The organism is Paenibacillus sp. 32O-W, assembly GCF_007679495.1.
In the GTDB taxonomy this organism is placed as follows: domain Bacteria; phylum Bacillota; class Bacilli; order Paenibacillales; family NBRC-103111; genus Paenibacillus_L; species Paenibacillus_L residui.
In genome coordinates this window covers 1-57,671 of sequence record NZ_VEGP01000020.1, presented here as the reverse complement: position 1 = coordinate 57,671, position 57,671 = coordinate 1, and the positions used below count along the sequence as shown (strand labels likewise).

Genomic DNA, 57,671 nt, shown 5'->3' with positions numbered 1-57,671 from the left:
CATGTCTTTATGGATGAAGCCCAGGATTATTCCCCTTTTCAGTTCGCTTTTATCCAAAAACTGTTTCCGCGCAGCAAAATGACGGTGCTCGGAGATTTGAACCAGGCGATTTTCGGTCATGCGGAGGCGGAGGACCATTGGGAGACGCTGCAGGCTCTGTACGGGGAAGAACAGACCGAGCGGTTCATACTGACGCGAAGCTACCGTTCCACACGGCAAATCATCGATTTTACGCGCGGATTGATTCCGGAAGGGCATGCGATCGAGCCTTTTAACCGCGAAGGAAGCAAGCCGACCGTGACGCAAGCAGCCGACGAGTCTGACCTTAATGCGAGGGTGGCCGAACGAATCCGGGCTTTGCAGAATTCCGGACTTCGAACGATTGCCGTTATCTGCAAGTCGGCCCGGGAAAGCCGGCAAGCCTTCGCGAAGCTGGATCAACTGCTGGGGGCTCGGCTGATCGAGAAGGATGCGGCCTCGTTCGAGCCCGGGGTGCTGGTCATTCCCGCCTACCTGGCCAAAGGGGTGGAGTTCGATGCCGTCATCCTCTACAACGCCTCGCAGGAGCAGTACGGCAGAGAGGGCGAGCGCAGGCTGTTCTACACGGCATGCACCCGCGCGATGCATGAACTGCATCTGTACTACATCGGCACGCGCAGCCCGTTTCTGGACGATGTCTCGCCGGATACTTACGTCGCAGGGGATTGATGACAGGGGCACGGGGCGTATGTCGGGCCGTATGACGCGACCGGTAACATGCAGATTCGAATTTTGAGATTCGGTAGCATTATTTGGGAGGGGAGTCAATGACTGACTGGAAAGAATGGGTCTCGGACAGTCAAAAGCGCTGGGAAGAAAATGCCTCCTACTGGGATGAACGTATGGGGGAAGAGAGTAATTCCTTTTACAGAGACCTGATCAGGCCGCATACCGAAAGACTCCTTGGGGTGCAGGCAGGACAGCGGGTTGTAGAGGTTGCCTGCGGGAACGGCAATTTCGCCCGGAGGCTTACCGATTTGGGGGTGAAGGTGGTTGCTTTCGATTATAGCGAGACGATGATTGAACGGGCCCAAATCCGGTCGGCCGATTACGGTGACCGAATCGATTACCGGGTGATGGACGGGACGGACCTGGATTCTCTTCTGTCTCTCGGGGTCCAATCCTTCGATGCTGCCGTGGCGAACATGGCTATAATGGATATGGCCGAAATGACCCCGCTGATGCAAGGACTGTATGAGCTGCTGAAGCCCGGAGGAGTTTTCGTTTTCTCGGTGCTGCACCCCTGTTTCCAAACACCCGGTGCCCGAAAGGTTGTAGAGGAGGAGGAAGATGCAACGGGGATCATTACTCGGCGGGGCGTCCTAATATCCAAATATATCCAACCGGAGACCTATGAAGGCCTCTCACTCCGTAATCAACCGATTCCCACACGGTATTTTCACAGGCCGCTTTCGGAATTGGTGACCTTGGGGCTGGAGCAGAAGTTCGTCCTGGATGGAATGGCCGAGCCGGTATTTCGGCGGGATGACGGAGGCCGAGGGTCGGTGTGGGAGGAGATCTCTCCTGTTCTGATTGTTCGCTTTCGGAAGCTTCTTTCCGGTCAGTGAAAGAGGGCAAAGGGCTTGTTTGGTTAAGCCGGTTAATGGGTTAACAGACTGTTTGCCGACACTCGGTAAATTCGTTTGAGGTGATATCGAGATGGTGATCCATTGGGGAAGCATGGCCACCTTTGCATTTTAACGGTCATATATTGTCGGCAGCGATCTTCATCGTTATCTTGTTAAAAAAATAGGGGCAGCCCTGGAATCTTTTTTCGGACCATAGTCTAAGCTTTTTGATAAAATATGGAAAAAGGGGGCAATTGTGAAAAGAGGAGAGTGAGCGCTATGGGGAGCAAACGAAAGGTGACTGCGGAAGATCTATATAGTTTCCGCTGGGTCAGTGATCCGGCCGTATGTCCGGTGAGCCGTTCCATTGCTTATGTGTGTCAATCGGTGAGCGACGACAGGGAGAACTACCGGTCTCATATCCGACTTCTTACTATCGACGGAGCGGAGGACCGCTCGTTTACCAACGGGGGACCGCTGGCCCCTGAAGGGCAGGATACGGCTCCGGTCTGGTCTCCGGACGGGAATCGGCTCGCCTTCCTGCGCAAATCCGATCAAGGAAGGCAGATCTGGATCATTCCCCGTGAAGGAGGGGAGGCAAGGCAGATCACGCGCTTGCCGCGCGGTGTCAACTCTTTTGCCTGGTCTCCCGACGGCACGCATTTGCTGTTTACGGCGAAGGTGGCCGCAGATCCGGAGCTGGATGAGCTTACGCCGGAGGAAGAGAATAAGCGCTGGGCAAGCCGGGTCCGGGTCGTCACCCGGTCGAAGCCGAAAGCTGACGGCGCCGGGCTATGGGATCATCGGAGAAGCCATCTGTTTGTGCTCGACCTGGAGACGGAGCAGACTCGTCAAATCACCGATGGAGATTATGATGTTCATGAGCCCGTATGGTCGCCGGACGGTCGGCAGATAGCGTTCCTGGCGAAAATAGCGAAGGACCCGTCAGAGGACATCGACCTGCAGCTTATGAACGATCTGTTCCTCATCGACCGTGACGGAGGCGAACCCCGCCGGCTGACGGATACGAGCTGGGCGATCAGCCAGGCAAGCTTCTCTCCCGACGGGAAGCTCATAGCCTTCTTCGGCCACGACCGGGCATATGAAGGCGCGACGCAGACCGCGCTGTATACGATCTCCGCAGAAGGCGGGGCCGCAGCCTGCCTGACCGAGGGCTTCGATGTGTTGCTGGGCAATGCCGCTATCAGCGATATGAGGTCGCATTTGCGGACGCCTCCCCCGCTGTTCAGCGCGGACGGCCGCTCCATCTACGCGCTGGTTTCCATTGCGGGCAGCGTGCAGGTCTGCCAGTTCCCTCTGGACGGCGGCGGGAAGCCCGAGGCACTGACGGAGGGAGCCAGGGAAGTTTATCAATTTGCGATAACGAAGGACGAACGGTATCTGGTGATCGCAGTGACCGATCCGTTACTGCCGGGAGATTTATACCGGGTGGATCTGCACACCGGGGAGGAGGTCCGGCTGACCGCAGCCAACGACGCTTTCCTGGAGCAGATCGAGTGGAGCTCGCCGGAAGCCTTCGAATTCAAGGCTTCGGATGGCGTCACCGTTCATGGCTGGGTCATGCGTCCCGCCGGTTTCGAGGCGGGGAGACGGTATCCCGCCATTCTGGAAATCCATGGCGGCCCGCATGCCATGTACTCTCATTCTTTCTTCCATGAGTTCCAACTGCTGGCTGCACAGGGGTATGCCGTCCTGTATACCAACCCCAGAGGCAGCTTCGGCTACGGACAGACGTTCGTGAACGGCTGCCGCGGAGATTATGGGGGGCGGGATTATCAGGACTTAATGGAAGCGGTCGATTATGCAGCAGACCATTTCGATTTCATCGATAAGGAGAGACTCGGCATAACGGGGGGCAGCTACGGAGGCTTCATGACGAATTGGGCGGTAGGCCATACGGACCGCTTCCGGGCGGCCGTCACCCAACGGTCGATCTCGAACTGGCTGTCCTTCTACGGGGTAAGCGATATCGGCTATTTCTTTACCGAAGGGGAAATCATGGGAAATCCGTGGGAGGACACGGAGAAGCTGTGGAAGCATTCCCCGCTCGCTTATGTGAGCAATATCCGGACCCCGCTCCTGATTCTTCACGGGGAGCAGGATTTGCGCTGCCCGATTGAGCAGGCTGAGCAGCTCTATATGGCGTTGAAGCGTTCCGGCAAAGAGACCGAGCTCGTGCGCTTTCCGGGCGCAAGCCATGAGCTGTCGCGAAGTGGGAATCCCGGGCTGCGCGTTGAACGGCTGAACCGGATCGTGGAATGGTTTGAACGGCATATCAGCAAAGGATAAAGCTTACATAACTTTCTTATATATTTTTAAAAAAAGCTCCTGACGGAGACCTGAGGGAAAGCCAACGTCGCATCCGGGTCGGTGAAGACATCGCAAAGACGAGCAAAAATACATTAAAATCGTGACTATTTCCAATAAAAAGGTGAAAGACGCTCAAATGTGCAGGTCTTTTTCACAAAATGGGGCCATTTCGCAAAAATCGCTCCAAAGACGTGCATTATTGCTCTAGAATAGGGCATTGCGTGGCTTTTTCTCCGAAAAGACGTGCACTATCGCTCTAGAATCAGGTACTTCAAGGCTTTTCTCCGAAAAGACGTGCACTATCGCTCTAGAATCAGGTACTTCAAGGCTTTTCCCGAAAAGACCTACATTATTGCTCTAGAATAGGGCATTGCGTGGCTATTTCTAAAAAAGACGTGCACTATCGCTCTAGAATAGGGCACTCCGCGTTTTTTTCCAGAAACGACAAACGACGGACGATTCAACTCTCAACGTCCGTCGTTTGTCGTTTCCCATCAATGGTAGGGTTCAGCCTATCATCAAAATTTCCCGGATGTCCTGCTCCGTCAAGGAGGACAGAGCTTCCTGGCCGGGCTGAATGACTTCATCGATCAGATGCTTCTTCTTCTGCTGCAGCTCGTACATTTTGTCCTCTACTGTGCCCTGGGCGACGAGGCGGATAACCTGCACCACCTTCTTCTGCCCGATGCGGTGCGCACGGTCGGCGGCCTGCTCCTCTACGGCGGGGTTCCACCACAGATCATAGAGGATGACGGTGTCCGCCCCGGTCAGGTTCAATCCGGTGCCGCCCGCTTTTAAGGAGATGAGGAACAAGTCCTTCTCCCCTTCGTTAAACCGGCTGCACAGCTCAACCCGCTCGGAAGCGGGAGTTTTGCCGTCCAGGTAGAAGAAAGGCACTCCCCGGCTCCCCAGTTCCTGACCGATCAGAGCGAGCATTTCGGTAAATTGGGAGAAGATCAGCATTCGCCTTCCCGCACTCCGGCAATCCTCCACAATGTCCATCAACTGCTCGAATTTGGCCGAGCTTCCGCCGTAGCCTTCGACAAACAAGGCGGGATGGCAGCATAACTGGCGAAGCCGGGTCAAGCCGGCCAAAATTTTGAGCCGATTCTTCCGGAGATCGTCCTCGTTCAGATGCTTCAACGTCTCCTGCTGCAGTTTGGCCAGATAGGCCAAATACAGCTTCTTCTGCTCCGGCAGCAGCTCGGAGGCCTGCAGCGACTCGATCTTATCCGGCAGCTCCTTGAGCACATCGGCCTTCAACCGGCGCAGCAGAAACGGCCGTGTCCGCCTGGCTACCACTTCCCTGGACAGCTCGTTGAAGGCCTTGCGGCCAGGGAACAGCCCGGGGAAGACCGCTTCGAAGATCGACCACAGCTCCTCCAGCCTGTTCTCGACCGGGGTGCCGGTGAGAGCAAAGCGATACCGGGCCTGAAGCTGCCTCACCGCCTGCGCCGTCTGGGTGGCATGGTTCTTGAAGGCCTGGGCCTCGTCCAGGATGAGGGTGTGGAACGAATGGCCGGCATATTCCCCGATATCCCTGCGAAGCAGAGGATAGGAGGTGATGATGACGTCCAATTGGGCCGCCTGCATCACTATATCGCTGCGATCCGCCTGGCTCCCGTCGGCAATGGCCGCCCGTATCTCCGGCGCGAACTTCTTCAGCTCATTCTGCCAATTATAGACGAGGGAAGCCGGGGAGACGATAAGCGCCGGCTGCTTCCTGTCCCTGATCTCGGGCAGCATAGAGACGAGGAAGGCGATGCTTTGCAGCGTTTTGCCCAGTCCCATATCGTCTGCCAGAATGCCGCCGAACCGGTAATGCGCCAGCGTTCGCATCCATTGGAATCCATACTTCTGGTAATCCCGCAGGACCGGGGCGAGACTGTCGGGAACCGGGAATTCCAGTTGGTCCGGATTGCGCATATTGTCCAGAAGCTGGCGGAAGGCTCTGCCCAGCTTGACGGCATTTCCGGAACGATCGGAGTCGATCAGCGAGAGCCCGCGGACGACCGGAACGCGGATTGTCGCTTCCTTCCGCTCTCCCTTGCGAATGCCCACTTCCCCTATGAAGCGGCTGATTTCCTGGAACTCCGCAGTTTCCAGCGGCATTAACGCTCCGTTCGGGAGCCGGTAATATTTGCGCTTCTCCTCGAGAGATTTCAGCAATTGGCCGATCTCCGACTCCGGAATCCCCGCGATATCGAAGCGGAATTCCAGCCAATCCGTCCGTTCATCCACATCCACCGTCACTTTCGGGGAGGCATGTCCGGTGAACAGCCGTACCTTGACGGCTGTGGTGGCATACACCTCGGCCAACTCCTCCAACCGGGGAACGACATGGTATAGAAATTCATATTCCGCTTCTTCATCATCCAGGAAATATCCGCCTTCCGTCCTGGCGAAGTCGCTCTGCTCCATCAGCTCCAGAATGCGCCGTTCCCGTTCGCCGTCACGTATGAGAATCCGATCGGAGCTGTGTTTCCGGCCATCTCCTTCCAAGGGATGGATCACTATATTTCCATAGTGAAACTCCAGGCCGGCGAGCAGCCGGTCCTTCACCCGGTCCAGATACAGCTTGGCCTTGAGCGGGGCTTGGACAATACGGTCGGAGACGGCTTGCGCGATGCGGACACTGCCGAGCTTCATCAAGCTGGGGACGACCTTCTCCATCAACGGTTCCATTTGCTCGGACGGGATTCGAATTTCTTGCCTGCGGTAAGCCTCAAGCATCTGTTTCAGCTCCGCAAGACGTCTGCAAGACTCCGCCGGCAGCTTCTGCAGCTTGCCTGCGGTGAGGATCATTCCGTACGGTTCCAGGATGATCATTTCATCCAGGCCCCGAATCTCCAGATGATAACCTTCCTCCTGCGCCTGACCGAACTCAAAATGAAGAGGAAGGGGCTCATCGGATAAGCCGATTCCTTCGTAGGTTTCCATTCCTTGCTGGAGCTGCAGCGCCGGAGCTTTGGCCAGCAGGGGAAGAAGGGTTTCCCAAGCGAGGGGAGGAATCATAAGAAGCCGGTCTTTGTCCTTGCCTCCATATGAAAAGGAGTAGGCATTCGCGGATTCGAGATAAATCGTTTCGTTACGCGTGATCTGAATCAACTGCTGAATGATGGCGTCGTCTTCCGGCAGAAAGCGGTGGACCTGCGGGTCGTATGTGAACAGCCTGGAGAATTCTTGGGCTTCTCCCCGGTCGATTCGCTCCAGAAACATCTTGATTTTCTGCACGATATACGGCCGCTGGATGCCTACCTTCATTTCTATGGCGAACAAGCTCTTCCGGAAGCCATAAGAAACCGGCTTGCAAATGAATTGAACATTAAGCGGCTCCCTGCTGTCAAACATCGTTCTGGTCCCGCTGGGACGGGTGGGCGTATCGCCAAAAAGCTTCAACAGGCCGCGTGTCAATTGAAGATCCCCTGCCGAGCTTCCCGATGGCATGCCGGCAGCAGCAGAAAATCGCGGGGACAGCATCCCGGTGTCCTCCGGCGAAGAATCCGCCAGATGCAGCAGGGAGGGAAATATGCGCTCCGGCGCTTGTCCGGAATACTCCTTCTCCTGGATGGAAAACAGCACGGCGGCAATATGCTTGCAGTAGTTGTCATAGGAATGAAACGCGGGACAGGTGCATTCCGCATCCACATCCCCGTTCCCGTCCACTTCAACGGAAACCTCGTAATGTTTGCTTCCTGTGACCACAGCTTCGTATATGGATGCTTCGGAATCGTATCGGGTGAAGGTTACTCTCTTACCGCGATGGTAAGCCGCCCCTCTATCATAAGAGGTCCGGCCGCACAGCAGCTTGATAATCCGATCTGTCAATTGAAAACTCATTGCTAAATTCCATCCTTTGTATTTATAAGAGTGAGACCTATGCGAATGTTGTATCTTCTAATAATACCAAAGTCGCCTGCTCTTAACATAACAAAAAAAGGCCCCCTGTTCTTCATTGGAAGAAGAGGGAAAGCCCGGAAATCCAAATGCCGTTATGCTCCATCCGCCGATTAATCCTGCTCCGTTATTTCTTCCTTATCGGGAGACTCCTCCGGATGCTTAATAATTTCCACCTTGCGAATCCGGTGCTTTTCCTTTTCCCGGATAATGAAGGTTAAATTGTGATATCTCCACTCCTCGCCCTTTTTTAACTCTGTATTCTGCCCGTAGAGCCAGCCGCCGATCGTGTCCAGATTTTCGGTTTCGATCTCTGTATTTAGCAGGTCATTAATATGAGTAATCGTCACTTTGCCGTCCACGATCAGATGATGGTCATCGATTCTTTCGATCTCCGTCTTTTCATCCGCATCGAACTCGTCACGAATGTCTCCGACAATCTCTTCCAGAATATCTTCAATCGTAATCATCCCGGACGTTCCGCCGTATTCATCGGCCAGAACTGCCATATGAGCCCGTTCCTTCTGCATCTTCTTGAGCAGATGCTTGATCGGCATCGCTTCGGAAACGGTAATGACCGGCTGAAGCATATCCTCCAGCGCCAGGTCGGGCTGGTCATCGCGGGACAGGAAGAAGCGCTTGGTATTGATCATTCCCACGATATAGTCCTTGTTCTCTTTCATGACGGGAAAACGGGTATACTGCTCTTCTTTAATGATGCGAAGATTTTCCTCCAGCGGTTTATCCAGACTCAAGCAAACCATATCCGTGCGGGGGACCATAATTTCCTTGGCCAGCAGATCGTCGAAAGCAAAAATCCGCTCTACATATCCGTACTCGGTTTTATTAATTTTTCCGCCTTCATAGCTTTCCGTCAGAATAATCCGCAGCTCTTCCTCAGAGTGAGCTTCTTCGTGCTCTTTGGCCGGCTTCATGCCGAACAAGCGGACAATGCCGTTGGCCGATCCGTTCAGCAGCCAGATGAAGGGATACATGATTTTATAGAAGAAAATAATGGGACGGGCAGTCACCAGACTGATCCACTCGGCTTTCTGGATAGCGACGGTCTTGGGGGCCAATTCGCCGAGCACCACGTGCAAATAAGTAACCGAGATAAAGGCGATAATGAACGAGACGAAGGAAACAGCCTCACCCGGCCAATTCAACGGAGCGAGCAGAGGATCCAGCAGCCGTTCGACCGTCGGTTCCCCAAGCCAGCCGAGGCCGAGGGCCGTAATCGTAATCCCGAGCTGGCAGGCGGAGAGATAGCCGTCCAGATTTTGAATGACTTTCTTGACGGCGAGGGCGTTCTTGCGTTTTTCCTGCACCATTTGATCAACCAGACTGGGGCGGATTTTGACGATGGCAAATTCGGTAGCGACGAAGAAGGCCGTTGCGATAATAAGAATAGCAACCAAAACTAAGTTAAAAGCGATCATTTCCATCTCCTGAGTTCATTTTTTGTGAGCTTTCCAAATACAAGTTCTTATGAACCTATAATATGAACTTTCCCGGCAATTTGCAAAGCTCATTTTGGTTCATATTGTGCCGAATAGGACAGAATGCTTGCATTAAACTTATGTACTGAGCCCGCACTTTTATTTTCTAGCGCTTTGACATTCTTTTCGACAGGTCTTATTATAAGTTCGTATGAACTTGAAATGTGAGGGGGAGAACACAATGCAGATGTTTCAATTAACCCGCAAGCAGATGGCGGGTCTCTTGCTCTCGCTGGCCGGCCAAATCGATAAAACCCCTCTGGCTGTACTGCGGGAAGCGTGGTCCAGAGCCCATCAAATCGACATTAGGGACGGTAAATCGCTGGGGGCGTTTATGTCGACCTCACTGCCTCCGATTTTTGAGAAAATGATTAAAATGAAACAAAGAGGAGAAGGCTTCTCCCTTACGGATATTGTTGCCATGGGGAATCAGATTGAATACACTCATTTCTCCGTTACTTCCGTGCAGAATTGGGTGAAACGCGACTTTAAAGACTGGATCGGCTCTCCCCGGCTCGGAAAGAAGTATTCGATCGACCAAACCGCTATTCTGTTTATTATCGAAGATTTAAAGGCTGCTCTCGATTTTGAATCGATCCGCAAGCTGCTGGCCCTGGTATTCAACGACCCGCATAGCGAGGCCGATGATTTGATCCGCCCCCTGCAGCTTTACTCCGCTTATTCTTCCATATTCGAAGATTTGGACGCCAACAACGATCAGGTGCTGGATCTGTCCGGGCATGAGAGCGGGATGCGGAACCAGGATCATATGCTGGAAAATCTGATCAAGCATAGAGCGGATCAATTCGCCTCGACACTGACGGGATTGAAAGAAGAGCAGCGGGAGGCGGTCAGTCATATGATCTTTATAGCGACGATTTCCGTGCAAACCTCCTATTTTCAGTCTTTGGCCAGAAGGTACTGGAATGCGGCTGTCTTTCTGCAGAATTTGAACTGAACGGGATCAAACCATGCGGCGGCCCGAAGACGGGAAGCCCTCGACGGTTAACTGCGATGGTCTATTGGAAAGGAAGGGATAGGTCGAATATGTTGAAGAGGCTGAGGTGGATTCCAGTGCTGCTTCTTTCGGCGATGGCTTTAAGCGGATGTGCATTTCAATCTCAAAGTATGGAGCGGCCGATCGAAATGGTGGCCTATAACAGTTTGACGGAGGAGGAAGAACAGCTCATTCCCGTGAGCCCGAAGGATTCGGTAGTGGAGAAAGTGACGGTTAATGAAGACTTGGCTACCTTGTTGGGCAGCAGCTATTCCGGTAAAGAAGTGTACTCCGTTACTTTTAATCATACGGAGACTCCTTCCGCCGGAAATTTCGTCGTATATGTCGATTTGGACAAAAAAACGGTGATCGGCAAAGGATTCAGTGATAAGTAGAGTAGCAGCGACGAACAATAGTAGGACATAGACTTTCTTTGTATTGTATGGTGAAAAAACCGGCTGCCATAATCGCGGAGGCCGGTTTGTTTTTTGTATTCTTTAGAGTGGCAGTGAGGGGTTATCAAGAAATTCATTGATCTTGTGGATCATGCTCAGCGTGATCTGATGATTCATTTTTGAAACTCAATCAGTTGGACAGGTTTATTCTGAGTTGAAATCATAATGCCCGGAAGCCTTAAGCCGGGGGCAGCTCACTCCACTTGTTCACACCTTCAGGCGGCTCATAGGAGGCCAAGTGGTCCAGAAGAATATCCGGGTCCTCTTCCACAATCAGAAGCCGGGATTGGGCAGCGGGAATAAAGCCGGCTTTGACGCCGTTGTCGACCATATCTACCAGAGGCTGATAATAACCTTTAATATTCAACAGTCCAAGCGGCTTGCTGTGAATGCCGAGCTGCCCCCAGCTTACGACCTCGAATACTTCCTCCAAGGTGCCGTAGCCCCCCGGCAGAGCGATGAAAGCATCGGACAATTCCATCATCTTGGCCTTCCGCTCATGCATTCCGTTAACTTCATATAGCTGGGTCAAGCCGGTATGGACCACCTCTCCGCGGAACAGGCCCTTTGGCATGACACCGATGGCTCCTCCCCCTTGATTCAGCACCGAATTGGCGATTCGTCCCATCAAACCGACCGAGGAACCGCCATACACGAGTTCCAAGCCTTTCTCCGCCAGCTTGACGCCCAACTGAACGGCGGCTTGCTCGTAAGCCGGGTCATTCCCCGGGTTGGAACCGGCATAGACGCATACTCTTTTCATAAGTTTCCCTCCAAATATACTATATCTTGTATCTATATTGTCAGTGACATACAATATGTTAGTATAAACTTTTTCATATGACAAGGAAATGACAAGGAGAACGATATGGAGCTAGAGGAATTCCAGAGATGGGTGCGGCAGTTTTACAGGCAGAGGGGCTGGTCCGAATACGGTCCATTTATCCGGGTCGGCTTTCTGATGGAGGAGACGGGGGAGGTCGCCAGAGCGGTTCGCGCCTTGGAAATAGGAAGGGACCGTCCGGACGAAACGGACCGGCCTTTGCCGGAGCTGGAGCAGGAGCTTGTGGAGGAACTGGGAGACGTGCTGGGCAATATCATTCTGCTCGCCAACCTGTACGACGTTTCCCTGGAGGAGATTGCGTCGGCCCATCAAGCCAAGCTGATGAAGCGCTATTCGGAGGGGGAGGGTACGGCCGTACCGCATAAGGAAGCATAGAACAATGCGGCTATGAGATTATGGGAGGCTGTCGAATAAAGGTGTACAACCAAAGATCATGCGAAAACCTACACGGTTTGGTTATAACGGACCCCAGAGACCTTAATTGCTCCACAAGGTCCTTTCGGAAATTTTAACGGAACCAGATGACCTTATTCCCAAGAAATGCAGGCGAAAGTATGAGGATTTCAATGAAATAAGCGCAACGGTGTCCGTTAGTCTAAAAAAATCGCCTATTTTGACGAAATAGGGTCTCCCAGGTCCGTTATGTTTTCGCTGTTGGACTTTTCACTAGTACAACATCCTGTTGTACACCTTTCCCACAATGAATCGACAGCCTCTATGGGATAGATAAATCTTAAATGTGGATAGGCTATCTTGAATATGTATAGTTATCAACGGATATACAATCATTTACTATGGAGTCGACTACCTAAATAAAGGAGATGGTATGTTTGATTCCAAGGAAATGGTTTTCCGGAACGGCAGTTTTGCTAACGCTTACATTGCTGGTGGGAACCCTGTTTGCCGGATGGGGACAGTTAGTTTATGCGGAATCCCCGGAGCCGGACAATTTATTGCAGAATGGAGGGTATGAGGTAGAGAGCGGCGGGATCCCCGCAGGTTGGACGCCTTATCGCTTCAGTGGAAACCCGGAGTTTACAGTGGACGATACGATAGCGAAGGAGGGTAACCGATCGTTCCGAATACATGCCGCAGAGCCCAGCCGGGCCAGTTTATATCAAAATGTCCTTATTCCGGACGAATTGAAAGGACGTCATTTTAAATTTTCGCAATGGATCAAAACGGAAAACGTGACAGGCAGCGGGGCATTCAACCGGATGTTTCTCATTAATCAGAACGGAGGGCGCACAGGCGACCTGATTGAACTGAAGAAGGTTCAGGGAACGGCGGATTGGATTCAAATCGAAGGAACCATTTTCGTTCCCAAGGATAGTGCTGTGGCCGGCATCAAAATTGAAAATTTCCTGGAAACCGGCACCGGGACAGCATGGTTTGACGGTGCCCTGCTGATCGGGGTGGAATCCGGGCCGATCGGTGAGGAGATGGTGATGAACGGCGATTTCGAGAAAAGGGATGATAAGGGCGGCTTCATTAATTGGTCTAATTGGATAGCCAGCGGTTCTCCTTCCATTCAGGCAGATAATGAAGTTTATCATTCCGGGCAAACTTCGCTCAGAATCTCCGCGGAACAGCCGTCCAGAGCGGCGGTCGTTCAGAGTGTGCCTTTGAAGCCCGAGCATATCGGACGAGCCGTAAAGCTGCAGCTCTGGATAAAGACAGAAGAAGCGACCGGCGGCGGAGTGACGAGGCTGCAATTTACCGATTCCGGTGGGAAAAGGGTGGGCGATCTCGTCTATTTGGATACGCTGCGGGGAACGAACGATTGGACCTTGCTGGAACGCGTCGTTCAAATCCCGGACAACGCTGCTGTTTCCGCCGTGAAAATCGAGAATTTTCTGGAGACGGGCACCGGCAAGGTTTGGTTTGACGACATTCGTATGGTGCCTTGGCACTCTGTGGAGGGAATCCGTTTGGATCAAGAGCAGGTTTCGCTTCAAATAGGGCAATCGGTCACCGTGAATGTTTACTTGACTCCTCCTAATGCTTCTAATCCCGCCGTGGAATGGAACAGCTCCAATTCCGACGTGGCATCTGTGGAGGAGGGAGTGGTCACGGCGCACTCCGAAGGGATTGCCGTCATTAAAGCAGTAACCGCAGACGGGGGGCATACCGCTTCTTGTGTAGTTCTGGTCGGGAATCAGAGGGGGATTGCGGTGCCCGATTACTCGGCAGATATTAATGAGAACGAATACGCAAGCGGCCGCATAGAGGGCGTATCGGAACAGGAGCTTCCGCTTGTCTATTGGAAGGCGATGGACGCCGGACTAGGTGTGGTCCATGTCCAGGCCGACGGCCGATGGTCTTATTATCCGAACGATTCCTTCACGGGTACCGACAGCTTCTTGGTGGCCGTAGAGGATGGCAGGGGTTCCTTTGCCGTTTCCAAGGTGACGCTCCTTGTGCATCCGGTCAACCATGCGCCGATTCTGGAGGAAGGTATTCAGCCTACGGATAAGAACACACCTGTCTCCGGGCAGATAGCGGCGTCCGATCCGGACGGAGACCCGCTGGTCTTCACGGTGGAGCAGCAGCCGCAGCACGGCCGGTTATCGATGGAGGAGAGCGGAAAATGGACGTATACCCCGAATGCGGAATACGTCGGTGCCGATTCCTTCACGGTAACGGCCTCCGACCCGCATGGCGGAACCGGCCGGACGATCGTCCGTCTGTACACGGCCCCGACGGCAGAGGAGATCATAGCGGAGATCAAGGCAAACAATCCGGGCAACCGGCATCCGAGGCTGTTGGCTGAAGCGAGCGACTTCGAACGGATTCGGAATCTGGTATCCTCGGATGATAGGGCGGCTTCCTGGTTTGAAGGGGTGCGGGAGGAAGCCGACAGCATATTGCCCCAGCCCCCGGCCGAGTATCGGAAGCCGGACGGTTTGAGGCTGGATTCTACGGCTGCGAAGCGTGTGGCTACCTTGGCCTTCGTTTACCAGATCACACAGGATTCCAAATATGCGGACAGAGCCTGGGCGGAATTGGAGTATGCTGCCTCCGATGCCTATCCGGATTGGAGTCCGCAGCATTTCCTCGACACCGCGACGATGACGCACGGAATTGCACTCGGATATGATTGGCTGTACAGCTATTTGAACGAGGAGCAGCGGGAGACGGTGCGCCAGGCAATCGTCAACAAGGGATTGAAGCCCGCCGTTCCGATGTACATCGACAAAACGTACTGGTGGGTCTATAACCGTGACAATTGGAACTTCGTCTCCAATGGCGGAATGGCCTTGGGCGCCCTTGCCATTGCCGACGAAGAGGAACAATTGGCCGGCCTGATTCTCCGCGAAGCTTTCAAGTCGATTCAATACGGGCTTACCCAGTATGCCCCTGACGGCTCGGCCATCGAAGGCCCTGCCTATTGGGAGTACGGTACGATTTCCCTAGTCTATTTCCTGTCCGCTCTGGAGACAACGGTCGGGCATGATTACGGGTTCACCGAACGGGACGGCCTGTTCGAAACCCCCGAGTTTCCGATCTATATAGCCGGGTCAACGGGAGGATTTAATTATTCCGATAATAGTGCGGGATTGGTTCCCGGGCGACTGCTGCTCTGGTTTGCCAACCGGTTTGACAAGCCGGAATATACGGGCTATCACCGGTTCGCCACAGAGAATAACGTGGCTGCCGGAATGTATGATCTGTTATGGTATCGCCCGGAAATATACGGGGCGGCCGAGCCTGCCTACCTGGACCGTTACTTCGGGCGTCCCAAGGCCGTCACGATGCGGAGCTCCTGGAATGACCGGTACGGCTTGTTCGTCGGCTTCAAGGGAGGAGTGAACGGCGCTCCGCATGGCGACCTGGATACCGGATCGTTCGTCTTCGATGCGTATGGAGTCCGTTGGGCCGAAGACTTCGGCAGTGAAGACTATAATGTTCCCGGTTATTGGGACAACGGGGTTAACGGCGCCCGATGGAATTATTACCGCAAGCGTGCGGAAGGCCATAACACGTTGGTGATCCAGCCGTCCGCCAGAGCGGATCAGAGGGAAGCGGCCGTTTCCGAAATCGTCCGCAGCGAATTCAACCGCCTGCAAGGCGCATTTGCGATAACGGATATGACGCCCGCTTATCGGGATCAGGCCGTGTCCGTCCGCAGAGGCACGGCGCTTCTGGATCATCGGAGGCAGTTCCTCGTTCAGGATGAAGTGGAGAACAAGGTGCCTTCCGAACTGTATTGGTTCATGCATACGCGGGCGAATATCGATATAGACGACATGGGAACCTCGGCCGTGTTGAGTTATGGCGACAAGCGTCTGCTGGTCAAAATCTTGTCCCCGGGAGAGGCGAAGTTCAGCGTCATGCCGGCTGAGCCCTTGCCTACCTCTCCGAATCCTTCCGGCCAGAATCCGAATATCGGGATCCGCAAGCTGGCCATCCATATGGAGGAGGTATTGAACACGACTATCAGCGTCTGGATGGTGCCTCTTATGCCGGGAGAGCCCCTGCCGCAGCAAGCGCCGGCGGTTGTTCCGCTCGATCAATGGCAGGTCATGGAAGGGGAGTTGGCCGAGGCAGGCGGAATAACGGTTGATGGTCAGCCGTTGGCCCGTTTCAAATCCAAGAAATATGTATATGAAATGGAACTGCCGGCGGATCAGGAGAAGCCCCCTGTTGTCAATGCCGTTCCATCTGTGGACGGGCATCAGGTTCATGTCCGGCAGGCGGAGCAAATTCCGGGTATGGCTCGCATAACCGTTACCGACCCTTCCGGTGTACGAAACGAGGGAGTCTATTATATCTACTTTACGAGCCAGGTCCAGTACGGGATTCCTGCTGACCGTCCTTCCTGGCCGGTAGCTTCGGTCGCCGCAAGCGAAGACGATGGCAACGTGCCGGAGAATACGATAGACGGCAATCTGGAGACGCGTTGGTCGGCCTCGGGCAAGCAATGGATAAGCTATGATCTGGGAGAGATCCGCGAAGTGACGGCCGTCAGCTTGGCCTGGTACAACGGCGATACCAGAACCAGCTTTTTCAACATTGAGGTTTCCGCAGACGGGGAGCAGTGGACGAAAGTATTCGACGGCTCCAGCTCAGGCAGAACCAAGGATCACGAGGTATATCCTATTGCTCCGGTGAATGCCCGTTATGTCCGGGTCAATGGATTCGGCAACAATCAGAATATGTGGAACAGCATTACCGAGACAGGGATTTACGGTCCTGCCTATGAGCTGGAACGGGTTGTCCTCTCCATCGACCAGGAGGAAATCAAGCGGAAAGACCGCGTTCCGCTGGAAATCCAAGGCTATCTCAATTCCTTCGAGCCTATCGATCTGGCGGGGGCGGAAATCCGTTACTTCACCACAGATTACAAGATAGCGAGGGTAGAAGACGGAATGGTCGTCACACAGAAGACGGGAACGGCGGAGATATGGGCCGAGGTTACTCTGAACGGCAAGAAGGTTACTTCCGAGCGATTGCAAATTCAAGTCGTCAAGAAAAACGGCAACGGTCCGAAGAACGGTGATTAACCGTTATAAAGACTCCGAGGCAAGGGGCTGTCCCAAAAAACGTCACATAAAACGGGAACATCCCCTTGGATATAGATTTCCGAATCGGTATAAGTCCCGTTATTCGGCGAACGAGACTCTGGGTATACTGTTCGATCCAAACAATTGATGCCATCCAGTTTATGGTATATACTATAGGGGTTCCGCCGAAACGCGCCCGTCCTTAGGACGGCGATAGCCGTTTATCCTTGTAATGGGAGCAAACAGTTTATAAAGAATGAGAGTTGATCCGTTTGACTGCAAGGAGAAAGTTAATACTACCGGTGCTTACGCTTCTATTGCTGGCAAGTGCCGCCTGGAATCTATATTTTATCAATCATAACATGACGGAACGTCAGCAAGCGGAGGTAGACCGGGGAAAGCAGTTAATTCTGCATTACTATGATGCGATTATGTTTGCCGGAATCCTGCGCGATGCCACCGGAAGCCTGCTGCAGGATCACGAGATGGAACAGAGGCTCAGCTATAAGTATCAGGCAGGCTTGGCTTACCGCTTCAATCAGGCCATCCCTGCTTTAATTGCTGGGGCGGAAGAGGTCAAGGGGGAGCCGTTCCGAACGATAAAATATACTCCTCAAGCCTGGTTCACGGAGATCAATAATGCGTTGGGGACGATAGGAAGTCACGAGGGGCCGCTGCAGGAGACGGAGTTGAATTACCTTCGCACCGCTCATGAGTTGTTCTCTCGGACGGCACAGCTTCTGGATGGCTATCATGTGGAGAATACGGCGGACAATTTGGCGCTTGCGATGGCCCGCGGAGGAAAGTGGGTCGATATTGTTGAGGAAATCAATGATATCTTTGCCGATGCGCCGGAGTTTCTGTTCACTTATCGATCTGATGCGGAATCCAAGTAGTTCGTCACGGCTTGCTAAAATTCGCTATGCTAGAGGGGCATTTCAATGGAAGAAGGCTTCGGAGGGTTGTGCTCCGAGGCCTTGATTCTTTCCGCATGTGGTTGACCACCGTCATGCGACGCCAAACACCGCGCGCTGGGAGTCGCGCGCGGTGTTTCGAGTCCTGTCTCTGCCTTATCTCTCTTTCTTTATGATCCCGAGTATGGTGGGAATTCTGTTTTTGTCATACTGTCCGGCAGGGGTTCGTAGACTGTATAGACTAGTCTATACAGATGGCATTTCTATGCCCGTAAGGAGGGAAGCAGACGATGTCAGTCGATTCCAGGGAGCTTCCTCTCGGCTCGTTACTGAAGGACCTGCTGCGGGAGCGTTCGCTCTCGATGCGGAAATTGAGTGAACGGACCGGTATTCATACAGCGACCATTTCACGGATTATCAATGGCAAACAGCAGGCCAAGCCGGACCATCTGCGCAAGCTGTCCGACCATTTGCAGGTGCCGGCGGAGCAGTTGTTTCGGGCGGCAGGCTATGCGGTCGGGGAGCCGCTGGAGGAAAATCCGTCTCAGATCGATGAAATCGTCTCGATTATTTATGAGGTGCTGGCCTCTTCCCAATGGTTCCACGAGCATTTTACGGTAGAGCGGATCGAACAGGAGCTGAACAAATACGAGCAATATGCCCGGACCAAGGAAGGGCAGCAGGTCATCCATAGCGATTTTCGGGCCAAGCTGGATCAGGTAAGCGGGGCGGGGCCTTTCATAAATCAATTAAGCGATATGTACCGAATCTATGAAGAGGGGCAGGCGTCGCCGGAGGAGCGGGCCGTTCTCGGCAGCGGGCTGCTTTATTTTATTTTATCGACCGATATTATACCGGATTATATCTTTCCGTTCGGCTATTTGGACGATGCCATAGCCGTTCATCTTGTACAGCGGAGGCTGAAGGAGATCACGGAATCCCGACTCCGTTCCGAAGGCTGAATGTTATGGAACAGGTTCGCTGCTTGAAGCGATGTTTGTTTGCTCGCACCGTGCATCTGAATGGGCGGAAAGTCCGTCCGATGCACTTTGTATTGTTTTCGAAAGCATAACCAAGAACGAACCCAATAAGAGGTCTGTTTCGTGAACATCATCCGTAATTGGGACCTAATAAAGGCAGCGATCACTTATTTCTAGCCGATAATCTCGGGGATAGGAAATAAATGGGGGGCACTTGTTTGACGCTATCTAATGGGCCACAATAAAAACAGCAGCCGGGCCTCCTATTGAAGGAAGGTCTTGGCCGCTGCTGCTTCCCGGGGCTGATTTCGACAGCTGAATCGTCCAACCAAGCTAGAAAGCGCCGGCACCGCCCCCACCCCCGGAATCGCCTCCGCCTCCACCACCTCCAGAGCTGCTGCCTCCCCCGGAGCTATACGAGCCCCCCCACGTACTCCAGGAATCATAGGTGTGATTGAAAGATTTCGTTGTACTATGCGGAATGGAGATTAGAGGGAACGCCTTCTCCAGCTCCTTGTAGCTCTCGAAGCTCGCATGATGCTTAGCGAACGGCTTGGAAATGTTGAGAATAAGAGCATACTGCATCAGCCGTTCCAACCGGGCAGCTTCTGTCCCTGCGGGGTACCTTTTACGTTTCAATGCTCTTCTCCATTTGGCCACGGCTGCTTTGTAGTGGGCACCTTCCGTAGTAGGGACTCGCAGCGGCAGCAGCAGCCGGAGAATCATGGACAGAAGGATCGTTCCTGTAAACAGAAATATAGCATGGCTAAAGGTGATCTGGGCGACGGTAAAGAAGCATATGACACCGTAGATCAAAAAAGTCCAGGTCGACCGCCATAATGCTATGGCGACTGCGGCAACCGCCCCAAGAATAACGCCGGCCCAGCCCATAGCGGTCCACGAGCTTACATCCGCATAGTAGAGATATAGGGTCATGGCATAGAGGAAGACGGTTAGAGTCGATACTACCCATGCAACCGCCTTATTGTTCTTGAAGAACGGTGCGAACCGTTCATGATGCAGCACCTTTTGTTTCCATGCCTCGAATCTCTCATCGAATTTCTTCTTTCTTCTGCGGTAAGCTTCCATCGCTTTTCCATTATTGCGTTCCTCTTTGGACGGTCCGGAGATGGATTCCAGAGAGAAGGAACGATTTCTTCCGGGTATATTCTTAAACAGCCAACCGACGAAATCCCGTTTCATATTCATTAAGCAGGCGTTGGTCGCCGGTGAATGTGAATCGGAACGTTTCCTTCGGTGCCTTCGGATCTTGTCTATAATGTAGACTGGCAGGAATTTTCCTGATTTCTATCCAGCCCTTTTGATATAAGGAAAATAGGCCGGCGGTAATGTCCTTTGGAATCAGTTTGCCGTTACGGTGTATATAAGCGACGAACAAAGGATCGAGGGCTTCCAGCTCATCCCGTGAAATATGCCTGCCGGCTAAGCCCGTCAGCTTGTAGGGAGTCAGCAGGGCGAAATATAGGATGCCCAGCAGAATTATGCAGGAAGCCATTTTTATTATGTCTTCCGCATAGGCCAGTTTTGCCCCGCGCTGCTCGTATCTGGTCTGCAGCTTCTGTTCCCTGGCGAGAATGGACTCCTTGCGGTTCTCTTCTGCAGTCAATGGGGAATCCGGCAGCCATTCCGCAGGGAACAACAGGCGGAACTCCGACTTCTGTCCGGCCGGCATCAGCTCCGTCTCGTAATGGATGGAACGGCCGGAAGTCCCGGTAATGTGGCCTCCTGTCTTATCATGAAAAAAATAGCTTACTTCCCCCGAGTCGACCGGTTGGGGCAGCATGATCTCGATGGACATGTTATGCAAATCGGTCTCATTATCCGAATCGAAGAAAGCCCAGTAGAATTCGGCGGTATCCGAATATTTCCAAACGGCATGATCCAGGCGGTACCGGTAGTAGACCTGCTTGATTTCGTCTTTCGACTTGGTATGGATCCGGTAAGTATTATCACTCAGCTCCGTTGTCAATTGATCAGCTTCCTTATAAGAAAAGCCGCCCAGCTTCGCGTTCGCAGGCGGAAGATAAGCTTCGAAAAACTCGACCCCATCATGACCGCCGCTCTTGAGCTTCCGCGTAGTACCGTTGAATTCTCCCTCAAATTGATAAGTATACAGTTCTTCGACGTACAGATCCCCATCTTCCAGGAGCTGCGCCCGAATATCCACCTTGTCGATGGTAAAGGAACGGCCTTCTTTGCATCCCGCCAACAGAGCCAAGATAACCACAAAGAAAACCAAGCCGATGGCCCTTCTCATCTCATCACTCCCCAAATCTATGTATTATGTATAAAGATGTATAGCAATTTATCTTGTATGGAAAGGAGATTCGCTGCCTGGTTGTATTTTATACGCAAGGGGAAGGGTTAGGATTCGATTCCTGGGCGGAAATGGTACTTTAGAATTAAGAAAAAATCCATTTTGTGGGAAATTGGGGGGGTATATCATACTAACTCAACTTTCGCAGAGCGAAAACCGGTTTAAATGCTTGATACAACCAAGGATAAACGGCTATCGCCGTCCTTTGGACAGGCGCGTTTACCTATGAAATATAAAAAAAGCTCCTAACGAAGCCATCTCGAAGATGAATAACCCGGTATTAGAGAAAGCTTTTTATGCCAGTTAGAAAGTTTGTTCCATTTTAATGCTTTAATGAACTTAAACTTTCTAATGTGGTAAGAACAGGTATAAGGTGAAAACTTATACTTTCTTGTATTTTGAAAAAGCAGCGGATTAAATACAAAAGTTGAAAAATAGAAAAACACCGCTTCGTTTGGTAAAGTGAGAGTGTCAAGCAATCACTGCCATAAAGAAGAGGTGTCCTCTATAGGATAGAGCAAATCGTACAACCGAATCAACTTCCAAATGAAATTAAACCGGCTTTCAAAGTACTGAAAGTGCTGCAACACTTGAAAATAGCAAGGGGATAACTGTCAGCGTCGTCTTTGTACGCCATCGTTCATCCGGGGCGGTGAAGACATCACAAAGACGAGCAAAAATACATTAAAATCGTGCCTTTTTCCAAAAAGAAGGCGAAAGACGCTCAAATGTGCAGGTCTTTTTCACAAAATGGGGCCATTTCGCAAAAAATCGCTCCAAAGACGTGCATTATTGCTCTAGAATCAGGTATGTGGCGACTTTTCTTCAAAAAGACGTGCATTATCGCTTTAGAATAGGGCACTCCGCGGTGTTTTCCAAAAAGACGTGCAGTTTTGCTTGTCTTACACCATCCGGCGGACGATCCGGGGTTTGCGATTATTCAGCACCGCTAGCACCGGAATTTTTCGTTTTATAGTGAACTCTTTTGGACATAAGCATTAGCTGTCTGAGAACAGTTTGCCGTCCGTTCCTCGGTGACCCCTTTCACGCCATATAGCGGGCCCGAGCGATTATACATCAATTTGAGTCGATTTGAAATACTTCAGCGAAAAGCTTGGCGTTATTACAGCGGAGGGCCCAAATAGTTGTCGATTGAAAAGCTGCCTTACTGCAGATTTGCCGCTGGAAGGCCGTAGTAAATGAGCAGGCTTTCTCCCATCAAAACGTAGCATGGCGTGAATAAATGGTTATCGTTAAAAAGCCGCCTTATTGCAGGCTTGCCGCTGGAAGGCCGTAGTAAATGAAATGGCACAACGTTTAAGGAGGGCTTGCTCGGAAGCCCTCCGAATGATACGGCATTTCAGCAGATACCGCCGCTCCCAGCCCTAGGCATATTTTTCAGAATAATCTCCGCTGCGCGCAGCCTGTTCTCCGGTTTGCCGTTGTTCAGCATGTCCTCCAGCACTCTCATTGCTTTCCGTTGAAGAGACTCGTAGGAAGAGACATCGGCTCCGATAGTGGAAGGGGAGCAGGCATCCGACATTTCCTTCCAACGGTGGCGGGCCTCTCTCTCGGTTTCCCGTTGTCTTTCCTCGGCGAATTTCTCTTTCGCCCAATAATCCATGAACATGGTTCCAGCCTCCTTATTGCTCTATAAAATTTACTGCTTATCAAGATTTTCTTTATTCGGCGGGTCTATCTTCTCGCTGTTCTCATCGAAGGAGAGCCCTCCTTGATTTTCGTCTTCGATATTGAACCAAGGTTCGTCAATTTCAAAAGCGACCGTAGAAATATAGTACAAATTTCCTTCATCCCCGCATTCTATTTCGGCTAGCTCAGCGACCAGCTTCCTGAATTTGCGCAGCCATTCTACGAATTGTTCTTCCGTTGCTCTTACCTCGGCTTGCATTGAAGTCCGGGGCCAGGAGTTCTTGTCGGGGGAAGTATGCTGAAAAGCTCGTTCGGGAGCGGAAAGAGCCCTTAACTTGGCACGGTCCAAGCTGGAGATCGTACTCTCCCGGAAGTAATCACTGACTTCTGTGGCATGGGGGAGCAGGTCGGGAGACGGAAAGAAGCCTCTGGCGACAGAACGGTAAAATTTCTGGATGATTCCGTTCTTCACTTCGGTCCGGTTGACCCGAATCAATTCGTTCTTTTCCAATTCATTGAGATGGTAATGGATTTTCGAACGGGGGATTTCCAGTTGCTGCGCCAGTTGTTGCCCGGTATAGGAGTTTTCAATCAACAGCATGACGATTCGGGCCCGGAACGGATCACTCAACGCTTTAAGCTGATCGAATTTATCGATCATTAAATAGGGTAGTTGATTCAATACTGTCACACATCCTCTTTAAATTACTCGGTCAAATATATTTACTCGTATTGTAATATATGACGGAATATTTTGTAAATAGGCAAAAAGAAAATAAATGGAAACAAAATAAAGAGGCACCTTGTTTAAGGTGCCCCGCTTTTTTTTGAACAGGATTAGTCTCCTGTACCCTCTTTGCTATCGCCGATATCGCTGCCGGGAGCTTCTTTATCCGTATCTCCCAGAGAATCGTTAAGCTTCCCGCCGGTTCCGAGATCTGTGCTTCCATTTTCAGAAGGAGTCGTTCCGGAATCTACAGGGCTGCCGCCTCCGTCTCCGCATCCGGTCAACACCAACATTACCGCCATGACTACCGACAACAACAAAAATCCGGTTTTCTTCACGTATTTCTCCTCCTTATCCATTCGAGGCATTCTGTTTGATTTGCCTTCATGAAGTTAATAAACATCAACAGGAGGATTGAAACTACAAAATGTTGAGAAATTTATCCAAAGGATGCTTTGCCAATTGGGTGACAATTCATTACACTATAAACAGAAGTTAGTCGAAGGGAGCTGGAGAATAGGAATGCAAGCAAAAGATGGGATGAATTACGCGCCGACCGGCAAGGCGAATGCCGTTTGCGGCAAAGGGGAATTTCAAATCGCCGCCATCGGTCTGGATCACGGACATATTTACGGGATGTGCAACGGCTTGCTGGAGGCAGGAGCCGAGTTGAAATGGGTATATGATCCGGACCCGGTGAAATGCGCCAATTTTCAAAAGCGCTATCCTCAGGTGCAGATTGCCGATAGCGAAGAAAGAATACTGAATGATCCGGAGATCAAGCTGGTGGCCGGGGCCAAAATTCCTTCCGAACGCTGTGCGTTGGGATTGCGGGTTATGGACCACGGCAAAGACTATTTCACCGACAAAGCTCCGTTCACTACATTGGAGCAGCTGGAGTCCGCCAGGGTGAAGGTTCGCGAAACCGGGCGCAAATATGCGGTGTACTACAGCGAGCGGCTGCATGTCGAAAGCTCCGTGTATGCCGAGCAGCTCATTCGTGAAGGAAGAATCGGCCGGGTTCTGCAGGTGCTGGGTCTCGGTCCGCACCGGTTGAATGCTTCATCGCGTCCGGATTGGTTTTTTCGGAAGGAGCAGTACGGGGGCATTCTATGTGATATCGGAAGCCATCAGATCGAACAGTTCCTTACCTTTGCCGGCGTGAAGGAAGCAGAGGTGGTCAGCAGCAAGGTAGCAAACTATCATAATAAACAGTATCCCGAGCTTGAGGATTTCGGAGATGCCACTCTGATAGGAGATAACGGAGCAACCCATTACTTCAGGGTAGACTGGTTTACTCCGGATGGCCTTGGGGTGTGGGGAGACGGGAGAACGATCATTCTGGGCACGGAAGGAACGATTGAGCTTCGCAAGTATACGGATGTGGCCAGAGATCCGCAAGGGGACCATGTTTATTTGGTTAACCGGGACGGGGAACAGCATATATCCGTCCGCGGCAAAGTCGGCTTCCCTTACTTCGGCCGGCTTATTCTGGACTGTCTGAACAGGACGGAGGAGGCCATGACTCAGGAGCATGCCTTCAAGGCCGCCGAGCTTTGTTTAATAGCCCAGAAGAAGGCCGTACGAGTCGAATAACCGGGAGGATGCAATCAACCAACGGTTATTAGGGAACGTTTTGCGTTACAATAGTACATTAGGATCCTGGTTTAAACTTAAGTCATGAATGTAAATTTGAAGTCATTCGAGTGTAGTGAAGGAGTTGTACCCTATGCGCCCGGAACCCAGGCACAAGATAGATATTCGCGCCTTGACCGTCTGGAGATGGGAGGGCGCCATTACGTCATTTCTGATGGCGGCGGCCGGCGGAGTTCTGCTGTTCTTGACCATTAAATTTGATTGGCCCTACTGGATTTCCGCCATAGTATGGGCATTGATTGCCATAGGGACGGTGTGGTTTGTCGTAATCGTTCCCAAGTGGAGCTGGCACCGCTGGCGCTATGAGATCCGCGAGGAAGAAATCGATTTGCAGAGAGGCATCATCTTCCGGACCCGAACGATTATTCCGATGGTCCGGGTGCAGCATGTCGATACGAATCAAGGACCGATTATGCGTAAATTCGGGCTGTCCACCGTAACTTTCTCCACGGCGGCAGGGGGCCATGAGATTCCCGCATTGGCCAATGAAACTGCTGATCAGGTCCGGGATCGGATTGCCGAGTTAGCGAGGGTTTCCAATGAAGACGTCTGAAGGAAAACGGCTTCATCCACTGAGTTCGGTTTTGCTGGCTCTGCGTGCGCTTAAAGATTTTCTTCTTCCTCTTCTGATCATTTTTGTTTCCCAGTTTTTCAGGGGGCAAAGCGCAACGGGAGAATATTCCTACAGAATCCTGTTCGGGGCCGTGTTCCTCGTTCTGGCTATCGTTTCGGGGATATGGTCATGGGCAGTATTTCGTTATGGGACTAAAGACGGCAAATTGTTTGTCTATCAAGGTGTATTTTTTAAGAAAAGGCAGTACATTCCTTATGAACGGATACAAAGCATTGATCTCACGGAAGGCCTGCTGCACAGATTGTTCGGCCTGGTCCGGGTGCAGGTTCAGACTGCGGGGGGCCAGAAGCCGGAAGCCGTCCTGACGGCGGTGACCAAGGAGGCTGCGGCTGATCTGCAGCTTGAACTGCGGGGCCGGAAGAGGGCTGAAGCGGTTCGGGACACGCAGGAATTGGGCGACGAACGGGAGAGAGAAGATGCGGATAGCGGTCCGGAGGAGAGGTTCGACTCACCCGCCGAGGTGCTCGAGCCTGCCAAGGACAATGTTATTATGCCTAAACCCAGCCGAAGGCTGCCGTTCGGGCAATTGTTCATTGCCGGACTTACTTCGGGGAGTCTGGGTGTCGCGTTTTCCCTTATATTTGCCGCCTTTACACAGCTGGATGAATGGTTCCCGAACTTATTTCTTTACAGCAATGTGGCCCGTTGGGGTTGGCGAATGCTGATCCTCGCGGTATTATGTATTTTATTGCTGGCTGTACTGGTCGCTATTCTGTCCGCTATGATCCGGTTCGCCAATTTTACCGTCACGCGGGACGGAGATGAGCTGCTTATCGAGCGGGGGCTGCTCGAAATCAAGAGGGTGACGCTGCCGATCAGAAGAATTCAGGCGATAGTGATTGTCGAGGAACCGGTTTGGCAGCCGTTCGGCCTGGCCTCCATCCAGGTGGAGAGTGTCGGGTATGGCAATGAGAAAGGGGAGTCCACCCTGTTGTTTCCTTTGCTGCGCAAAGATGAGATCAGAGATTTTCTTAAGGAATTTGCCCCCGTGTTTGTGCAGGAAGAGGATAAAGCTTATACTCCGGTATCCCGTAAAGCATTGCCCGGTTATTTGTTTCCCGTACCGGCCGTACTCGCCGTCCTTACATTAATTATAGGCTATTTTACAAAATGGGGGGCAATCGGCTGGGGATTGGTCGTTCTGTTCCTGCTGCTTGGCTGGTGGAAATATAAAACGGCAGGCTGGATCGTCGATGCGGATAAGGTTATTTTCCGATATCGGCGAATCAGCCGGATGACGGCCATCATTCCCAGAGGAAGGATCCAGTCTTACAGCGTCGGCCGCCATCCCTTCCAATTAAGGAAAGGGCTGTGCACGGCCAAAGCGACAGTCGCCTCAGGCGGGGGAGGCACCGAGTTTCGGATTAAAGGAATGCCGGCGGAGGAAGGGCTTGCCATTCTTGCCTGGTACCGAAGATGGAACGTCGGGCCCGGCCGTTCTGCCGATAACCGAGGAGGGTAAGCAATGAAAGCTTTGATTGTCATCGATTATACTTATGATTTTGTGGAAGGAAAGCTGCCCTGCGGCGAACCGGCCATAGCGATTGAAGGACGCATGGCGGAGTTGACGCGGGAATTTACAGAACGGGGAGACTTTGTCGTGATGGCGGTCGATTTGCACGAAGAGAATGACCCGGATCATCCGGAGACGCTCCTCTTTCCGCCGCACAATATCAGAGGAACCAGCGGCCGGGAATTATACGGTCAATTGAAAGAAGTGTACGACAAATACAAGGATCGCATTTACTGGATGGATAAAACAAGATACAGCGCTTTTCACGGTACGGATCTGGAGGCTCAGCTTAAGGAACGGGGAATTAAAGAGGTGCATCTTGTTGGAGTATGTACGGATATTTGTGTCCTGCATACTGCTGTTGAGGCTTATAACAAAGGCTTTCAAATCTTTATTCATCAGGATGCGGTGGCCAGCTTCAATCCGGCAGGACATGACTGGGCGCTTTCTCATTTCAGAGGAACATTGGGCGCTACGATTGTCAACGCCGGATCGGTCGTTAAGGAATAGGAGGACCCGCATTGGATTTAGCAAACTTAGCTTTGCATACGGATAAATATCAAATCAACATGATGTATGCGCATTGGTATAACGGAACCCACAACTGTAAAACCGTCTTTGACGCTTATTTTCGCAAGCTGCCCTTCGGCAATGGATTCGCGGTTTTCGCAGGGTTGGAAAGAATTGTTAATTATTTAAATGAATTGAAATTCGATGAAGCCGCGATTCAATATTTGGCCGGACAAGAGGAGCGGTACGATCCGAGATTTCTCGAGGAGCTTCGGAATTTCCGGTTTACCGGTAATCTTTATTCCATGGAAGAGGGGACTCTCGCGTTCCCGAATGAGCCTCTCATAAGAGTGGAAGCCAGGGTGTTCGAAGCTCAATTGATAGAGACGGCCATGCTTAACTTCATGAATTATCAGACGCTGCTGGCGACCAAAGCGGCAAGAATCAAGCAAGTGGCCGGCGACGATCAGCTGCTGGAGTTCGGAACACGACGTGCCCAGGAAGCCGATGCAGCGTTATGGGGGGCGCGGGCAGCTTATATTGCGGGCTTCGACGGTACCTCCAATGTGCTTGCGGGGATGAGGTTCGGCATCCCGACCAAAGGGACCCATGCTCACGCCTGGGTCCAGAGCCACGAATCCGAAGAGGAGGCATTCGAGCGTTTTGCCGCTGCACTGCCGGGACAGGTAATTCTGCTGGTAGATACCTATGATACGCTCAAGTCCGGAGTTCCGAACGCCATCAAGGTAGGCTTGAAGCTGAAGGAGCAGGGGAAGAAGCTGCTCGGAATTCGTCTGGACAGCGGAGATCTCGCTTACCTGTCCATAAGGGCAAGGCAAATGCTCGATGAAGCAGGGCTTAACGAGGTCAAGATTACCGCATCCAACGATTTGGACGAGAATACGATATTCAATCTGAAGGCCCAAGGGGCCAAGATTGATGTATGGGGAGTCGGGACTCAGTTGATTACAGCCGGAGACCAGCCCTCGCTGGGAGGGATTTACAAGCTGGTGGCCAGGGAGGTCGATGGGGAGTATGTTCCCGCGATCAAAATATCCGGAAATCCCGAGAAAATTACGACCCCGGGCATTAAAGAGGTTTATCGGATAGTCAACCGCGCAACAGGCAAGGCGGAAGGGGACTATATCGCTCTCCAGGGGGAGGAGGATGCCGTTCAGGGGCAGAGCCTCAAGCTGTTCAATCCGACCCATACATTCATTCGCAAGACGGTTGCCAATTATGATGCCTATCCGATACTTAAGCCGATTTATATAGAAGGGAAACAGGTTTATTCTCTTCCCGGTTTGGAACAAATCCGTCAGCATCACAAGGAGCAGCTAAAATTATTCTGGCCGGAATATTTGCGCAAGCTTAATCCGGAGCTGTATCCCGTATCATTGAGCCAGAAATTATGGAATATGAAGATGGAGCTGATAGACAAGCATCTGGGGCAACGGCCGTAAACTTGGAGCAGACCGGGACGCAATTCAGCGCCCCGAACGATTATGAGCAAGGGCGAAGATTGGCGGAACAGGCTCAATGACATTAGAAGGACCGGTCGGTTGACCGGTCCCCGTTGAGAGAAAAAGGATAATTTACATTTACTCTCTAATCCCGATTGCGGTTCGTCATCTGCTGCCATACTGATCCTAGAGCCGCCTCCCCGCCCTCGATCCGCTCTATGGCCATGTTAATCTGCATGCTTACTTCAAACTCGGGATCGTCCTTCGCCGCTTTCAAGGCCGGCAGGGCTGTCTCATCGCCGGTTTCATACAGAAACCGGGCCGCTCTCCAGCGGACAAGCTTGTTCGTATCCTTCAGGGCATCTGCCATTGGACCAATGGCAGCGGGATCACCAAGGTCGGACAGCGTATCTCCTGCCGTTCTGCGAACGGCCACGGTCTTGTCCTTCAAGGCCTTGAAGAGCAAGGGCAGCACTTCCGGAGTTTTAATATCGCCCAGGTATACGGTCGCCAACCGGCGGATGGACATCTGCGGATCATCCAGTGCCCGGGAGAGCAGGGGGATAGCTTCTTCGGTCGGCTCTATTCTTTCCAGAGCGGCATAGCGGGTCCGCCAATCGCTGCTCTCCATCGCCGAAGCCAGCTCATCCAGCGACGCGGCCTCTTCTACGACGGTTTCGCCGGGCGCTTGCTGGGCAGCCTGCTCGATCATAGCTTCCAGACGTTGCTGGTCGTAGGCTGCATCGTATTCGCGAACTACCTCTTCCAGAACGTCCTTAAGCTCTCCATAGCGGACGCCCTGCTCCTCCAATTTGCGTTCCTTGATCAAATTGGGAGAGGCCAGGCCGGCGGTCATGGCCGCTTGTGAGAAGCGCTCGGGGAGAGCGGCACGCTGTTCCTCCGTTCCGTTGCTCACCCGAATTTGCATGGGGATTCCGCGGAACGTCTGGACCAGCACCTTCACTTCACCGAAGGCTGCCGGGGCTTCCGCTTCAGGAGCCGGCCCGGCAGCCGAGCCGGCCACCGCCTGATCGCTCTCGCCGAGGATTTCCCTTGCCTCGGTGAGAATCCGCTGCCAGTCCCCTCTCGGGTGACGGTCAATGGCGATAAAATCGGCGGCGTGATAAATACCGGTCACGCCTTCAATGTCCAGAAGCCGCTGCAGGCTCTCGGGGGCTTGATCTTTATTAGTAGGGCTATATTCCTTGCGGACGCCGTCAGGAAGCTTCTCGTCCAGATTGATTTTCATCGAATTCGGACTAGGCGTCGGCTCGATAGATATGATTTTCATTAAAGCGCAACCTCCTTGCGTAATAAGGATTCATATTAAGGATACCATATTTTGCGCTAAAATCTGGTCTATAAAGTTTAACTCAAGGAATACCTACTACTTTAATATGTAGATTTTCCGGACAGGCTCGGGCAAAGAACGCTGCCCAAGGCCGCAGCCTTCCCGGCTTATCCCGGGATCGGGGGCCGGGGGGAAGGCTGCAGAGCTTACCGGACGGGTTTATTGTCGGAACGACTGAATAGCTGGCGGACGGTCCGGTTGAAATCTTCTACATAACCGTCCAGAGGGTATCCCTTCCAGCTTTCCTGTGCGTAGGTGTTCATTTGGTTAATGAAATCCCGGTTAGCGGAAATATACACCTGCTGGACAGAGGGATAGGCGGCTTTAATCCGCTCGGCAATAGACTGCTTGAAGCCGTGAGCCAGGCGGTCGGGGTCCTCGACGGTATCGTAGTTGTTAATTCCTGTTGCGAGATCCTCCGGATTTGCGTACTGGTTAAAGGTAAACGGGTTGTATCGGCCGAGTGAGGTGCCGGAATTGTTAGTTTCTTTGCGTGCAGATGTACTGCCTGTCGTTCCGGTGGCGGAGCTGTCAACGAGAATGGCACAGTAAGCATTGCGATCCGTCAGCATGACAATAGCGCTGTTGACGCCGTCCAATTCCTCCACTTCCCGGGACAAGCTTTGGCTGAACGCTAATGTCTTATTATCGTGGAAAGAAGCGCTCTGCTGCTTAATGCCGTAAGTTCTGTTGCCCTGCTCCTCCGCAGGGACCTCGATGCGGCTCCCATAATTGTTGGCGTTCCGGCGGTCGGCCTTCAGATCGTAACAGCCGCTTGTAATCAGAAGCATAATCGAGATGAAAACGAAACAGGCCGTACGATTTAAACGAGTATGCATGTTTTTCCTCCTTGTTGCGAATAATCGTTGTATAGATAGCATGGGTCAGGAAGTTCAAATTATGCCCATTCCCAGAAGGCAAAACCTGCATTTTCGAGATGGAAATGACAAAAACGGATGGCTCTAAACCGAGTCGTGGCAAGGATTTAGAACATTGTGTGAACTTTCCTAGGAAGATTGACAAACCTGTATAACGAATTTATAGTTAATACGTGATTAGGTTTCTTGACACGGTGCGCATCCATGGTGATAGCGGTTAAAACAGAAAATTGGGGTTGATAAAAGATGAATCGTTGGAAATTTGTATGGCGTCTAATGCCCCTGCTGGCGGTATTGGCGTTTTTGCTGACCGGGTGTGGCGAACCTAACCTTTCCGCGCTTGATCCCAAAGGGCCTGTAGCTAGGGAACAACTGTTCATGATAAAGCTCAGCATAGGGATCATGATTTTTGTGTTTGTGGTCGTAATATCCATCTACACCTACGTTCTTCTGCGTTTCACGAAACGTAAGGGAGATAAGGATATCATTCCGAAGCAGGTGGAAGGCAGCCACTTGCTGGAAGTGATCTGGACCGTCATTCCGATCATTCTGTTGATCATTCTTGCGGTTCCTACTGTTACGTATACATTTAAGCACTCAGAGGACTACACTCAGAACGACGATATTCTCCAGGTGAAGGTAACCGCGCATCAATTCTGGTGGCAGTTCGAGTATCCTCAATATGGAATTATCACCGCTCAAGACCTTGTAATTCCTGCGGGACAGCAAGTTTCGTTCCAAGTCACCGCTTCCGATGTTAACCACTCCTTCTGGATTCCTGCTCTTGGAGGGAAGATTGACACCAACCCCGGTATGATGAACGTCAGCCATCTGGAGGCAGACGAACCGGGAGTTTACCGTGGTAAATGTGCAGAGCTTTGCGGAGCTTCCCACGCCTTGATGGACTTCAAAGTAGTGGCGAAGACGGAGGCTGAATTCCAAGAATGGATCGACAAGATGAAGACACCTGCAACGATTACCGCTGAAGCATCTCAGGGAGAGCAAATTTTCAAAGACAACTGTCTGTCCTGCCATGCGGTCGGAGCAGAAGGCTTAAGCATGGGGCCTAACCTGACCGGATTCGCTGACCGTGAATTGGTCGCTGGCATCCTGGAACATAACGATGAGAACATAAAGAAATGGATTCGGGACCCGCAAGCCGTCAAGCCGGGCAATAAGATGCCTAAGATCAATTTGACGGAAGAGCAGCTGGATCAGCTTGTTAAATACTTAAATCAATTATCGTTGCAATAACGGACAGCTTTGAAAAAAGGAGGTAACCACGTTGGCTCAATCTCATGCGGTAAAACGTTACACCGGCTTAATGGATTGGTTAACTACGATTGACCATAAGAAAATAGGGATTCTATATTTCCTTGCAGGGGGAATGTTCTTCCTCATCGGGGGATTGGAAGCCCTCCTGATCCGGATTCAGCTTCTCTACCCCAACCTGGAAATTTTCGTTGGAGGCACGTTTAACCAGTTAATAACTATGCATGGTACGACCATGATCTTCTTGGCGGCCATGCCGATGCTTTTAGGTTTTATGAACGCTATCGTTCCTTTACAGATCGGTGCACGTGACGTAGCGTTCCCGTTCCTGAACTCTCTCGGATTTTGGCTGTTCTTCTTCGGCGGTCTGCTGCTGAACCTGAGCTGGTTCATGGGTGGGGCCCCGGACGCCGGATGGACCGCATACGTTCCGTTGTCTACAGATACCAGCTTGTTCGGAGTGGATTTCTACGTAGTCGGTTTGCAGATTTCCGGTTTGGGTACTCTGATTGGAGGAATTAACTTCCTCGTTACGATCGTAAATATGCGTGCTCCTGGAATGACTTACATGCGTATGCCGTTGTTTACGTGGACTGCATTTATTACTTCGGCATTGATTCTGTTTGCTTTCCCTGCGGTAACCGTAGGTTTGGTCCAGCTAATGTTCGACCGTCTGTTCGACGGAAACTTCTTTAATGTAGCCAAGGGTGGAAATATCGTTCTTTGGCAGCATATTTTCTGGATTTTCGGACACCCTGAGGTGTATATTCTGATCCTGCCGGCATTCGGGATCATCTCTGAAGTCGTCAGCACATTCTCCAAGAAGAGATTGTTCGGATACAGCTCCATGGTGTTCGCGACTATCCTGATTGGGTTCCTGGGCTTCATGGTTTGGGTTCACCATATGTATACGGTAGGAATGGGGCCTGTAGCTAACTCGATCTTTGCTGTAGCAACCATGGCTATCGCCGTACCGACCGGGATTAAAATCTTTAACTGGCTGTTCACGATGTGGGGAGGACAAATCCGCTTCACCGCCGCTAACCTGTGGGCGGTCGGATTCATTCCAACCTTCTTGATCGGCGGTATGACCGGGGTTATGTTATCTGTTCCTCCGGCTGACTTCCAATACCATGACTCTTACTTCGTTGTTGCTCACTTCCACTACACTATCGTAGGCGGAATGATGTTCGGTATCTTCGCAGGCTTCTACTACTGGTGGCCTAAGATGTTCGGACGTATGCTTAACGAAGGCCTGGGCAAGCTGCACTTCTGGACATTCTTTATCGGGTTCCATCTAACGTTCTTCCCGCAGCACTTCTTGGGCTTGATGGGAATGCCGCGCCGGGTATACACGTTCCTGCCGGGACAACAGCTCGAGCTGGGCAACTTCTTGAGTACGATAGGCGCTGCTTTGATGGGAGTCGGTGTAGTCGTATTCGTGCTCAACATCATTATTGCGGCCATGAAACCGGCAGATGCTCCTGCAGATCCGTGGGATGGCCGTACGCTGGAGTGGACGATTCCTTCTCCTGCTCCGGAGTATAACTTCAAGCAGCTTCCGCTCGTTCGCGGACTGGACGCTCTGTTCAAAGAGAAGATGGCAGGTAACAAAGAGATGACTCCGGCGGAGCCTCTGGGACCGATTCATATGCCGTCTCCATCGATTCTGCCGTTCATCATGTCGCTTGGGTTGTTTATTTCCGGATTCGGCTTCATGTTTGCCCGGTATGAATTCGACAGCAGCCTGATGAACACGCTGTTCGGCGATCACATTATTGCGATTTTCGGCCTTGCAATCTTCTTCCTGTGCATGATTATCCGTTCGTTCAAGGACGATCCGGGTTGGCATATTGAACTGGAGGAACTGCAAGGAAAGGGAGGTAAGGCTTAAATGGCAAATGCAAATCACATGAACGGCGCACTTCCTGCCCAACCGGAAAAAGCAACACTTGAAGGCAAAAATAAACTTCTGGCGTTCTGGTTCTTTCTAGGCGGCGAGACCGTCCTCTTCGGAACTCTGTTCGCGGGCTTTATCGCCCTTCGGAATCAGGTTCCGGAGGGGCCGACGGCCGACGAAATATTCAAGCTCGGCATGGTCGGTACCGCAACATTGATTCTTCTCACAAGCTCCTTGACGAGCGTGCTGGCTATGATCGCCATGCATAAGCACAAGGTCCAGGCTATGCTCGGATGGCTGATCGTTACCGTTATTCTCGGTTTGTCCTTCTTGGGTCTTGAGATTTATGAATTTGTGGAGTACGTTCATGAAGGCCATACATTTACAAGCAGCGCTTTCGGTACATCCTTCTACACCTTGGTCGGTTTCCACGGTGCGCACGTTGTATTCGGAACGATTTGGATTGCAATGCTGATTATTCAAGGCTTCAGAAAAGGATTAACGGTAGTGACCGCGCCTAAATTTTACGTAGCCAGCTTGTATTGGCACTATGTCGACGTAATTTGGGTATTTATCTTCACCGTAGTTTACTTAATGGGAAAGGTGGGTTAAACGGATGAGTTCAGAACAGCAATCTTCTGCGCCTAATGTACGTCATCGCGTTGAAGGCCCGAAAAACCATTATATTACGTATCTAGTCTCGATTTTATTGACGATGTTCGCTTTTGCCGCTGTGATCTACGGCGGCTTGAGCAAAGCATTTCTCGTATCCTTCCTGATTCTGCTGGCCATCGTCCAAGCGGTTTTCCAATTGGCGGTGTGGATGCATATGAAGGACAAAGATCACACCTTCCCGATTATTGGCATCATCTTCGGAGCCATCTTCGGAATGTGTGGAGTCGTAGCGGCATTATTTTGGATTTGGTGGTAAGTATTTATAGGGGGAGAGGCGGGATTAGATTAGACTGGTACCGCCTCTCTTTCTTTAAAATATAAGAAAGTATAAGTTTTGCATGCTTATTCAGTTCTTATATTTCATCGAGAAACTGTACGTCCTTGGACAAGGATGGCCGCCGTTTCTTCTTGGATAAAATGATGCTTTGGCTTTGTTAAACAGGAAAATAAGGGGGTAAAACCCGTGCCAAATACAGGACATATCCATCAAAACCCGGATTTCTTCGCTCTATGGAGACCTGACATTCTGCTGCTGGTGATTCTGGCCGGTGTCGTCTATTTTTATTTGATGGGCCCCGGGCGCAAATTTTTTGCAGAGTCGGGACCGGTAAGCGGAGGCACCAAGGCATTAATGATTACGGCGCTTGGCGTCTATTATCTGGCTCAGGGAACGCCGATCAATTATTACGGACACAGCCATTTGTTCAGTTCTCATATGCTGCAGATGTCTTTGATTTACCTCGTCTTCCCGCCTTTATTTTATTTGGGGCTGCCACATTGGCTTATAAAATCGATAATTGAGATTAAGTGGATCAAACCGTGGCTGTACCGGATTACTCATCCGCTTATTAGCGTGATTGTCTTTAACGCTTTATTTTCTTTCTACCACATTCCGACAATTTTTAACTATATTATGGAAGTTCATTATCTCCATCTAATCTATCATTGGGTTCTGATGCTGACGGCTTTCCAAATGTGGTTTCCGATTTTTGTCAAAGATCCGAAATGGAGCAGACTCAACGGTCTTCAGAAGATGGTGTATATGTTTGCCAACGGCGTCCTGTTGACTCCGGCTTGCGCTCTGTTAATTTTTACTCAAGTGTTGGTTTACGACGTGTATATGGGGGCACCGCAAACATTATTCTTCCTTCCTTCGTTAGATGACCAACAGATGGGCGGAGTCGTCATGAAGATTATGCAGGAGATTGTCTATGGAATTGTTCTGGCCTACAGCTTCTTCGAATGGTTCCGTTCGGAAAGGAAGAAGGAAGAGCAGATGGATCGGGATCTCCTGGAATCACTGCAGCCGATGAAGCGCAGCGAATCGGGGGAAACGCGGGATTCTGTATTAAATCCTAAACAAGTACCATCATCATAAATTAATGGGACGGGATGGCATTGAACTACTTACTTCCAACGATCAGCACCTCTTTTATCGTCATTAGCGCTGTTCTGGTAGCGATTGGCTGGTATCATATTCGTCAGAAAAACCGGATAGCGCACGAACGGTTTATGGTAGCCGGAGCGATATTTGCCGTTGCTTTTTTTATCGTATATGTATCGAGAACCATCTTTGCGGGAAATACCGCTATAGCCGAGAGTGCTCCTGATGCGGTAAGATCGTTTTATTATGTCTTCTTATTATTTCACATTGTGCTGGCAACGGTATCTGCGGTATTCGGAATTGTGACTTTAACTCTCGCTTATAAGAAAAGCTTTGCCAAGCACCGAAAACTCGGCCGTTGGACGGCTGTCATGTGGTTGATAACAGCTCCGACGGGAGTTATTGTTTATACTTTGCTCTATGTCCTCTATCCTGGGGGAGATACCAAGCCGGTCATTGACGCTATTTTTGGCTGGTAACCTTCTATACGCTAAATCAAATCTGCACTTAAAGGTGCAGATTTTTTTATGTTTGGCTTAGACTCATTAAGAAACGAGATATATAAATATAGCAAAAAGAACTGGCAACCAAGTATTTTACAGGCAGGAAGATTAGGAGAGCGTAGATAGATTTGGAGAGTATAAAGAAAATCGATGAATAGTATTGCATTACAGAATTCAAATCTGTATACTGTATATAACAATATATACAGTAATCACAGCATAAATATGGACTGGAAAACGGATAGAGAACAGAGGAGAAGGTGATCGTCGGTGGACAGGATGTTCATGTGGAAGAATGTCCGGTTTTTAATAAAATACGAAAGTGTTCGAACCGGTTGGGGATGGTTATGGACAACGATATTTTACTTTTTCTTTTCCCTGACGACTGTTTCTTTACTATACAGTCAGAGCTACACACTGTTTACTCGCTTTGCTGCCGATATATTCTTCTTGGCCGTTACGGGAACGATTGGGTTTACTTTCATGTCCAGAGATTATGGGAGCAATTGGTGGAAATCCCATGCTCTGTCCAAGAAACTGACGCTGCTTAAGAGCCTTCCCGTTACTACCTTTGAGATTGTTTTCAGCCGTTACATTGCATACTTACTGGTTTTTGTAATCATGAGTCTAGTTTATTTTGTCCCTCTATATTTTATAAGTCAATGGGAACTTCTTCCTCTCACGAGAGAGCAGTACATTTCCTTCGTGTTTATTTGGCTCGGATATTCATTGGCTTGCGGCGGCTTATATCTTCTGATGGAGCTCTCTCTTAAAGAGAGAACGTATTTTATATGCTGCGTGATTCATATGTTCCTTCTAATCTTTGTCGTGGCGGGACTGCAGTTGGCTGGAATTCATCTCGTGGAGGAAAGTATGGAACTGGCCGGCAAGAGCAGCATTCTGGCCCCCTTAATCAGTATAGCGGTTGGTGGGGTGATCCAAGCAGTCTGCTTGCGCATTTCCGTTCGACGGTTAGACTGGCGGGATGCAAGTTAGATTGTGCGGCAAGAGAATGGAGTGGAGGTGGGGATGATGCGCATTCCGGTCACAATTACTAATGATAGCGGTAAGCCTCTATATCATCAGATCAAGGAGCAGTTGAGAGCCATGATTCTAAGCAGACATTTGCCGGAAGGCATGCTACTGCCCTCTATTCGGGAATTCGCAGCGGATCTGTCCTGCAGTGTCATTACCATCCGCAGAGTGTATCAGGATTTGGAGCAGGAGGGATTGCTTTATACAAGACAAGGCACCGGCACATTTGTGGCCAGAGTGAGCGAAGAGGAACGGGAACGGTTCCGTAATGTGGCAGTCTATGAAGCTTTCCGTCAAGCAGTAGAGACAGGAAGACAGGTACAGTGCTCCTCCGATGAAATGAGATCCATTCTGGACGAGCTGCTGCAGGAGACAGAACCGAATTAATGGCGCTTGCGTCTTGTAGGACTATGAATAACCGAAGCGCTTCAAAATCTAGAAAGCATAGCCGTGTCCATGAGGCCGACTTAGAACATGATGGGCCTTTTTGCATGAAGGGTTGGAGAGCAAGCGTGTACCGAATTTTAAAGAAAAAAGGGGAGAGACTATGGAACCGGTATTGACCGTTTCAGATGTACGCAAGCATTACGATAATCGGTTTGTTCTCGGCCCGTTGAATTTCAGCCTGGAGCCGGGCTATATAACCGCCGTAGTAGGACCGAACGGCTCCGGCAAGAGCACGCTCTTCCGGATGCTGATGAGCCTGGCTTATCCCGACGAAGGCTCGATCCGTCTATTCGGCCGTTCCTACCCCGAGAATGGGGTGGAGATCAAGCGGAGGACAGGATATGTTCCTGAGCTTTCAGAATGGGACGATAGCTGGAGAACAGTTAAGGATGCTGTCCGCTTCTACTCGCATTGGTATCCAAACTGGCAGAAGGACCGATTCCAGGAATTGATGCAGCTTTATTCCTTGGATCCCAAGCTCCGTTTCAAAGGGATGTCCAAGGGGGTACGGAGAAAATTGTCCATTGCCCTGGCCATGGCCCATGACCCGGATCTGCTGCTTCTGGATGAACCTTCCTCCGGGCTGGATCCATTTGCTTCCCGGGCGATGGTGGAGGACATTCACCGCTTTATGGAAAGCGGCAGTAAATCGGTACTTATGGCTACGCATATCATGGACGAAGTTAAGAAGCTGGCCGACTATGTTATTTTTATATGTTACGGGCAGCAGTTAGGCATGTATGAGAAGGATGTCTTGCTGGATGAGTGGAAGGCGGTATGGGTGGAGCGCTCTTCCGACCGTTCGAAACAGTTTCCCGGCGTAATGGAAAGCTCGGGTTCGGGGCCTGTTCGAATCGTAACCAGTTCCTTCGAGGAAACGAGACAGGCTCTGGCCGAGGAAGGAAACCCGATTATTAAAACAGAGTCGCTTGAGCTGGAAGAAATTTTTTATCATTTAATGAATAAACACGGGGTATCTGCAGGAAAGGAAAGGGGAGCTGGATAATGGCAGGATTAGAAGTACACGAAATCATCAAGCGGTTCGGAGAGCATACGGCTGTCAATGGAGTCAGTCTGGAGGTCAAGGAAGGGGAAATCTTCGGGCTCCTGGGCGGTAATGGTGCCGGGAAGACGACGACGATGCGGATGGTCTTGGGGCTCATTGTCCCGGATAGCGGCAGAATCCTGTGGAAGGGACAGCCTTATAACGAGAGCTTGCGGAAGACGATGGGCTATTTGCCGGAGGAGCGGGGGCTGTATCCGAAGATCAAAGTGAGCGAACAAATCGTTTATCTGGCCGAACTACGGGGAGTGTCCCGCAAAACCGCGGATAAACATTTGAAGGAATGGCTCGATAAATTCGGAGTTCCGGAATATTACAATAAAAAGGTGGAAGAGCTGTCCAAAGGAAACCAGCAGAAAATCCAGTTTATAGCCTCGGTGATTCATAATCCGGATATTCTGATTCTGGATGAAGCTTTCAGCGGATTGGACCCGGTTAACGTGGAATTGCTCAAAAAGACGGTGTTGGAGCTAAGGGACCAAGGCAAGACGATCCTCTTCTCCAGCCACCGGATGGATCACGTGGAGGAGCTCTGCCAAAATATATGCATCCTTCATAAATCGAATGTGGTGCTGAAAGGCAATCTGAAGGAGATCAAGAGCTCGTTTCCTAAAGAACGCATTATTTTGGAGACGGACTCTAAGGTTACCGGCCTGGAGAAAATTGACGGCGTGAAGGCGGTTCTGCCACGGGAGAACGGTGTGGAGATTCGTATTTCCAAGATCGAATGCGCACAGCATATTTTGAAAACGGCCATGGAGCAGACCAATGTTTCCAGATTCCAGGTGTTGGAGCCTACCTTGAACGAAATCTTCATTAAGAAAGTAGGTAGCGGACATGAGTAATATGATGAGCGTTGTCCGGTTTACATTCAGAAACCGGTTTTTATCAAAAACGTCTTTAGTAACCACCATCATTTTTGCCGTAATCATAAGTATAGTCATTAATTTGCCTTACATTATTTCGTTATTTTCCTCCAATGAGGTGAAAGCGGTCGGGATAGCGGAGGGAAGCCGTTACTCTCAGGACATAGCTGCGTCTCTCAATCAACAGGAAGATGGAGAGCTGAAGATCGTGCTGCTGCCGGATGCCGGATCTCCGGAAGCCAATCTGCAGCAAGCGAAGGGCAAGATTGACAGCGGAGAAATATCAGGTTACCTGGAGCTGGTGGAAGAGAGAGGAACATTAGTTCAGGCGATCTACCATTCCGATGGCAGCCTGGGAACGGGTGAACAGTCGATTCTGACGACGGTTATGCAGTCCGTTAAGACAGAAGCGGTCGTTAAAGAGCTTGGATTGAGTCAGGAGCAGCTGGTCCGGCTGAACACACCGGTAGAGCTTAAAACGATGGAGATAAGTCCTCAAGAAGGGGGAATGGCAGAGAAGGACCCCGGGGAAAGGGCGATTGCTGTAGGGTTGGTCTATGTCCTCCTATTCCTGCTGTTCATGTCCGTCATGATGTACGGCAACCTGGTATCCACCGAAGTGACGGCGGAGAAGAGCTCTCGGGTAATGGAAATCCTGATTTCCAGCATTTCGCCCATGACGCAAATGTTCGGGAAAGTGATCGGGATGCTGCTGCTCGGGCTGGCACAAATCGCCATCTTCGCTGTAGTGGCGGCCATTAATCTACTGCTTCCGCATAATATAGAGATTCTAAGCTCCATGGGGATTCAGTTGAGTCAAATTCCGCTGCCGTTGATCGCAGGCTTTTTCTTCTTCTATCTGGCAGGGTTTCTGCTCTATGCGTTCCTGTTTGCGGCAGTCGGTTCTCTGGTCAGCCGGACGGAGGATCTCGGTCAGGCGGTCACCCCGCTTACGTTTATTCTGTTGGCCGGATTTTATATCGGCATGTTTGGCTTAAGCAGCCCGGACAGCACCTTCGTCACCGTGACGTCCTATATTCCTTTCTTTACGCCGATGATTATGTTCCTGCGTATAGGGGTCGGTGATCCGGCCCTGTGGGAGGTTGGGCTGTCCATAGTCATACTGATTGTATCCATCGGTTTCTTCGGATGGCTGTCGGCGAAGATTTACAGAGTAGGCGTTCTGATGTACGGCAAACGCCCTTCCTTGAAGGAAGTCCGCAAAGCGATGAAAGCCTATAAGGTTTAACGCTGTAAAAAGAAGACTGGAGCTTGGGCCACAGCAAGGAAGCCTCCAACCCGTTGTAAAGTGGGAATGGAGGCTTCTTTTTCTTGGAAATGATTGGCATTGGCAGCATGAAAAAAAGGCCAGACGGAAACTCCGTTGACCTAATCATTATGAAAGAACCCCGGGTTCTTTTTGAGTCCCCTAACGGATTTGGGCACAAGCTGTGGCCGCCGCTTCTGCGGACTCGAGCCCGAGCCAGAACAAAGCAAACTCGGATTTGAGTTCAGCGATCTCGGCCTCGTTGAACAAATCATGAATAAAGTAGTTGTTGTTCATTAACGGGTCCTCAATATTAAGCGCGCGCAGGTAGCTTTCGGTACATGCCGCTTGATTGACTTCCCGGATAACCGATAGGAAGGACGAGCGCTCATACATGGCCTGCTGTACGCCGGGATCCAGGGCCACTCGAATGAATTCGCGGGCCAGCTCGGGGGAGCTGGCCTCGGCAGGTATCATCAGCGCATTGGCCTGCAGCAGCGTAGCCTTCAACGGGCCGAACGGCAGCGGAGCGACTTCAGGCGTAAAGATGAGGCTCCGGTCCTTCCATCCGGACATTTCGAATGTTGTCGTTAGCGTCATGGCTGCTTTCTCGTACAGGAAAGGATTCGCGTCAGACTCGGGGTACATTGTGGCGATGCGCCGCCGGTACAGCATGTCCTGCAGCAGCGTCAGGGCTGTCCGCAGGCTGTTCTCCTTCAAGCCGCCCCCCTCCTTGGCTCCGCCGTTCTGCAGGGCAAGCACCGGCCAGCGGGAAATATAGGGGTAGACGGAAAAGCCGTAGCGAACGGGCATCCCGTTGCTGACATGAGTCAATCCCTCGGCGGCATTGAGAAAATCGTCCAGCGTCCAGGCTTCTGTCGGCCGGGGAATGTTATCATTCGCAAAAAGCTGTGGGTTGTATGCCAAAAATACCGGCGTGAAGGTTAACGGCGCCGCGATCAATTGGCCTTCATGACGAAACCGGTTTAGCAATTTCGGGTAAATGGTGTGCAGGCGATCTTCCAAAGCGGTCGTCACATCGGAAAAGGGAGCAAGGACGTCGCTGTCGGCAAGCTGCAAATCCGAAACCATGACGATGTCGGGACTGAGCCCCATTTCGGAGCTCGATTGGAACGATTTCCAGAAGTTCAAGGCCGGCAGGCTCAGCACCTTGACATTTACATGGGGATATCTCTTGGAGAATGCGTCGATGATGGCGGGCAGCCCGTTATCGACGAAGTGAGCCGGGTATGGAGTCAGAATTCGCAGTACATTCCTGTCTGATGGCGAGATGACGAGATCGGCGGGGACCATCGTGCCGAGACCCGGCCGTTTGATCACAAGTCCGTCATTCTGAAGCTGCTCCAGAGCTTTGCGTACCGAATTTCGGCTCATTTTGTAAAATTCGCACAGTTCGTTCTCCGGCAGCAGATAATCACCGGGCTTGACCAAGCCGGTCATGATCTGTTCTTTCAATGTATGGTACAGCCTCATGTACAGAAATTCGTTTTCCCTGCGCAAAATGATCCCTTCCCATCCTCGTAGTATTCAAGTATAATGGAATATGTATGGTACATGTTTTAAATTGTTGTTACCTAAGGATATCGTTCTTAGGACTAATAACAGTACGGCAAGCTTCGCAGATTAAATCGCTTAAACAACCATTAATTGTATCATTGTTCCACCGAAAAGAGAATGGATAACGCGAAAACAATAAAGAGAAAAGCTGCTGAATGGGTTGGAGGAGAGAGAAGCGGGGGGATTATAAGAGGGGAGTAGAGGGACGTGACGGCTGAGAGGAAAATGAGAGGAACGGAAACCGTTAGAGATGTACGAAACCATGGCTCAACCGATGAGGAGGGGGATTCCATCCGGAACGGGACGACGAGCCAGCAATGGAACAACCGCTTAAACAAGGTCATTCCTTGGGGATCAAGCACTTGCTCCAAGGCTCCGGAGCTTCTGCCCGAAGAACCGGGAGTTATCGTGAGAGGAGACGGCTGCAGGGTATGGGATGCGGATGGCAAGGAATATATCGACTTCCGCAATGGTTTGGGGCCGGTTACACTCGGCTATCGATTCCCGGCTGTGGATGAAGCATTGCGCAGACAGCTAGACAGCGGGATTTCGTTCGGCCATCCGCATCCTTTGGAAGCTGAAGTGGCGGAAATGCTGTGTGAGCTTATCCCGTGCGCCGATCAGGTCCGCTTCCTGAAGACCGGCGGGGAGGCCGTGGCTGCCGCGATTCGCATAGCCCGCCATTACACCGGGAGGGACCATATCGTCCAGGTCGGTTATAACGGCTGGCTGAACAGTCTGGCGGCCGGCGGTTCCCAGCTGCCGGGACGAGCGGCTGCCCAAGTGCCGGGAGTTCCGCGGGAGCTCAGCTCGCTCCATCATGCAGCCGCATGGAACGACATTCCGGCCATGGAGCGGCTGTTCGCCGACTACGGCGGACAGATAGCCGCTGTTGTCGTGGCCGCGGATTATGCGGCCATGCAGGAAGGGCCAGCCTATTACCCGGCACTTCGCGAGCTGGCCGGGAAGCATGGTGCGCTTCTTATTTTCGATGAAATCGTGACCGGGTTCCGAATCGCTATAGGCGGGGTTCAGGAGTATTTCGGCGTCGTCCCCGATCTGGCCGTGTTCAGCAAGGGAATAGCGAACGGAATGCCGTTATCGGCCATAGCCGGGCGGAAGGAGGTCATGGGGTGCTGTGACCGCGGCGGCGTGATTATCACCTCCACCTTCGGCGGAGAAACTCTATCGTTAGCTGCTGCCAAAGCGTGCATTAACACTTATGTCGAGCAAGACGTTGTTACCGGCTTATGGAAGCGCGGGGAGAGTATGTGGAAGGGGCTGAACGCTCTCTTTGAGCAACGGGATATTCCACTCTCTGTACAAGGCTTCTGGCCTTGTCCGGCATTCGTCAATCGTCCCGACATGGAAGGGAAGGCGGATGGGAGGCCGAAAGAAGGAATCCGGGAACGGTTCTTCCGGCTGGCTTATCGCCACGGGGTGTCGCTCTACAACATTTCGTATGTCAATTTCAGCCATGGCGAGCCGGATATCGATGAAGCCCTGACGAGACTGGAAAAGGCGTGCGAGGAATTGAACCGGTGGAGGGAAAGCCGATGATCGACGCGCATATTCACCTGGATGGCTCCGATCTTCATCCGGCCACACTGGAGGAAGGGGACCGGCTTGGCGTCCGGCTCTTCGTCGGCAGCTCAATCTGCAATTATGAACACTATCCTACATGGGAACAGGTGCGGCTAGCGAATGACGATATGGTCGCGGTCACCCGCCGCTACCCGGACCGGGTGGCCGGGTACTGCTATGTGAACCCGCGGCACGGGGAGAAAGCGCTTGCGGATTTTCGCCGCCGCATCGAGGATCAGGGAATGATCGGTCTGAAGCTATGGGTCGCGACGCTGTGCAACGATCCGTTGGCCTTTCCCTTCATCGAGCAGGCCATTGCCTATCGCGCGCCCATTCTTGTTCATTCCTGGCGCAAAGCGGTCGGACAGCTTCCGTACGAATCGACGGCCGGTCATGTGGCGGATCTCGCGCGCCGCTATCCGGAGGCCCGTATCATCATGGCCCACATGGGAGGACAGGTGGAAAGCGCGATGAATGTTATAGCTCCATACCCTAATGTAAGTACGGATACGTCCGGCACTCCGATCGGCGCGCATGAGGTCGCCTTAGCGGTCGAACGGCTCGGAGCGGATCGCGTCATTTTCGGCTCGGATCTTCCGGGCGCCTGTCTCGCCAGCAATCTCGGCAAGGTGCTCTGCGCAGGTTTATCGCCGGAGGCAGTGAAGCAGATTACCAAAGGGAACATGAGCAGATTGCTTGAGGAGGTGGCTGGATAATGAGAGATGGCTTGTCTTTCGAATCCTTCGTCAATGGTCGCGGGGTAGACGTCACGGCCTTCATTGGGCAATGGCCGTTTCGCTACTGGTCGCAGGCTTCGGCAGAAGACTTAATGATGATGGCTGACCGACTTGGACTTGTCGGGCTGTGCGTCAGCCATCTGGCCTCCGTCTTCGGCCATGATACCCGTTCCGGCAACGAGGCTTTGCTCGCGCAAGCGGCTGCCGATGAGCGGCTGTGGCCGTTCGTCGTGCTGAATCCGGCCGAGCCAGGCTGGGAAGCGGAGCTCGATTACGCCGAGCGGAATGGGGCGAGGGGCGTCCGGCTGCTCCCGGGCTATCACGGGTATGCGATCAATGGCCAACACGCCGCGGAGCTCATCGCCGCTTTGCGTGAGCGGGGGCTTCCGCTCTCGGTCATCGCCCGTCTGCAGGACGAGCGGCTGCAGCACCCGCGCTACCCGGCGGAAACCGTTCCCGTGCATGCAATTGCCGAGTTGATAGGAACATGCGGAGGCCACCCGCTGTTAATCAGCGGTCTCCGCGATTATGAGTGGGATGCCGTTATGAGATTCAGGACCTCCGATTGGCGGTTGGATCGCGTTATCTTCGATCTGTGGTATATCAACGGCCCGCTCGCGGTTATCGCCCAACTGTGTCAACGGGGGGGGAGCGGGGGCATTCGCTTATAGCTCATGCGCTCCTCTGCAGGAAATGGGAGCGACGGCACTTCAGCTAGCGGCGGCTAATATCAGCGAAGCGGATCGTCTGGCCCTATGTAGAGACAACGCTCTGCGGTTTCTTGGGATGAACGATTGCCCGGTAGGTTGAAATAGAATAAGGAATAGCAAAGTTGAAAGCCGGCTGTCTGGCCGGATTTTATGTTTTTAAAATATAGGAAAGTATAGGTTTCACCTGTCCTATATTTCATCGGTAAATGCGCCTGTCCAAAGGACGGCGATAGCCGTTTATCCTTGCTTCGGCCCCCCTTGCTTCGGGACGAGGCTTGGGTCTTATCTATCTTGACAGGATATGAACCAGAGGATATGATTCTTTCAAATACAGGACATGAGTATAGACGGGTGGTTAGGAAGGTTATGACGAGCAGCAAGCCAAGCCGCACGACATTTCGTGCACGGCTGGATGTTATGATCAACACGTTACGCAGCGATATTGTATCCGGCAAGCTTCCCATCGGCCAGTATTTGCCCTCCGAAAGAGCGCTGGCTTCCGAATTTCAACTGAGTAAAAACTCGGTCCGTCAGGGTCTGGAGCTTCTCGTTGCCGAAGGACTCGTTGAGAAAGTGCCCAGGATCGGCAACCGGGTTACTCAGCCTTATGCAGGGGATAGAATTACCCTTACATTCGGATACTACCCTTCCGTCGTTCGGGAAGCCGATCTGCACGGATTGTTGGATGATTTCCACAGGGAGCATCCGCATATCCGGGTCCGGCCTGTTCCGTTGACCTATGGTGAATATGATGATTTGAGCATGGTTTATATGGGCAATGATGTGCTGGACGTTCTTACCTTAAACCATACCGATTATCAGCGGATTTGTGAAAAGGAGAAGCTATCCCATCTGGAGCCGCTCGAAGCGGAGGATTCGGAAATCTATCCTTTTTTATCGCGGCTATTCACACAGGATGGAGTCAGTTATATCCGGCCGTTTCTTTTTACGCCTGTAATTCTGTGCTATAATCGCAGGCATTTTCGAGAGAAGCAGGTGCTTGAGCCTGACAGCAGCTGGACTTGGGATGATGTCATGCAGGCGGCCGTCAAGCTGAGCGACGGCAAGGACAGGTACGGCTTCTACTTTCATCTTCTGTCGGATAACCGGTGGCCGGTGTTTCTGCTGCAGAGCGGGGAGAAATTCGAGCGTAATGAAGAGGGGCGTTATGCGATCCGCCATACGAAGCTTCAGGAAAGCATGGTTCACTGCCGCAACCTGATCTATCACCAGGGGATTTTCCCGACATTCCTGTCCGAAAGCGATGCGGATGCGGAGCAATTGTTTATTTCCGGCAAGGTGTCGATGATCATGACCACTTATTTAAGCCTCAACCATATGCGGCATGCCAATTTTGACTTCGATGTCGCTCCGCTGCCCTATATGAACGAGGCTAGGTCTTTGCTGGTGGTGATCGGACTGGCGGTTAACCGTCATTCCAAGCAGAAGGAAGCGGCCAAGGTACTGGTCGATTATTTGCTCTCCTATTCCGCGCAGCTAAGGATTCGCAGAAATACGTTAAGCTTGCCGGCCCACAAACGGGCGGCTGAATGGACAGGCAAGGAGTCGCTGCCCCGGCCTTCCCGCTTTCATATGTACCGGGAGATCATTCCCTCGTTTCGTCTGGTGTCCGAATTAAACCTGAGCTTGGATGAGCTGGCAACGTTGCGTAATGAGCTGAAATGGTTTTGGTCTAACATGGAGGATGAGAATTCTTTGTGCCAGAGGCTGGAATCATTACTTTAAAGATTTAAAGGACCGGCACTGGTTCGACTGCCGATCGATTCTAAGGGAAGTGGGGCGGCCGCTTTTTTAAGGCTTAAGCTATTATGGATGGGGCCGGGGGCCACTTAACGACGACATGCAGAGCTGGAACGATTTGAGGCTGCAATGGCGCAGAAGAGCTTGAAATATATGGACAAACGCACAGGTCTCGCTATGGCCTTAACTATGACATGGTTGGCGTGAATGGCGAGACTGTGTGTTTGTATGCCATTATTGTCCAGTGGTTGCTTTATGCTGGCCGCTTTGCTATAATGTAATATAAGATACCTCAGTGATCTTGTTATTTTTTTAGCCAGCTATCTTGTATTGCAAGGGAGTGTGACTATGTCGACATCCACCCAGATGTTGAAGGGGGTACTGGAGGGCTGTTTGCTTGCTGTCATAGCGCGCGGCGAGACCTATGGATACGAAATGATAGAGAAGCTTGAGCGGTTTGGCTTTCACATGGTGAGCGAAGGCAGTATTTATCCCGTACTGATCCGAATGCAGAAGGAAGGTCTTGTTTCCACGGTTATGAAAGCATCGCCTACGGGGCCGAAGCGCAAATACTATTCGATCACCCCGGAAGGTCTGAAGGAATTGGCGGATTTCGAAGCTCGGTGGAAGGAGCTCTCTCAAGCCGTCAATGCGTTATTTGAGATAGATCATACTAAAGGAGGTTAAGCAATGTTATCTAAAAAAGCGGAGAAATTTCTATCCGACTTAAGAATGTACTTGACAACGTACGGTAAGAATGAGCAAGAAATTGAAGACATTGTGTCCGAGTTGGAGGATCATTTCGTTCAAGCGGAGAAGCATGGAAAGAACATTGAGGAAATAACAGGCGGCTCGCCGAAAGCCTATATGGATCAACTGAGAGTTGAAATGAAGACCGATCAGAAGGAAATAATGTCGACGCTGCTGCTCTTCTTCCCGCTGGCGCTGGCCTTCGTAATTCTGCCGGATGCTCTGCAAGGAAACGCAGTTTACACTCTGCTTGATATTATCGGCAATCTGACGGCTTTTGTGATCGGGTTGGGGATGTTTATTCTCTTCCTGCGGTTAGAAAGCTCCAGATCTCTCTCCAAAGCAGTCCGCATCGCGATGTACTGGGTAATAGGGTTTGTTCCCATGGGGATTTTCCTCGGCATCAAGCTGCTTAATCGGTTCATGGATTTAAGCCCCGTATTTATTGCAACGCCGTCCCAGAATTATATGATTGCCGCCGCCTGCGGAGTGTTCCTTATCGGGTATTCGATCTTTGCCAAGACGTGGGTCACCATTATCGTGCCTTGTATTATCATAGTTCCCGACTTTATCGCCGATCTCTTGACGACGTCTCCCCAGGATCGTGCTATAGTCAGTCTCGGAATCATGATTGGCCTGATTGTGCTTTACCTCGTATATTTAGTGATACAAAACAGACGAAAGGCTCAATGATTAAGCATCAATAAGACGAACCCCCGCCTTATGAGGGCCGCGAAGAACGGTCTCCAAGCGCGGGGGTTAATGCCTCTCAATATAAATTAACGATAAGTGCCTGTAGTAAATACTTTGTCGGCTGCAGAGAGGCCACCCTTAAATTCCACCTTCACTTCTTTAAGGCCGCCGATGTCCAGGTCTACCTTCTGGGACGTGCTGCCGGAGAGCATTACATGCTTGATGACCGTATCGTTAGCCCCATACACTTTTATTTCTACGTCTTTCTGAATTTCCAAGCCGAAAAATTGCAGCTCCAGCTTCTGATATTTTCCTTCCGGTACGAGCTTGAAGGACTTCTGTGCGGAATTAATGTCGTCAACGACTATCCCGGCCTTGTAATCCTGGCCATCCTGCACCGTATATTGCTTATCGGTGGTAGCCATGACATGACTGCTGTAGCCCAAGTCCATTTTGACATCGTTCATATGAACAGTGTCTTGTTTCTCGCCGAGAAGGACGGTCTGAGTGTCATTATCCCAGTCTACGGCGGTTCCGAGCGCTTCAGCCACCGCTCTTACAGGCAGATAGGTACTGCCGTTATAAGTGATAGGAACGAGCTTGTTGCCATCCTCATCCTTGGCCGTCCAGCTTTGTCCGTTAATTTTGAAGCTGATGCCCCAGTTGAGGTAGGCGGAGATGTTCTCCAACACTGGAGCGGCTGTTGCGCCAGCGACTAACCCGAACATTAGTGTGGCGGTGGATGCAAATACGACTGCTTTCTTCTTCACTGAAACAACCTCCCGAGTAAATGTTAGGTCCGCAATCCTTTCCCATCTTAAACTAAGCAGACTGGCAATGGGCCGCGGCAAATCTCCTGAATCCCGCCCCATGGGAAAGGTATAAGAATTGCAGAAAACTCCCTTCATTCTAAGGGAAGGGAATGGAAACATCAAGGAATTGCCGATTCCTGTCAGGGAAAATGAGTCTTATCTCTCATGGCTATTCCCGATCAAATGGTATTAAAAGCCTATTGCGCGGGAAATAAGGTCTTGTTATCTCCCGTTTTCGGATAGGGCTTACCCTATGGGGGAAAGCTGCTCCTTTGATGTGGCCTCAATCACCTCTATAAATTTCTGGATGGAATTGGTCAGGAATGATTCCGCGGAGCGAATGAACACCGTGCGGATCTGGCCGATTTCCTCCGGCACCGAATAGGCGCTCACCTTACCCAGCTCGCGAAAGGTGGCGGCCGCAGATTCCGGAACGAGGGTTATCCCCAAGCCGGCAGCTACGCTGCCAAGTATCGTCTCCAAAGTTCCGAATTCGATTTTTTTGACAGGTGTGATGCCCTCCAACTGCAGCCATTGCTCCAGCTTGGAACGGTAACCGCATCCCGAACCGAATACCAGCAGCGGCTTGTTGGTCAATTCATCCAGAGGGCTGGTGGCGCTCTTGTGTGTGACCAGTACCAGCTTCTCCTCGAACGCTTCATGCTGCACAATCTGGGGGTGGATAACCGGACCTGTGACGAAAGCCCCGTCCAAACGGTGGTTAATGACGTCCTGTACCAATTCCTCCGTGACGCCGGTAACCAGTGACAAATCTACCATGGGATAGCGATGATAATAGACTGACAGAATTTGCGGCAGCCGGAAAACCGTCTCTACCGTCCCGATTTCTACATTACCCGCCGGATGGTCGGGGTCTTGAAAAGCGCTTTGCATTTCCTTCATAGTAAAAATAATTTTATCCGAATACTCCAGAAGCCGCTTGCCTTCGGGCGTTAAAGTCATCCCCCGGCTGTGGCGGTAGAATAAGGAAGTATGCAGTTCTTTCTCCAACTGCTTAATTCTGGCGGTTACGTTCGATTGCACGTAATTCAACTGGCGGGCGGCCCCGCTTACGCTCCCTTGCTTGGCAACACTTTGAAATATAATCAGATCGCTAATCTCCATAACCCGGCCTCCCTCCTATCTATCAATAATAATGATAGATTCGTTCATTTTCAATCGTTTTACTTGATGTAAAATACCGGATATGATGGAAAGGCAGATTTTACGGACTACACGATGGATAGGAGAACGAGAGAACAAGATGAAGAGAGACCGTATAGTAATAGGGGGATTGCTTTGCCTGCTCGCCAGTATGTCCTGGGGGGCTATGTTTCCTGTTGCTCACAGCGCACTGAAGCATGTCGATGCGCTATATTTTTCTCTGATCCGGTATTCCGCGGTCACGGTCATTTTAATCGGGCTGCTTTGGTGGAAGGAGGGGAGGGAGGCCTTTCGCCTGGGGAAGGAAGGGAAGCGTCTGTGGTTCTTCGGAACGATGGCTTTCACGGTATATAACTTTGGTATTTTTCTCGGGCAGGACATGCTTGGCACATCAGGCATTATCATCGCCTCGATTATGGAAGCTCTCATGCCGATGCTGACGGTTGTTTTTATGTGGCTGTACAAAAATGTCCGGCCCAGCCGGTTCACTCTGGTTACCGTCAGTGTGGCTTTCACAGGAGTTATTCTTATCATTACTCACGGAGATTTGCATTCTCTGCTGCTGTCCTTCCATCAGATGCTGGCTATCGGCCTGATGCTGATAGCCGTGTTGGGCTGGTTATTGTACACTGTGGGAGGGGAGAGCTATCCCCGGTGGTCGGCCCTGCGCTACTCCACCTTAAGCTGTCTGCTCGGTACAGGCACCTCGGCAGTCATTGTCGCGGTATTGACATGGTTAGGTATTCTGAAGGCGCCGAGTATGGAGACAATCATGCTCATTGGCCCGGAGATGGGCTTTATGATCCTGTTTCCCGGAGTCATTGCTCTACTGAGCTGGAATTTGGGAGTCAAGCATCTTACTCCGATGAACGGAATTTTATTTATTAATTTTATCCCGGTGACCACGTTCGTAGTGAGTGCGGCCCAAGGCTACCAAATGACTCCGTACGATCTGAGCGGAACCCTGCTCGTCATGGGAGCGTTGGTCGCCAACAATCTGTACCAACGGAGGCTATCGAGGCCCGACGGGACACTGCGTCCCGAAAGTGTGGGTGCCGGTCTGACGTCCGCCAAGGCCGAGGCTTCAGCAAGCTAAGGCCTGACCAGACCAGGCTAAAGGCCGCGGTCTTGTGTCCAGGGCACAACTGCACTTCATACCTGCGGGTTTGGAATGAAACTGACGTAACTATCTTGGAAATTAAATCCGCTGGCTTGTTTTCACCATCTGGTGGTGCGGCCAAGCGGCATGAATGGGCGCCTAACTGTATTTCATGCAGGTAAATTCGTTGCAAGCGGAGCGGCACGTCTAACTGTATTTTGTACAGGTAGATTCAAGCGAATGGGCGAAAATTATCAAACTAACTGGATAAACTACAGTTAGAATGGGCAGCTTTGGGCGAAACGGCTGTTTTGGCGCAAACTAGCTGTAGGTTTTCCAGTTAGTTCCCATATTTCTTCCGAATATAGAAATCTAACTGTATGAAATCCATTTAGTTTTCAAATTTCACCCCAGATTCGGAGCAAGCTAGCTGCAAACCGCATGGAATAATTCCCCACATGCCATGAAAAGCGTCTGGTAAGGAACAATTTTACAACATCCCCGAAATTGCTTCATATAGAAGCTTTTCTTACCACATAGGATCGAATAATTTTCCACCCGGCAAAAAAAGCTGCCTCTAATACCGGGTTGTTCATCTTCTGTGCCGGGCTTCAATAGAAACTCCTTTTTACCCGGCCTGCTATCCTTGAGCCTCCCGAGATGCCTAACCCCTTACTTCACCGGGGGTAACTCCCCAATATTTGCGGAATACTTTAGTAAAATAGCTGACATCCTTATAACCGAGCGAGCGCGCCGTCTCCAAAACCTTCGTTCCCTCGTTCAGCCTTTCCATGGCCAGCTTCATTTTCTTGTCCAGCACATAGTGGGAGAATGACTGTCCGGTTTCCTGTTTAAACAATCGCGACAGGTAGAACGAATTGACATATAATCTCTGCGCTATCGTATGCAGGTTGATCGGCTGGTCGAGTTCGGCCTCGACGAATTTCATAATTTCCTCGACAATCTGGTGGCTGTTCGAGCTGCTGAGCTGTTTGGCATAGCGGGTTATGCTGCGGACCGTACTGTACAGCCATTGGACAATCTTCTCCTTCGTCTGCAGAGAATGCAGGTTTTGGAAATAAACATAATTGTCCCCGACGACTTCCTGCATCGCCCAGCCCTGGGAATGTACCGTCCTGACGAACAGGCTGCTGAAATACAGAGCGATCTCCCGCACCTGCTCTACAGATTGCGCCCGATGGATTCCCAGCCGGACCAGTTCATCGACGACTTCAATAGCTTTGTCCTCATTTCCGGCTTTCAATGCATTGGAGAGCATCTTTTCCAATGGCGGATTATACGGAATTTCCGCCATTCTGTCTTTCTGCCCTCGATAGGGGATGGCCAAATCATGCCCGTAAATGACTCTTTCCTGAAGCGCCCGGCGGGCTTGCTGATAGGACTCGAAGATGGATTCCTTGGAGGCGACCGCATTGCCGATTCCCGCACTAGCCGTTACCTTTAAGTATTCCTTCACGAGGACCAGCAGGCGGGAGGTAAGCCGGTGAATCTCCGTCATGAAATCACTGGATTTCCTCTCGTTCTTCTCCATAAACAGCAGGATGGTGGAATCATCGTAATCCTTCAGGACTTGGCAGGGAATGTCGTGTAAGTATTCCTTGGCCATCTGATTCAGGGAGAACCGGAGCAAGGAATTGTCTCTTTCGGTAAAGCGTGTCTCCGTTTCCTCCAAAGGGTCTATATCTACAATGATAACGGCGTAGTACTGGACCGAAGACAGATCGATCATAAGGTCCTGGCTGCGCTTTTCCAGCTCCCATCCGGTATATTGCCCCAGCACCCAGTTTAAATAAAAGTTGCTGCGCAATTCCGGCAGATGATCCTCCCAAGCTTTCTGCAGCTGCTCCTGCTTGTACAGAGCATCCAACTCCTGCTTGATCAATCGCTTGGCTTCCAGAACCGCATTCGTAATTTCCTTGAAGCCGGCCGGCTTTAACAAGTATTTCACGACATTAATTTCCACCGCTTTCTGGGCGTAGGAGAAGTCGTCATAACCGCTGAGGATAATAATCTTGACGCGGGGATTGGCCGCCGTAATCTGCTGGGCTACTGTCAGGCCGTCGACCTCCGGCATCTGGATATCCAGCAGGACGATATCCGGCTTGGTGATCTGGAAGAGCTCCAAGGCTTCGGCGCCGTTTTCCGCTGTTGCGACAACCTCGATGCCATGCTCATCCCACGGGATGTTGCGGGCCATATTGTCCAGCAATTGAATTTCATCATCGACGATCATCAAATCCACGGGCTCTAGTCCTCCTCTTGTCCTGTTCCGATCTCATAGCAGCTTTCCAAGGGAATGGTAATCGTAATGGCCGTTCCGACATTCAGTGTGCTTTCAATCTCCAAATCAGCCTGTTCCTTGTAGAACAGCTTCAAGCGTGCCTTCACATTCCTCAGACCGAAAAATTCATAGTAAACCGGCTGAATCCCGCTAAATTTCGCATAGTCATTATAAGAGACTTTATCCAACTGCCGACGAATGGCCGAGAGCTTCTCGCTGTCGATTCCTTTACCGTTATCTTCCACCGTTAGAATAAGGAGGCCATCCCGTATCCGGCTGGAAATCTTCAGTTCTCCCCCTTCCGGCTTCTTCTCCAGCCCATGAAGGATGGCATTCTCCACTAAAGGCTGCAGAATCAGCTTGAGAAGCGGAACCGGTTTACTCTCTTCTTCGATATCGAAGCGTACGCTGAAATGATCTGCATAGCGCAGCCGCTGAACCGTCAAATAATAGGTTAAATGCTCCACCGTCTCCTCAATGGTAAAGACATCCTTCCCTTTGCTTAGACTGGTCCGGAAAAATTTCGAAAGATTCAGTACCATTTCGCTGATTTCTTCAGCCTCGTAATTTTCTGCTTTCCAATAAATGGAGTCCAACGTATTGTACAGAAAATGCGGGTTAATCTGAGATTGCAGCAATCTCAATTCCGTTTTTGCCATCAATAGCTGCTGTTCATAATTATTTTTGATCAAGTCCCGATGCTCCTTTACCATATCATTGAATGAGCGGGTGACCTTGCCGAAATCGTCCTTTCGGTCCATAGGCAGGCGGGTATTCAAATTTCCCTGCCTCATTTGTTTCATGCCGTAGGCCAGAGAGGCAAGAGGGGACGATATTCCGCGATAGATGACCCATGCAATAATAACGGCTAGAACAATACTGACAGCAACTATATAGTAAGTGTATTGGCTTAAATGATTCGAAGACTGGTGAATGGCATGAATCGGCTGCAGCAGAATAAGAGACCATCCGGTTTCCTTGGAATTAATCCGCCGGATAAACAGCTCATTGTCATGATCCGTCGCCGTTTCGACCATTCCGTTCTTGGTGGTCAGAGTATCGGCCATAGAGGGCAGAGGCTCCTCCGTGGTGGACACTATCAACTGCATATTCTCATTGAACAGATAGACGTTCTCCTGCTCGGAGCCTGACAGATTGCTGATCATCTGCAGCAGCTTCTGCTTGTTGATCGTAAGCATCAGGACATTATTGGCGTCGGGGCTGAAATAATCCATCAACCGCATCAGAGTGACGCTCTTCGGACTGAAGATAGATTCCAGCTCTATATCGTAGCCGGGTTCATTGTGGCGTGGGACTAACCAGATGCCGGCCCCTTTATTATGGCTAATGACCGCCTGATACCATATCTGGGCTTCCAGATCCTCGATGCGCTTTCCTCCGAAACGGGTGGACAGAATAGTGCCGGATGAGGCATGCAGGATCGAAATTTGAGACAGTAAAGGATTAATCGTATTAATGTTGGTTATGCTGGCCAATACTTGACCGAAGTCGAAGTTGGACTGCGGAAGCGTCTTCGTATCCAGTTGGGTCAGCTTCTGATTGATATTGCCGTCCATGGCGACAATCATGGAGAGCTCTTCTACATTTTGTATGGTGAGATCAATGTATTCCATCGCTCCCGACATGGCGTTCTGTATGCGCTCGCTTACTTGCTGGTCGAGGATCGATTTCGATTTGAAGTTGGCATACAAACTAATGAAGACGAGTGGAATCAGAATGAGCAGAAAGTAAACCGTGAGACGAAGCTGGAGGGACTCAACCCACCGATTTGCAAACCAATGCAGTAATTTCATGGCAGACCTCCCAACCGGGAATGAAGTTGATCCTAAATTTCGAAAGCCCGTAATATCAAACACTGAATATAGTGGATCTGCCTCGCGGACTGTAAAAAAGTGGAGGTTTCCCAGTTCGTTCGGTTCAAGTCAACATTATGTGGATACACTTTCCCCCTCCCCAATGAAGAGGCTGCGATTTCTTCCATGTTAAATTTAGGGGTTTTCATTCCAAAAGTGCGATCCTGGCTTCAATTCGTTGCCATGCATACCGGTTTACAAAGTCTTTTGCCAGCTTGAGAATGATGTTGCGGCTATGGCGAATAATCGTTGCTGCGCAGTGGAAGAACTCTAATCGGAACCGAGCGATTGTGTAACCTTGATGTACCGGTTCGCAGCAACTTCGCTTGAATCGCTCGAACAAATTGTAGGCGAGTAATTTGATCAGCAAGTCGAGTTCATTCGCCTCAAATTCGCTCGTCGCAATTCTATCAATGGAGAAGCCGTTCTTCGCTTCCTTGATAT

Annotated in this window: 48 protein-coding genes (1 of these 48 running past the window's edge); 32 read left to right on the top strand and 16 right to left on the bottom strand. The window is 51.2% G+C overall.

Features of this window, described 5'->3' with window-relative positions; genetic code table 11:
* The 3 genes from helD to FS806_RS10360 form a co-directional block, all read left to right on the top strand.
* Positions 1-708, top strand: partial view of an RNA polymerase recycling motor HelD gene (helD, locus tag FS806_RS10370; protein WP_144935503.1) — the 3' end only. The gene continues 1,644 nt to the left of window position 1, outside the view; 708 of the gene's 2,352 nt are visible here — the last part of the coding sequence; its start codon lies off the left edge, out of view; its stop codon occupies positions 706-708.
* 98 nt (positions 709-806) lie between these two features.
* On the top strand, positions 807-1,607 hold the full coding sequence (locus FS806_RS10365; protein ID WP_144935502.1) for a class I SAM-dependent methyltransferase: 801 nt from the start codon (positions 807-809) through the stop codon (positions 1,605-1,607).
* A gap of 279 nt (positions 1,608-1,886) precedes the next feature.
* Positions 1,887-3,917, top strand: a complete 2,031-nt coding sequence (locus FS806_RS10360) for a S9 family peptidase (protein ID WP_144935499.1) — start codon at positions 1,887-1,889, stop codon at positions 3,915-3,917.
* Positions 3,918-4,445: 528 nt separating this feature from the next.
* On the opposite strand, the gene FS806_RS10355 is transcribed toward FS806_RS10360, so the two are convergent.
* Both FS806_RS10355 and FS806_RS10350 read right to left on the bottom strand, forming a co-directional pair.
* Positions 4,446-7,778, bottom strand: coding sequence for a DEAD/DEAH box helicase (locus tag FS806_RS10355; RefSeq protein ID WP_144935496.1), 3,333 nt, complete (start codon positions 7,776-7,778; stop codon positions 4,446-4,448).
* Positions 7,779-7,948: 170 nt separating this feature from the next.
* Entirely contained in the window at positions 7,949-9,274 is a 1,326-nt protein-coding gene (locus FS806_RS10350) for a hemolysin family protein (protein WP_144935493.1), read from the bottom strand.
* A gap of 241 nt (positions 9,275-9,515) precedes the next feature.
* Between FS806_RS10350 and FS806_RS10345 the strand changes: the two genes are divergently transcribed.
* Positions 9,516-10,292 carry a DUF1836 domain-containing protein gene (locus tag FS806_RS10345; protein WP_144935490.1) on the top strand — a complete coding sequence of 259 codons (777 nt, stop codon included), beginning with the start codon at positions 9,516-9,518 and terminating at the stop codon, positions 10,290-10,292.
* Positions 10,293-10,408: 116 nt separating this feature from the next.
* On the top strand, positions 10,409-10,726 hold the full coding sequence (locus FS806_RS10340; protein WP_144935487.1) for a hypothetical protein: 318 nt from the start codon (positions 10,409-10,411) through the stop codon (positions 10,724-10,726).
* Positions 10,727-10,964: 238 nt separating this feature from the next.
* Here FS806_RS10340 and FS806_RS10335 read toward each other — a convergent pair whose 3' ends face one another.
* Positions 10,965-11,549 (bottom strand): LOG family protein, encoded by a 585-nt coding sequence (locus FS806_RS10335; protein WP_144935484.1) that lies wholly within the window; start codon positions 11,547-11,549, stop codon positions 10,965-10,967.
* 105 nt (positions 11,550-11,654) lie between these two features.
* Here FS806_RS10335 and FS806_RS10330 point away from each other — a divergent pair, with 105 nt between their 5' ends.
* The 4 genes from FS806_RS10330 to FS806_RS10315 all read left to right on the top strand — a co-directional run bounded on the left by FS806_RS10330 (position 11,655) and on the right by FS806_RS10315 (position 19,013).
* Positions 11,655-12,005 (top strand): MazG nucleotide pyrophosphohydrolase domain-containing protein, encoded by a 351-nt coding sequence (locus tag FS806_RS10330; RefSeq protein ID WP_144935481.1) that lies wholly within the window; start codon positions 11,655-11,657, stop codon positions 12,003-12,005.
* 455 nt (positions 12,006-12,460) lie between these two features.
* Positions 12,461-17,137 carry an Ig-like domain-containing protein gene (locus FS806_RS10325; protein WP_186328311.1) on the top strand — a complete coding sequence of 1,559 codons (4,677 nt, stop codon included), beginning with the start codon at positions 12,461-12,463 and terminating at the stop codon, positions 17,135-17,137.
* Between the two features lie 362 nt (positions 17,138-17,499).
* Positions 17,500-18,033: a hypothetical protein gene (locus FS806_RS10320; RefSeq protein WP_222126637.1), complete on the top strand. Its 534-nt coding sequence runs from the start codon at positions 17,500-17,502 to the stop codon at positions 18,031-18,033.
* 308 nt (positions 18,034-18,341) lie between these two features.
* Positions 18,342-19,013, top strand: a complete 672-nt coding sequence (locus FS806_RS10315) for a helix-turn-helix domain-containing protein (protein WP_144935472.1) — start codon at positions 18,342-18,344, stop codon at positions 19,011-19,013.
* A 351-nt stretch (positions 19,014-19,364) separates the two neighbouring features.
* On the opposite strand, the gene FS806_RS10310 is transcribed toward FS806_RS10315, so the two are convergent.
* The 5 genes from FS806_RS10310 to FS806_RS10290 form a co-directional block, all read right to left on the bottom strand.
* Positions 19,365-20,240 carry a DUF2207 domain-containing protein gene (locus tag FS806_RS10310; protein ID WP_144935469.1) on the bottom strand — a complete coding sequence of 292 codons (876 nt, stop codon included), beginning with the start codon at positions 20,238-20,240 and terminating at the stop codon, positions 19,365-19,367.
* A complete protein-coding gene (locus tag FS806_RS10305) occupies positions 20,203-21,309 on the bottom strand; it encodes a DUF2207 domain-containing protein (RefSeq protein ID WP_144935466.1) in 1,107 nt (368 codons plus the stop codon). Before FS806_RS10305 ends, FS806_RS10310 begins: the two co-directional genes overlap by 38 nt.
* A 1,420-nt stretch (positions 21,310-22,729) precedes the next feature.
* Positions 22,730-22,999: a hypothetical protein gene (locus FS806_RS10300; protein WP_144935464.1), complete on the bottom strand. Its 270-nt coding sequence runs from the start codon at positions 22,997-22,999 to the stop codon at positions 22,730-22,732.
* A 30-nt stretch (positions 23,000-23,029) separates the two neighbouring features.
* Entirely contained in the window at positions 23,030-23,701 is a 672-nt protein-coding gene (locus FS806_RS10295; protein ID WP_144935461.1) for an ArsR/SmtB family transcription factor, read from the bottom strand.
* A gap of 155 nt (positions 23,702-23,856) precedes the next feature.
* Positions 23,857-24,084: a hypothetical protein gene (locus tag FS806_RS10290; RefSeq protein ID WP_144935458.1), complete on the bottom strand. Its 228-nt coding sequence runs from the start codon at positions 24,082-24,084 to the stop codon at positions 23,857-23,859.
* Positions 24,085-24,268: 184 nt separating this feature from the next.
* Between FS806_RS10290 and FS806_RS10285 the strand changes: the two genes are divergently transcribed.
* The 5 genes from FS806_RS10285 to FS806_RS10265 all read left to right on the top strand — a co-directional run bounded on the left by FS806_RS10285 (position 24,269) and on the right by FS806_RS10265 (position 29,522).
* The gene (locus FS806_RS10285) at positions 24,269-25,342 is read left to right on the top strand and encodes a Gfo/Idh/MocA family protein (RefSeq protein WP_144935455.1); all 1,074 of its coding nucleotides are present in this window, start codon (positions 24,269-24,271) and stop codon (positions 25,340-25,342) included.
* 133 nt (positions 25,343-25,475) lie between these two features.
* Positions 25,476-25,955, top strand: a complete 480-nt coding sequence (locus tag FS806_RS10280) for a PH domain-containing protein (RefSeq protein WP_144935453.1) — start codon at positions 25,476-25,478, stop codon at positions 25,953-25,955.
* Complete coding sequence (locus FS806_RS10275; protein WP_144935450.1) at positions 25,942-27,498, top strand: PH domain-containing protein; 1,557 nt, start codon at positions 25,942-25,944, stop codon at positions 27,496-27,498. Before FS806_RS10280 ends, FS806_RS10275 begins: the two co-directional genes overlap by 14 nt.
* A 3-nt stretch (positions 27,499-27,501) precedes the next feature.
* A complete protein-coding gene (locus FS806_RS10270; protein ID WP_144935447.1) occupies positions 27,502-28,059 on the top strand; it encodes a cysteine hydrolase family protein in 558 nt (185 codons plus the stop codon).
* Positions 28,060-28,118: 59 nt separating this feature from the next.
* Positions 28,119-29,522, top strand: a complete 1,404-nt coding sequence (locus FS806_RS10265; protein WP_370451720.1) for a nicotinate phosphoribosyltransferase — start codon at positions 28,119-28,121, stop codon at positions 29,520-29,522.
* Positions 29,523-29,667: 145 nt separating this feature from the next.
* On the opposite strand, the gene FS806_RS10260 is transcribed toward FS806_RS10265, so the two are convergent.
* Positions 29,668-30,813, bottom strand: a complete 1,146-nt coding sequence (locus FS806_RS10260; protein ID WP_144935441.1) for a conserved virulence factor C family protein — start codon at positions 30,811-30,813, stop codon at positions 29,668-29,670.
* A gap of 206 nt (positions 30,814-31,019) precedes the next feature.
* Positions 31,020-31,712 (bottom strand): YhcN/YlaJ family sporulation lipoprotein, encoded by a 693-nt coding sequence (locus tag FS806_RS10255; protein ID WP_186328310.1) that lies wholly within the window; start codon positions 31,710-31,712, stop codon positions 31,020-31,022.
* Between the two features lie 285 nt (positions 31,713-31,997).
* On the opposite strand from FS806_RS10255, the gene coxB reads away from it, so the two are divergent.
* From coxB to FS806_RS10200, 11 genes are all read left to right on the top strand, one after another.
* The gene (gene coxB, locus FS806_RS10250) at positions 31,998-33,005 is read left to right on the top strand and encodes a cytochrome c oxidase subunit II (protein ID WP_144935435.1); all 1,008 of its coding nucleotides are present in this window, start codon (positions 31,998-32,000) and stop codon (positions 33,003-33,005) included.
* A gap of 70 nt (positions 33,006-33,075) precedes the next feature.
* Positions 33,076-34,917 carry a cytochrome c oxidase subunit I gene (gene ctaD, locus FS806_RS10245; RefSeq protein WP_186328312.1) on the top strand — a complete coding sequence of 614 codons (1,842 nt, stop codon included), beginning with the start codon at positions 33,076-33,078 and terminating at the stop codon, positions 34,915-34,917.
* Complete coding sequence (locus FS806_RS10240) at positions 34,918-35,535, top strand: cytochrome (ubi)quinol oxidase subunit III (protein WP_144935430.1); 618 nt, start codon at positions 34,918-34,920, stop codon at positions 35,533-35,535.
* A 4-nt stretch (positions 35,536-35,539) separates the two neighbouring features.
* Positions 35,540-35,854, top strand: a complete 315-nt coding sequence (locus FS806_RS10235; RefSeq protein WP_144935427.1) for a cytochrome C oxidase subunit IV family protein — start codon at positions 35,540-35,542, stop codon at positions 35,852-35,854.
* 207 nt (positions 35,855-36,061) lie between these two features.
* A complete protein-coding gene (locus FS806_RS10230; protein ID WP_144935424.1) occupies positions 36,062-36,976 on the top strand; it encodes a cytochrome c oxidase assembly protein in 915 nt (304 codons plus the stop codon).
* A gap of 14 nt (positions 36,977-36,990) precedes the next feature.
* A complete protein-coding gene (locus FS806_RS10225) occupies positions 36,991-37,461 on the top strand; it encodes a DUF420 domain-containing protein (protein WP_186328309.1) in 471 nt (156 codons plus the stop codon).
* Between the two features lie 303 nt (positions 37,462-37,764).
* A complete protein-coding gene (locus FS806_RS10220) occupies positions 37,765-38,481 on the top strand; it encodes a hypothetical protein (RefSeq protein ID WP_222126636.1) in 717 nt (238 codons plus the stop codon).
* Positions 38,482-38,484: 3 nt separating this feature from the next.
* Entirely contained in the window at positions 38,485-38,907 is a 423-nt protein-coding gene (locus FS806_RS10215) for a GntR family transcriptional regulator (RefSeq protein WP_313960579.1), read from the top strand.
* A 160-nt stretch (positions 38,908-39,067) separates the two neighbouring features.
* Positions 39,068-39,973: an ABC transporter ATP-binding protein gene (locus FS806_RS10210; RefSeq protein ID WP_144935414.1), complete on the top strand. Its 906-nt coding sequence runs from the start codon at positions 39,068-39,070 to the stop codon at positions 39,971-39,973.
* Positions 39,973-40,875, top strand: a complete 903-nt coding sequence (locus FS806_RS10205; RefSeq protein ID WP_144935411.1) for an ABC transporter ATP-binding protein — start codon at positions 39,973-39,975, stop codon at positions 40,873-40,875. Before FS806_RS10210 ends, FS806_RS10205 begins: the two co-directional genes overlap by 1 nt.
* On the top strand, positions 40,868-42,145 hold the full coding sequence (locus FS806_RS10200) for an ABC transporter permease (RefSeq protein WP_144935408.1): 1,278 nt from the start codon (positions 40,868-40,870) through the stop codon (positions 42,143-42,145). The genes FS806_RS10205 and FS806_RS10200 overlap by 8 nt, the downstream gene beginning before the upstream one ends.
* A gap of 180 nt (positions 42,146-42,325) precedes the next feature.
* On the opposite strand, the gene FS806_RS10195 is transcribed toward FS806_RS10200, so the two are convergent.
* Entirely contained in the window at positions 42,326-43,684 is a 1,359-nt protein-coding gene (locus FS806_RS10195; RefSeq protein WP_144935405.1) for an extracellular solute-binding protein, read from the bottom strand.
* 264 nt (positions 43,685-43,948) lie between these two features.
* Here FS806_RS10195 and FS806_RS10190 point away from each other — a divergent pair, with 264 nt between their 5' ends.
* The 6 genes from FS806_RS10190 (at position 43,949) to FS806_RS10165 (ending at position 49,976) form a co-directional block, all read left to right on the top strand.
* Positions 43,949-45,301, top strand: a complete 1,353-nt coding sequence (locus FS806_RS10190) for an aminotransferase class III-fold pyridoxal phosphate-dependent enzyme (protein WP_144935403.1) — start codon at positions 43,949-43,951, stop codon at positions 45,299-45,301.
* Complete coding sequence (locus tag FS806_RS10185; RefSeq protein ID WP_144935400.1) at positions 45,298-46,041, top strand: amidohydrolase family protein; 744 nt, start codon at positions 45,298-45,300, stop codon at positions 46,039-46,041. The genes FS806_RS10190 and FS806_RS10185 overlap by 4 nt, the downstream gene beginning before the upstream one ends.
* On the top strand, positions 46,041-46,733 hold the full coding sequence (locus FS806_RS10180; protein WP_144935395.1) for an amidohydrolase family protein: 693 nt from the start codon (positions 46,041-46,043) through the stop codon (positions 46,731-46,733). The genes FS806_RS10185 and FS806_RS10180 overlap by 1 nt, the downstream gene beginning before the upstream one ends.
* Before the next feature lie 405 nt (positions 46,734-47,138).
* Positions 47,139-48,518: an extracellular solute-binding protein gene (locus FS806_RS10175; protein ID WP_144935392.1), complete on the top strand. Its 1,380-nt coding sequence runs from the start codon at positions 47,139-47,141 to the stop codon at positions 48,516-48,518.
* Between the two features lie 363 nt (positions 48,519-48,881).
* Positions 48,882-49,220: a PadR family transcriptional regulator gene (locus FS806_RS10170; protein ID WP_144935389.1), complete on the top strand. Its 339-nt coding sequence runs from the start codon at positions 48,882-48,884 to the stop codon at positions 49,218-49,220.
* A 3-nt stretch (positions 49,221-49,223) separates the two neighbouring features.
* Positions 49,224-49,976 carry a DUF1129 family protein gene (locus FS806_RS10165; protein ID WP_144935387.1) on the top strand — a complete coding sequence of 251 codons (753 nt, stop codon included), beginning with the start codon at positions 49,224-49,226 and terminating at the stop codon, positions 49,974-49,976.
* Positions 49,977-50,062: 86 nt separating this feature from the next.
* Here FS806_RS10165 and FS806_RS10160 read toward each other — a convergent pair whose 3' ends face one another.
* A complete protein-coding gene (locus FS806_RS10160) occupies positions 50,063-50,746 on the bottom strand; it encodes a stalk domain-containing protein (RefSeq protein ID WP_144935384.1) in 684 nt (227 codons plus the stop codon).
* 288 nt (positions 50,747-51,034) lie between these two features.
* Positions 51,035-51,913 carry a LysR family transcriptional regulator gene (locus FS806_RS10155; protein WP_144935381.1) on the bottom strand — a complete coding sequence of 293 codons (879 nt, stop codon included), beginning with the start codon at positions 51,911-51,913 and terminating at the stop codon, positions 51,035-51,037.
* A 139-nt stretch (positions 51,914-52,052) separates the two neighbouring features.
* On the opposite strand from FS806_RS10155, the gene FS806_RS10150 reads away from it, so the two are divergent.
* The gene (locus FS806_RS10150; protein WP_144935378.1) at positions 52,053-53,048 is read left to right on the top strand and encodes a DMT family transporter; all 996 of its coding nucleotides are present in this window, start codon (positions 52,053-52,055) and stop codon (positions 53,046-53,048) included.
* A 667-nt stretch (positions 53,049-53,715) separates the two neighbouring features.
* On the opposite strand, the gene FS806_RS10145 is transcribed toward FS806_RS10150, so the two are convergent.
* The 3 genes from FS806_RS10145 to FS806_RS10135 all read right to left on the bottom strand — a co-directional run.
* Positions 53,716-55,305: a response regulator gene (locus tag FS806_RS10145; protein WP_260982054.1), complete on the bottom strand. Its 1,590-nt coding sequence runs from the start codon at positions 55,303-55,305 to the stop codon at positions 53,716-53,718.
* A 14-nt stretch (positions 55,306-55,319) separates the two neighbouring features.
* Positions 55,320-57,167 carry a sensor histidine kinase gene (locus FS806_RS10140; RefSeq protein WP_144935372.1) on the bottom strand — a complete coding sequence of 616 codons (1,848 nt, stop codon included), beginning with the start codon at positions 57,165-57,167 and terminating at the stop codon, positions 55,320-55,322.
* 205 nt (positions 57,168-57,372) lie between these two features.
* Positions 57,373-57,671, bottom strand: a 299-nt coding sequence (locus FS806_RS10135) for a transposase (protein WP_186328308.1), incomplete at its 5' end; no start/stop codon positions are given.

Bases quoted from the DNA above. Each gene is read 5' to 3' on its own strand.
- FS806_RS10255 (WP_186328310.1), bottom strand. From the start codon at position 31,712: ATGCATACTCGTTTAAATCGTACGGCCTGTTTCGTTTTCATCTCGATT.
- FS806_RS10205 (WP_144935411.1), top strand. From the start codon at position 39,973: ATGGCAGGATTAGAAGTACACGAAATCATCAAGCGGTTCGGAGAGCAT.
- FS806_RS10180 (WP_144935395.1), top strand. From the start codon at position 46,041: ATGAGAGATGGCTTGTCTTTCGAATCCTTCGTCAATGGTCGCGGGGTA.
- FS806_RS10235 (WP_144935427.1), top strand. From the start codon at position 35,540: ATGAGTTCAGAACAGCAATCTTCTGCGCCTAATGTACGTCATCGCGTT.
- FS806_RS10260 (WP_144935441.1), bottom strand. From the start codon at position 30,813: ATGAAAATCATATCTATCGAGCCGACGCCTAGTCCGAATTCGATGAAA.
- coxB (WP_144935435.1), top strand. From the start codon at position 31,998: ATGAATCGTTGGAAATTTGTATGGCGTCTAATGCCCCTGCTGGCGGTA.
- FS806_RS10175 (WP_144935392.1), top strand. From the start codon at position 47,139: ATGACGAGCAGCAAGCCAAGCCGCACGACATTTCGTGCACGGCTGGAT.
- FS806_RS10335 (WP_144935484.1), bottom strand. From the start codon at position 11,549: ATGAAAAGAGTATGCGTCTATGCCGGTTCCAACCCGGGGAATGACCCG.
- FS806_RS10270 (WP_144935447.1), top strand. From the start codon at position 27,502: ATGAAAGCTTTGATTGTCATCGATTATACTTATGATTTTGTGGAAGGA.
- FS806_RS10310 (WP_144935469.1), bottom strand. From the start codon at position 20,240: ATGAATATGAAACGGGATTTCGTCGGTTGGCTGTTTAAGAATATACCC.
- FS806_RS10225 (WP_186328309.1), top strand. From the start codon at position 36,991: ATGGCATTGAACTACTTACTTCCAACGATCAGCACCTCTTTTATCGTC.
- FS806_RS10345 (WP_144935490.1), top strand. From the start codon at position 9,516: ATGCAGATGTTTCAATTAACCCGCAAGCAGATGGCGGGTCTCTTGCTC.
- FS806_RS10240 (WP_144935430.1), top strand. From the start codon at position 34,918: ATGGCAAATGCAAATCACATGAACGGCGCACTTCCTGCCCAACCGGAA.
- FS806_RS10300 (WP_144935464.1), bottom strand. From the start codon at position 22,999: ATGTTCATGGATTATTGGGCGAAAGAGAAATTCGCCGAGGAAAGACAA.
- FS806_RS10360 (WP_144935499.1), top strand. From the start codon at position 1,887: ATGGGGAGCAAACGAAAGGTGACTGCGGAAGATCTATATAGTTTCCGC.
- FS806_RS10265 (WP_370451720.1), top strand. From the start codon at position 28,119: ATGATGTATGCGCATTGGTATAACGGAACCCACAACTGTAAAACCGTC.
- FS806_RS10355 (WP_144935496.1), bottom strand. From the start codon at position 7,778: ATGAGTTTTCAATTGACAGATCGGATTATCAAGCTGCTGTGCGGCCGG.
- FS806_RS10350 (WP_144935493.1), bottom strand. From the start codon at position 9,274: ATGATCGCTTTTAACTTAGTTTTGGTTGCTATTCTTATTATCGCAACG.
- FS806_RS10170 (WP_144935389.1), top strand. From the start codon at position 48,882: ATGTCGACATCCACCCAGATGTTGAAGGGGGTACTGGAGGGCTGTTTG.
- FS806_RS10150 (WP_144935378.1), top strand. From the start codon at position 52,053: ATGAAGAGAGACCGTATAGTAATAGGGGGATTGCTTTGCCTGCTCGCC.
- FS806_RS10365 (WP_144935502.1), top strand. From the start codon at position 807: ATGACTGACTGGAAAGAATGGGTCTCGGACAGTCAAAAGCGCTGGGAA.
- ctaD (WP_186328312.1), top strand. From the start codon at position 33,076: ATGGATTGGTTAACTACGATTGACCATAAGAAAATAGGGATTCTATAT.
- FS806_RS10145 (WP_260982054.1), bottom strand. From the start codon at position 55,305: ATGATCGTCGATGATGAAATTCAATTGCTGGACAATATGGCCCGCAAC.
- FS806_RS10305 (WP_144935466.1), bottom strand. From the start codon at position 21,309: ATGAGAAGGGCCATCGGCTTGGTTTTCTTTGTGGTTATCTTGGCTCTG.
- FS806_RS10280 (WP_144935453.1), top strand. From the start codon at position 25,476: ATGCGCCCGGAACCCAGGCACAAGATAGATATTCGCGCCTTGACCGTC.
- FS806_RS10200 (WP_144935408.1), top strand. From the start codon at position 40,868: ATGAGTAATATGATGAGCGTTGTCCGGTTTACATTCAGAAACCGGTTT.
- FS806_RS10220 (WP_222126636.1), top strand. From the start codon at position 37,765: ATGTTCATGTGGAAGAATGTCCGGTTTTTAATAAAATACGAAAGTGTT.
- FS806_RS10330 (WP_144935481.1), top strand. From the start codon at position 11,655: ATGGAGCTAGAGGAATTCCAGAGATGGGTGCGGCAGTTTTACAGGCAG.
- FS806_RS10140 (WP_144935372.1), bottom strand. From the start codon at position 57,167: ATGAAATTACTGCATTGGTTTGCAAATCGGTGGGTTGAGTCCCTCCAG.
- FS806_RS10165 (WP_144935387.1), top strand. From the start codon at position 49,224: ATGTTATCTAAAAAAGCGGAGAAATTTCTATCCGACTTAAGAATGTAC.
- FS806_RS10320 (WP_222126637.1), top strand. From the start codon at position 17,500: ATGACGGAACGTCAGCAAGCGGAGGTAGACCGGGGAAAGCAGTTAATT.
- FS806_RS10155 (WP_144935381.1), bottom strand. From the start codon at position 51,913: ATGGAGATTAGCGATCTGATTATATTTCAAAGTGTTGCCAAGCAAGGG.
- FS806_RS10275 (WP_144935450.1), top strand. From the start codon at position 25,942: ATGAAGACGTCTGAAGGAAAACGGCTTCATCCACTGAGTTCGGTTTTG.
- FS806_RS10185 (WP_144935400.1), top strand. From the start codon at position 45,298: ATGATCGACGCGCATATTCACCTGGATGGCTCCGATCTTCATCCGGCC.
- FS806_RS10315 (WP_144935472.1), top strand. From the start codon at position 18,342: ATGTCAGTCGATTCCAGGGAGCTTCCTCTCGGCTCGTTACTGAAGGAC.
- FS806_RS10210 (WP_144935414.1), top strand. From the start codon at position 39,068: ATGGAACCGGTATTGACCGTTTCAGATGTACGCAAGCATTACGATAAT.
- FS806_RS10285 (WP_144935455.1), top strand. From the start codon at position 24,269: ATGCAAGCAAAAGATGGGATGAATTACGCGCCGACCGGCAAGGCGAAT.